The following is a 44,619-nucleotide window of genomic DNA, read 5'->3' as shown; positions in this document are numbered from 1 at the left end:
CATCAAAGCTGGGTGCAGGACGTCGCGTTCAGCCCCGACGGGCGCCTGCTGGCGACCGCGAGCGCCGACAAAACCGCCCGTCTCTGGGACATCAGCGAGCCCACCCAGCCGGTCCCCCTCGCCTCTCTCAACGTCCACACCGACTTCGTGTGGACGGTCGCCTTCAGCCCGGACGGGAACACGCTGGCGACCGGGAGCTACGACGGCACCGTTCGTCTGTGGGATGTGCGCGATGCGCGGGCCCCGACGAACCGATCGACGATCAAGGCGGATCCCCGCTGGGTCCTTGACACCGCGTTCAGCCGGGACGGTCGCATGCTGGTCACGTCCGGTTGGGACACCACCGCGCATCTGTGGGACGTCTCCGACCCCGACCACCCGCTGCCGGCAGGGGTGATCAGCGGCCACACCGACTGGGTCCAGGGGTTCGCCCTGCACCCCGACGGCCACACATTGATCACATTCAGTGACGACCGGACCGCACGCATCGCGACCATCGACCCGGACGCGCTTGCCACGCGCGCCTGCGCCGACGACGGCAACCGCCTGAGTTCCGCCGAGTGGGCGGCCCACATCCCTGCGCTGCCGTACTCCGGGATGTGTTAGCAGACCGGTCGTCCAGTCACGGGTGACCGGTCACCGGTGACTGGTCACCGGTCACCGCGCAACAGCGATATGGCGGCCCGCAGCCGCGGATCACCGATCCGGGTCCGCAGCGCGGTGCCCGCCGCACGGGCCGCGTGCACCAGAGCCGACTCGTGCGCCGGTGCACCCTGCGGCCTCGACGCGCGTGTGACCGGCCACGATCGCGAACTCATCGACCCCAGGTCGGCACGCAGCTGTCGGGACGTGTCGCGCTCGGCTTCCAGCGCCCGCTCGCCCGCAGCCACCGCATCGAGCAACCTGAGCTCGTGCGCCGCGTGGTCGGCGACGGTTGCGTCGATGCGTGCCCACTCCCGCTGCCGGCGCCGGGCCGCCTCGGTCATCTCGTCCTGGAGGCGGATCACGTACAGGTAGAGATCCAGGCGGTTACGTTCCATCCGGGTCAGCAGACCGTTGCCAACCCAGGGGGTCAGCAGAGCCCCCACCCTGGCTGCCCAGGGCGCCCGCCGGTCCACCACAACACCTAGACCGAAGATCGGCGAGACCAGGTGGAAACGCAGCTCAGGTCGGTCCGCGACGAAGTCCTCCACAGCCGTGCGGACGCCGTTGTGCGGGCCACCTTCAGTCAGCGCCCAGGCGAAGGCACCTTCGCCCCGAAAGCCACCCCGCACCGCCGCCGCGCTGTCCAGCCGTACCCCGTGCTCCCACGAGTAGGGCTGCCGCTCCCGCTGCGGGATCCGGTCCGGCCCGTAGTACTGATCACGGCGGCCGGCAGGCCAACCCACGTCATGCAGGATGACCAACGGAAAGTGGCTGCGTCCGTGGGCACGGGCCGCCTCCTCGACGGCGCGCAGCTCCGCGGACACGGTGGGGAAGTTGTGGTCACCGTCGATCAGGTAGGCATCGGCCGGCGGAAGGCCGTCCAGTGCCTGCGGGCTGAAGCCGCGCACCATCACGACCTCGACGTCCTGCCCCGACCCGGGGACGCCGCGAGGGTCGGGATCAACGATCAGTAGCCTGCCACCACCATGACGTCGCAGCATGTCCACGAGCAGGGAGCTGGTGACGCCGCTCTCCGAACCGATCTCGGTGACGCTGCGGGCCCGCACGGTCTCCAACAGGGGCAGCCACACCTCCCGGAGCTCGGCGAGGGAGTGCAGCAGCAACGGTTGGAGGGTGCGCTCGGTAACAGATTCAACGGTGCCACCCGACCCGCCGTCGTCCACAGGGCCCTCGTCCACAGGGCCCTCGTCCACAGGGCCCTCGTCCACACCAACTTCGTCCACACCAACTTCGTCCACAGCAACCTCATCCGCTTAGAGCGCTCCAGCCGATTCTCCCCCGTGGAGCGCTGGACCAGGCTCGCCGGGTCAGAATCGGGTTTCGAACTCCCGCAGCAACCGGCGCGCGGCGCGACGCGGCAACGGCGTGGTCCCGCCCGGCCGGGTTGCGATCGTCAACGGGTCGGAACTGATTGCCAGCCAGCCGAAGGCCATCTCGACGTCGATGGCGTAGGTCGCCGCGAGATATGCCTGCGCCACCGGATCGATGACGTAGACGAACTGCGGGTCGTCGCTGTGGATCTCGATCAGATTCGGCTGCAGTGCCCGCGCCCCGACCAGGTGAAATCCTGGGTGGTCGACCACCGACGTAATCGCGACCGTGTGCGGCTCGGCCAGGTTGTTGAGATGGAAGGACAGCCGCAGCCAGTCCAGCCGCATCAACCCACGCCGGCCGGCCGGGTCGATGCGCACCCGGCGGACCCCGACCCCGTCGATCCGCAGGCGTACCCACGACAGCCCGTCGCGCGCGGACCGGGTGACCACGGACTCCTTCGGCCCGTTGATGAAGTCGCCACCGGTGTCGACATAGACCTCGACCGGTCCGGCAGCGGCCTCCGGCGAGACCTCCGCCGCGGAGATCCCGGCGTTCGTCGCCAGCCCACTGACAACCGCAAGGGGCCGGTTCGCCACCGCCGCGACCCCGGCCGGCCAGTAGAGTTCCTGCATCGGGATCTTTTCAAGATCAGCCGCCGTGAGGTAGGGCATCCGGCGCAGCAGATCGGCGGGCAGCAGCCCCTCGGACGCATCCGACCCGAAGTTGTCATCGTGTGCCCATACCCCGAACGCGAGCGCCTCGGACGAGGTGGGCCGGGTCACGAACCGCGCGAGGGAGCGCAGAGCCGCCAGCCGCGCCCCGTCATCGAGCAGGGACGGCATCGGCGTCTCCGACCGGCGGTAGCGCAGCCATTCCCGCTGGTAGGCAAGCACCCCGTCCTGGACGGCTACGCGCTGTGCGACCTGGGTTCGGGTTGTGTGATCGGGGCCGAGGACGGGGTTGCGGTCCTCGTCGAAACCGATCAATGAGCCTATGTCGGGCATGCAGAGCTGTTCGAGCACCTCGGGACTACGCATCACCTGGCCGAACAGCGCATCGGGTTCGCCGCCCGAGGCGATGTATCCCTCCAGGCGCAGCCCGCCAAGACGGTGTGCCTGCGAGCCGGCGCTCGTCGCCAGGTACAGGCCGACCACCTCGGCCTCACGACCGCAGGCGGTCAGCAGGCGTTGCAGCAGCGCCTGGATGGTGCCACCCCAGCCGAGGTCGACGACGACGATCGTGTCCGCCCCGCCGAGGTGTGCGTCCAGGTAGCGCAGGAAGCGCTCGCGCAGCCGGCTGGCGGTCAGCACGATCTCGCTGCGAACGCGCTCGTCAGCGCACAGGGCCTCCAGGGTCTCGGAGAGCAGACCCGGGACGTCAAGACGTCGGCTGGCCAGCGCGGACAACCCCGCCACCTCGTCCATGCCGACTCCGAGCTGGCGCAGCAGCTGGCCGACACTCGGCGGGCGCCGACGCGCCAGGAAGCCGCGCAGCTCCTGCGGGGTGCCTTCGTAAATGTTGGCCAGTGCGCACACGTGGCGCGAGGCCCACAGCGTGGACGCCTCGATCCCGAGCTCGCCGGCCGGCTCCCGCAGGACCCGGGCGAGGAAGGCCCCTTCGCGCATCAGGCAGTGGACGCGGTCGACCCCGAGCTCCGCCGCCCGCGCGGCCGCCCACTCGCCGAAGCCGGTGAACACCGGACCGAAAACGGTCGCGCCGGTCTCCCAGTGCCGGCGCAGGCCCGAGGGAACCGCGGTGGCATCGGTGCGGTGCAGGGTCCGGGCCCGAAGCGCGGTCATACCGTAGTCGCCGTGTTCGGAGTCGATCGCGGTATCGGAGGTCGGACCGCCACGCAGCCCTTCCAGCGTGAGTGTCTCCGCCAGCGCACCGGAGTACTTGGGGTAGTGAACCGCGATGATGCCGTGCTCGCGGGCGCCCTCGACGTCGGCCACCGGGTTGTCACCAAGGTGGATGACCCGGGAGGGCGCCACGCCCACGGCGGTCAGCACATGGGTGAATAGACCCTCGCTCTTGCTCACACCCGCGTCGCTGGAGGTGAGGATCTGGGTGAACCTGATCCCGGCGAGCTCCGGCCGGCGCAGCAGCCCGCGGAGCTGGTCCGGGGAGAAATAGGTGTCGGAGACCAGGTACACCGGCCGGCCGAGCTTGGTGATCGTGAGTTCGGCGAGCTCGGCGACGGCGAGGTCGGCGCGGCAGACATCGCGCTCGAGGGTGACCTCCATGGCGATCAGATCGTCGATGTCACCGCTGCCGGGGATGGCGGGCATGAGTGCCGACCAGATCTCGTCGAGGCGGGCCTCCAACGTGCCCCGCAGTGACTTCGCGTGTTGCCGGGCCCGGTTCTCCGCATGCACCCGGAGCTGGGCGAACTGCCCCGCGGTCACGGTCGGCGGCAGCAGGCCAGCCGTGGCCAGGCGGCGTCCGAGCAGCAGGAAGGCATGGGCGGGTTCGGGAACCAGCCGAAACAACAACGTGTCGAATACGTCCAGGGTGAGGACCTCAGCGCCCCCGGACTCCAGCTGGGACCAGACCTCACGGATCCGGACGTCGGTGAACACGGGCGTCCTCCACCGGCGGCCATCACGGCCACCTCCGACGGGCCGGCTGATGCCCGGGTGATCCTCGGACAGCGGCCGGCCGGAGCTGAATGAACGGGCCGATACTATGGATCGGCTCTGGAGCTACGGTCACCGGAGTGCCCTACCTGCGGACGCGTCGCTTCGGTATACCTGGTGCGATACCTTGCGCGGCCCGTACGGTAGGTCGTTTTCGGCGCACCGGTACCGATTTTGCCATATCTTGACGCGGCTCACGGAAGGTTGTTGGTGTCGAACCTGATTGACGAGCGGTCCGCACCCGCGATCCAGTCCGACGGCGAGCACCGTGGCCCGCAGGGGCGCGACGGGCAGGAGTCGCGGATCCTCGCGCGCCGCAGCCGTGCCCAGACCCGGGTACGTTGGGAACTGCTGCGGAACCTGATCCGCAAGGACCTCAAGGTCAAATACAAGGGCTCGACCCTCGGTTTCGCCTGGTCGCTGGCGAATCCGCTGCTGCTGCTAGCCGTGTACACCCTTGTCTTCCAGGTCATCATGAGCGCCGGGGTCCCCCGGTTCGGGGTGTACCTGATGTCCGGCCTGCTGATCTGGAACGCCTTCTCGGCGAGCGTGTCGTCGGCATCGGGCAGCGTCGTCTTCAACGCGAACCTCGTGAAGAAAGTCCGGTTTCCGCTGCCGGTACTGCCGCTTTCCGCGGTCGGCTTCGCCCTCGTCCACTTCGTCCTGCAGCTGATCGTGCTCTTCGTGGTGGTCGTGGCGCTGGGTTACAGCTTCTTCGGGCTCCAGCTGCTCCTGCTCGTGCCCGCATTCGCGGTAGCGATGATCTTCACTGTCGGCCTGTCCATGCTCGTGTCGGGCCTCAACGTCCGCTACCGCGATACCGAGCACCTGCTGGAGGTGGCCCTGCTCGCGTGGTTCTGGCTCAACCCGATCGTGTATCCCGTCGGGCTCATCCGCAAACTGCTGCACGAGTGGACCTGGATCTACTTCGTCAATCCGATGGCGACGGTGGTGGCAACCTTCCAGCGAGCGATCTACAAGGAGCCGTCGGTGAACCCCGCCACCGGAGCGGGCATCCTTGCCGACCCCGGCTACCTCTTCTACCTTGAGCACCTTGCCATCGCGGGTGTGATGTCGCTGGGCCTGCTCTGGCTGGGAGTACATGTGTTCCGCAGGATGCAGGCCGACTTCGCGGAAGATCTTTAAGGACGGGCGACAGACGTGTCAGCGCAGCAGTCACCGGCGCAACCGGCCGCCCTCAATGCGTCGGGGAACACCACGGCGATACCCGCAGCGGCGGACACCACGGCGATACCCGCAGGGACGGCCGCCGCCGCATCGACGGCGGGCCGGCCTGGGACGGCTGCCCCGATCGTGATCCATGCGACCGGGGTGGGTAAGAAATTCGTCTCCTACCACCGGCGGGCGACCAGCCTGAAAGAGGTGTTCGTGCGTCGTGGGCACACCCACGGGGACGACTTCTGGGCGCTGCGCGACATCGACGTGGAGATCGGGCGCGGCCAGACCGTGGGCCTGGCAGGGGCGAACGGCTCCGGCAAGTCCACGTTGTTGAAGGTACTGGCCGGAATCCTGCGCCCAACCCACGGTGACGTGTCGGTCAGCGGGCGGATCGCGTCCCTCCTGGAGCTCGGGGCCGGCTTCAACGGCGAGCTCACCGGCCGGGACAACGTCTACCTCAACGCCTCCCTGCTGGGGCTGTCCCGCCGCGAGATCGACCGGATGTTCGACTCGATCGTCGACTTCGCCGAACTCCCGCACAAGATCGACGATGAGGTCAAGCACTACTCGTCCGGCCAGTACGTCCGGCTCGGGTTCGCGGTGGCCGTCCATGTCGATCCGGACGTGCTGCTCGTCGACGAGGTCCTCGCGGTCGGGGACGAGGCATTCCAGAAGAAGTGTCTGGCAAAGATCGACGCCTTTCGGGCCGAGGGCCGCACGATCCTGTTCGTCACCCACTCGCTGGATCTGATCGAGGGCATGTGCGACCGGATTCTGGTTCTTGAATCCGGATCGATGATTTTCGACGGCGCGCCGGCCGTCGGCACCCGGCTACTGCGGCAGCGGTTGGGTAGCCTGCCTTCGGACGGTCCGGTGCCCCACGATCTCGCCGTTGCCCGGCCCACCTCGGTGACCTTCAGCCGGGACCCGGCCGGGCCGCCCCAGGTCCAGTTCAGCCCCGGCGAGAGACTTACCGTCAGCGTCACCCTGGATGTGACCGAACACGCGCCGGAACGGCTCTACCTGCACGTCTATGCCCTGGGGCCGAGCGAACTGCCGGTCTGGTTGATGGAGACGCCTGCGGGCGGCGTGCCGGGGGGCGTGCCGGGGGTCAGCGGCACCCGCACGGTGGACTTCACCGTGCCCAGCCTCCCCGAGCTGCTCGGCGCGTTCGCGATCAGCGTGCACGTCTCCGACGCCGCGACCGGAACAGAGATCACCAAACGGAGGTTCGAGGACCTGTTCGGAATCAGCGGATCGCAGGCCGGCGGTCTACTCAAGATCGATTACGAAACGGGAACCCGCCCATGAGCACCCAGGAAGGCGGCCCCACGCCGCCGGCGACCGTTGTGATCGTCAACTGGAACGGTGCGCACCTGCTGCCCGCCTGTCTGGACGCGGTGGCCAAGCAGGTCAGCGACTTCACCTTCGAAACATGGGTGGTCGACAACGCGTCGATGGACTCCTCCAGGACGCTGCTGGCCGAACGGTACCCGTGGGTCCGGATGGTCCCGTCCGAGGTGAACCTCGGCTTCGCCGGCGGCAACAACCTGGCGCTGCGGATGGTCACCACCCCCTACGCCGTCCTGCTCAACAATGACGCCGTCCCCGAACCGGACTGGTTGGCGAACCTGCTGGCCCCGTTCACCGACGCCACCGGGGGCGCGGATCTCGGCGCGGTCACCGGCAAGGTGGTGTTCCTCCCCCGTTTCCTGCGGCTGCGGCTGTCGACCTCGACCTTCACACCGGGTGCGCACGACTCCCGCGCGCTTGGCGTCCGGATCTCATCGGTGACCGTCAACGACCGGGAGGTCCTCCATGACGTGTTGTGGGAAAAGCTGACCTTCGGTGCTGAAGGCGGTTCATCCGCGCCGTTCTTCTGGACCCGCGGTGACGGCGAGCTCGCCGTCCCGGTGCCCGAGGGCGGCCCGGTCACCATCGGCTTCACCTGGTCCGGCGAGGCGCGCAAGTCGGTCACACTGAGCTGGGACGGCGGCCGCACCACCCTCGCCGCCGGCGCCGAACCGTCCACCGTGGAACTGGTCGTCCCCGACGGTATGGCCCGCGTCGACGTGATCAACAATGTCGGTGGGATCGTGCTGCGGGACGGCTACGGCGCCGACCGCGGCTACCAGGAGATCGACACCGGCCAGTTCGCCGGGTCCGAGGATGTGTTCACCGCCTGCGGGAACGGCATGGCCATCCGCACGGCGCTCGGGCGGGAACTCGGCTGGTTCGACGACGACTTCTTCCTCTACTACGAGGACACCGACCTGTCCTGGCGCATCCGCTCCCGCGGATACACAATTCGCTACATTCCGACCGCGGTTCTGCGGCACGTGCACTCCGCGTCCAGCGTCGAATGGTCACCGCTGTTCGTCTTCCATACCGACCGTAACCGACTGTTGATGCTCACCAAGAACGCGAGCACCGGGGTCGCCCTGGCCGCGGTCGGCCGTTACCCGCTCACAACCGCCTCGATGGCCATCCGCGCGCTACGGCAGGCCTGGGCCGTCCGTGGCCGGCCCGCGCTGCGACCGACCGTGCTTCGACTGAAGGTCATGGCGTCCTTCCTGCGGCTGCTCCCGGTGATGCTGCGCCGACGGCGCACGCTGGCGCGCACCGCGTCGGTAGGCCACCGTGAGCTGGAGACCTGGCTGGCGCGGCGATGACCACGCAGCCGGCTGCGACACAGGCCCAGCACAAGCGGCCCGAGCCGGGCGAAGGCCGGCATCCGGTCACCGGGCACAGGGGTGGGCAGGGGTCGGCCAGCGGAGTACGGGCCGCCGTTTACAACCGGTTCTGGCACTCCATGGGCGGTGGCGAACGCCACAACGGGATGATCGCCCAAGTGCTTGCCGCCGAAGGCGCCCAGGTGGACATCCTCGGCCATGCCGAGGTCGACCTGGCGGCCATTGGTGATCATCTAGGGCTCGACCTCACCGGCTGCCGCTACCGCCTGCTGCCTGACCGGGGTGACGACGCGGTCGCCGAGCTCAGCGCCGAGTACGACCTGTTCGTCAACGGCTCGTACATGAGCCGGCTGGTGCCTCGCTCAACCCATGCGGCACACCTGTGTTTCTTCCCGACACCAGCTGATCATGACGCACCGGGGTGGCGCAGGGCCGCCATCCGCGCGTGCGGCCCGCTGCTGCGTGGTGTTCGCCCGACCGTCGGCTACGGCACGGGTTGGTACCCGCCGGAAGGGGGGCGTCGCAGACAGTGGATCTGGACGAACGGCACGGGGATCCTCGCGGTTTCGGCGGGCGGCGAACGGGAGCTACGCGCTGACATCGGCCGTCCCGGGGCTTGCGGCACGGTGCGGTTGCGCGTCCAGGACGCCGACGGGCGGACCCTTGCCGCCGTTGAGGTCGACGGGTCGTTCAGGACGGTCGCGGTGCCGTTGCCCGCATCGTCCGGCGGCTGCGAGCTGACGCTGGTCAGCGACACGTTCACACCCGCGTCCACCAACGCGTCCACCAACGCGTCCACCAACGCGTCCACCAACGCGTGCACACCCGCACCGGACGACACCGCTTCGCCGGACGGCACACCTTCCCGGGATCTGCGCCAACTCGGCGTGGCGGTCAGCCGACCGCGGGTGACCGACCAGCAGGACGGGGCCCGAGCCCGGCTCGCGTTGCGTTTCCCCTGGCTGCTGGCCAACCCGCGCGATCTGGACTATCTCGCCTCATACGACGTGGTGATGGCGAATTCGGCCTACACCCGGGGCTGGATCGGACGCCTGTGGCGCGTGGACGCGGACGTCCTCTACCCGCCCATCCAGGTGGAGCGCCTTACCCCGGCCAGTACTCGGGAACGCGCGGTGCTCACGGTCGGGCGCCTGTTCGCGCCCGGTCTCGGGCACGCCAAGCGCCAGCTGGAAATGGTCGAGTGGTTCGGTGAGCTCTACCGCTCCGGCGCGCTACCGGATTGGCGGATGCACGTCGTCGGCGGCTGCGAGGAGTCCCAGCTGCCATACCTGGAGAAGATCCGGGAGGCCGCCCGTGGCCTGCCGGTCGACATCCATCCGAACGCGCCACGCCACGAGGTCGAGCGGCTGCTGTCGACCTGCTCGGTCTTCTGGTCCGCAACCGGATACGGCCAGGACGGCGATCGCCGGCCATGGACGGCCGAGCACTTCGGGATGACCACGGTCGAGGCGATGGCCGGGGGCTGCGTGCCGGTGGTGATCGACCGCGCCGGCCAGCGGGAGATCGTCCGCCACGGACTCGACGGCCTGCGCTGGACGTCGCCGGCGCAGCTCGCCTCGTTCACCAGACGCCTGGCAACCGAGGACGGCATGCGGGCACGGTTGGCTGCGAGCGCCGTCACCCGGGCACAGGAGTTCTCCGACGCGGCATTCGCCGACCGCTGGCGGGAGATCGCCACCCGTCACCGGCTGTATGCCCCCTGAACCGGCGCCCTGCCGAGCCGGGCACTGCCGAGCCGGGCTCCCCTGGACCGGGCCCCTGACCTGGCAAGGCCGAGACTGAAAGGATCACGGTTGATGCGGGTCATCCTGGACGGCACGCCGTTACTCGGCACGCCCACGGGAGTTGGCCGCTACACCGGCCAACTGCTCGCCGAGCTGCCCACCCTGCCCGGTCTGGACGTGGCCGCAACGGCGTTCACCTGGCGCGGGCTGGAGAACTTCGCTCCCGCGTTGCCGCCAGGTGTACGCCCGGCCGCGCGCCGGGTTCCGGCCCGGATCGTGCACGAGGCCTGGGCCCGCACCGAACTGCCGAAGCTCGAGTGGCTGACCGGGCCAGTCGACGTGGTGCACGCCACAAACTTCGTGCTGCCGCCACCGCGGCGGGCCCGCGGCGTCCTCACCATCCACGATCTGGCTTATCTGAAGCTGACCGGTACCGTGTCCGCGGCCTCGGCCCGCTACCGGGACCTGGTCCCCCGTGGCCTACGCCGCGCCGCTGCCGTGATCACACCCAGCCAGGCGATCGCCACCGAGGTCATCGACACCTACCGGCTGGACCCGGCAATGGTGACCGTGACGCCGCTGGGCGTGGACGCCGCATGGTTCAGCGCCTCCCCGCCATCGCGACGCTGGCTCACCGCCCACGGCCTGCCCGCCAGATACCTGCTTTTCGTCGGTACGGTCGAACCGCGCAAGAATCTCCCAACCCTGCTGGAGGCGGTCCGCGGCCTGCACTCCGAGGTCAGCGACGCCCCACCGCTGGTCCTGGTCGGACCCGCCGGGTGGGGACCCACTCTCGATCTTGCCGGGCTGCCGGGGGGAACCGTCATCAGCGCCGGCTATGTTCGGACGGACGAACTTCGGCGCCTGGTCGCCGGGGCCAGCGCTCTGTGCTTCCCATCGTTCTACGAGGGGTTCGGCCTACCGCCGCTGGAGGCGCTGGCAGCCGGAACCCCGGTGGTGGCGGCTGACATCCCAGCGGTCCGAGAGGTCGTCGGCCCGATGTCGGGCAACGCCGTGCGGCTGGTTCCACCGACGGAGGCCGATGCGTTCACCGACGCCCTGATCGGCGCGCTCAAGGACGAGGTGGACCCCGGGCCGGGACGCGCCTACGCCCGGACCTTCACCTGGCGACGCACGGCCGAACGCACCGCCGCCGTCTATCACTCGATCGCCTGACCCCACGTCGTCGGTCCGCGGTATCCGACTCTGATGTTGCGGGACCTTCACCCGGGTACGACAGCCAGACGCTGTTCCGGTCGAAGGGTGACGTCACGGCGGTCGGGTGCAGACCTGGTGGCATGCGCCACGCTCGTCGGGCTCGACGTCGCGGTCATCGTCGCCTTATGGCCGACCCTGGTCCGGCCGCTCTGGTACGACGAGGCATGGCGCGCCTATCACATCAGCGTCGGTGCAGGCTGGTTCGAAACCCTCAGAACGGCGAACGCGCCGCTGTCATTCGGCTGGTTCACGGTCGAGAAGCTGGCGGTCACGGTTGGCGGCAACACCGAAGGAGTCCTGCGGCTGCCGCAGATCGTCGCGTTGATTGCGCTTTCTCTGTTCACCTATGCGCTGGGCCGGTGGTGGCTCTCCCGGCCCGCGGCCACGATCGTCGCCGGACTGCTGAGCGTCAACGGCGGGCTGCTCGTCTATGGAATGCAGCTGAAGTCCTACCTGCCGGAGGCCACCTGCGCGGTGGCCACGCTGTACCTGTGGCTGCGGGCGCGCCGCGCTGTGAGCACCGGCGGCTCCCCGTGGCGGGCGCAGCTGGGCATGGCGGTATGCGCGGTCATGAGCGTCACGTCGCTGTTCGTCCTCGCTCCCCTGCTGCTGTTGGATGTGCTGGACGTACTGGACGCCCGCCGGGTGGTGCGCGCCGGCCGGGTGGTGCACTCACGGCGTCCGGCCGTCCTGCGCCTGGTCGGATCGGTGCTGGTCGGCGCCACCGGGGCCGTGCATCTCGCGCTGTTCGTCCTGCCGCAGAGCTACCTGGCCGCGAATCCCTACTGGCGGAACTTCTTCATCACCCGGAACAACGCGGTCGGCCAGCTGCGGACGGCCGGCTGGGAGCTGCCGCGCAACGCGTTCACGGCGGCGATGACCCGTCCCGACGGGCAGTTCGGCTCGCCCTTCACCGGTTCGCCGCTGCTGGCCGACCCCGACCAGCGACTCCACGTCTGCGTGGTCGCGGGGGCACTGCTGTGTTGGGCGGTCGGCAGCTATGTCGCGGCGCGGGACCGGGCCGGCCGGGCGTTGCTGGTCGCGCTCGGCGGAACGCTGCTGCTGATCGTGCTGGCCTCGGCGCGAGGACAGTGGCCGGTCGGATTCGTGCGGGCCAATCTGTTCGTGTTACCGTTACTGTACGTAGTCGCAGGTATCGGCGCATCGGCTCTGGTCGGGCTCGCCCGAGCGCGAATCCGACGGTCAGTCATGGTGATCCCCGTACTGGCCGTTCCGCTGGCAGTGGTTGTGGCCGCAGCCGTGGCCGTGACAGCGGTGAGCACCCAGCGGATCCTCCAGATCCGGGCCAGCGCGAACGGCCCCCTGTTACTCGGGGACATGCGGGAGCTGGTCGCCACCGCCGAACGGACCGCCCGACCCGGCGACATCCAGATCGTGATCCCCGGGCGCTGGGACGAAAGGCAGTGGTACAAGGCACAGCAGTACTACGTGTCGTACTACAACGATTACCCGGCATCCGCTTCACTGGCGGCGCCGATCGCCGAGGTGAACACCCTGGTGCTACCGCCGCTGGGTTGGAACACCTCGATACCGCCGTTCCTCGCCGCGCGTCCGGACGCGGGCGCCCTGTATCTGATCACATACAACCTGGTGTTCCCTGACAGCCTTCACAGCCTTGACAGCATGCTCGCCGCGCTCGGCTGGTGCCCGGACGACTCCGGCCGGCGGTCCTGGCCGTTGACCGGCCAGCTCACCCGCTTCATCCGCTGCCCGCCGTCCACGACCGCAACGACTCAGAACAGTGGTGGTGGTTCCGGGCAGGGCTCCGGTTCGGTCCGGTAGACCCGCATCTCCGGGCTGGAGCTGGAGTGGGCGGGTTTCAAACAGACGTGAAAATCTTCCGTGTGACAGTACCGTCATCGGCTCCTGTCGCATGTTCGTTTCGTGGTTGTCAGTGGGCTTTACTCGCCGGCTATTGTTCGGCGAGGTGGATAAGCACACCGTTCTCATCACGCCAGGGCAGGTCGTGTGTGGCGAGGCGTTCGAGGGTGGGTAGGTCGATACGTCGTGCTCCGACTGATTCGGTGAGAACGGTGGAGGCCTGGATGTTCGCGGCCACGCCCAGGTAGAGCAGGATCGCCGAGACGAATATTCCGGCCGTCCACCACGGGTTTGCCGTTACAGCAAGAGTTCCGATCAGGAAGGTGAAGGGGAGCACCAGGCCCATCCGGAGTTCGTATTCCGCCCGATAGCGGTCGTAGGCGGCGTAGATGTCGGCTTCACGGCCCACGATCCGGACGGGGGTACGCAGGAGATCGAGCCGGCATTCTTCCTGGGGGTCAGCGGTGTCGAGCAGCGCGTCGAGGAGACGGGCACGCACCGCCGGGATGGTGCGGGCCTGTTCGATGACGATATCCGGATCCGCCTCGAAGCCCGCAGCGAGGGTGGTGCCGTGTGCGCCGGCGGCAACCTGAACGGCGTGGAGCCGTCTCGCTGTTTCCGCGCGGATGACGCCGTCGGCGAGGAAACGTTCGTCTATGCGCAGATAGACCAGCGATATGATCGTGGCGCGGACGCGTTGCCATTGGGCACGGGGCATGAATCGGCGCAGACGGGTGGCGGCGAGGAGATTCCCGAGCCGGTTGATCAGCGGGTTGGCGGCGATGGACACCACGCCGACCAGGTACGCGGCAAAGGTGACTGCTGCCGTGACGGCGGCCCGCCCGGCGGCACTGCCGAGTGTGACGACGTCGTGAACGACGCCGGTCGGATGCGCCGAGGGCTCAAGGTGCGGTGCGAAGACGAGCCACAGACCGAACAGCCACAGGTAGCCCGCGGCGACCGGTGCGCGTAGGTCTCGCAGACCGGGCAGCAGCGCAGCGAGCACGGTGTGACCGTAACTGGCCGATGCTGTGCGGGTATGTACCGGGTCGGGTGTGTAATACCGGTGGGACAGTCACGGCTCACGCCAGGTGACGGGGGGTGCCGGTGGTGGCTGCGGTCGTGTTCGTGCACGGGATCGGGCAGCAGCAGCGGGGGCCGGCGACGCTGGCCGGCCCGTGGCAGGCCGCGCTCGCCGACGGCGTGTGGAAGGCCGGCCATGGCAGCCTCGCGGCCCGGCTGCGCCAACCGCCCGGAACCGCCGGGGCGATCGCCGTCGAGATGGCCTTCTACGCCGACCTGTTCGACCCGCCGGACCGGCAGGGCCGGTCGACCGACCTGGGTGACCTCGACCCGTCCGAGGTGGCGGCGATCGAGGAGCTTGCCGGGGTCCTGCTCCGCCGGGCCGCCTGCGTGGCGGGCACCGAGGCGGACAGGCGTACCGCCCAGGACGAGGTGGCCCGGCTGGAGGGCCGGCTCGGTGAGCTGCAGGGCGTCGGGAACGTGGCCCGCGGTGCGCTGGCGGCGGTGGCACGGCTGCGCTGGTTCGGCCCGTTCGGGATGGCCGTCGCGCAGCGGTTCGTCATCCGCGCGCTCGTGCAGGTCGTGCGCTACCTCCACGAACCCGCGCTGCGCCAGCAGGTGCAGGCCCGGGTCGCCGGTGTCGTCGGTGCCGACACCCGGGTACTGATCGGGCATTCCCTCGGGTCCGTGGTCGCCTTCGAAGCTGCCTGTCGGATGGGTGGCAGACTTCCCCTGCTGGTCACGTTGGGTAGCCCGTTGGGGATCCGCCGGCTCGTCTACGACCGGCTCGAGCCACAGCCGCCACGGTTCCCCGAGCGGGTGGACCGGTGGGTCAACGTCGCCGCGGACGATGACATCGTGGCCGCGGTACCGGGCCTGACCGGCCTGTTCCCCGCGGGCGCACCGCCAGCCGGGACACCCGCCAACCGGGCCGTCGACAACCGCACGGTTGATAACCGCACCGTTGACAACGGGTCCGCCCCACACGACGTGATCCACTACCTCACCAAAAAGGCGGTCGGCGCTCCGGTTGCCGACGCGCTCGCCGCCGACGACTCCCGCCGATCCGGGAGCGAACGGTGACCGGCCGGGTGGTTTTGGTGATCGGGTCGCAGTGCGAGGCGCTGGGGGACCTGTCATTCCTACCCACGCTGGCGCAGGAACTGTACGCCGCGTTCACCGACCCCCTGGTGGGTCGCTGCGGATCCGCGCTCGGCGACCAGCCAGGGCTCGTCCTCAACCCGACGCTGTCGGACATGGCCGCTCGGGTCATGACGGCATTCCGGTTCGCCCATGACAACGGGTCGGCGTTGTTCCTCGCGTTCGTGGGCCATGGGCAGGTCGGGTTCGACGGGTCCACCGCGACGGGCCTGTCCGACTTCTACCTCCTGCCCTACGACTGCGCCGACCCGGACCGCCCGTCGACCGACAACGCGTGGCTGGTCGGGCAACGCCTACGGGAACTCCTCCGCGACCATGACCAGATCGACGGGCTGGTCGTTCTGCTCGACGCCTGCCACAGCGGGCAGGCCGCGGTGGAGGTCGCCCGCGGGGTGGCCTCGGTCGCCATGGCCGCGGGGAGCAGGTTCGACCTCCTGACCGCGACTGATGATCGGCCCGCCGCGGACGGCTGCTTCACCCGAGCGCTGACCGAACTGCTGCACGCCGGGCACGCCAGGCGCGGTGCATGGATCGGCTGCCAGGACGCCCATGACCTGATCACGTGCCGCGGCCAGTCACCGCAACGCAGCATGTTCGACGGCCATCGAGTCACCGACGAAGGCGACCCCGGGTTGTGGCTTGCGCCCAACCGGCAGCGTGCCCCCGGCCGTATCCCACCCCCGGGCGATCCGGCGGGCGCGATGGCCGACGACCTCACCACCGGCCTGGAAACCCCGCGGATGGTGGAGGGGCTGCTCGCCCGCGCCAGCCGCGCCCGCTGGCTTGCCGTGGTCGGCCCGGCCGGCTCGGGCAAGTCCACGCTGCTCAGCGCGCTCGCCCGACCTGAACTGACCGGGGCCGCGGTCCCGGACCGGTTCCTCCATGCGCTGGTCTATCTCGACCGCACCACCACCCTGTACTCCCTCACCGACGCTCTGCACAAAAATCTCGATCACAGCGTCCCCGGGTTCCGCATGGCCGTGGCGGCCTACCGCGACAGCCAACCCGCGGACACACTGGACCAGCAACCGCCCCTCGTCCACGACGTGACCGGGCCGCTGCGGCACCTGCCCGGCGATGAGATCATCCGGCTGGGTATCGACGGTCTTGACCAGCTCGACGACACCACCGGCGACGGCGTCGTAGCCGCTCTCGTCGCCATGGCCGAGGATCCCGACCTTCCCCGACTGCGGCTGATCGTGACCAGCCGCGAGCCCGGCCCCGCGGTGAGCGGCGGGCAGCAGTTCACGGTCGACACCGCGGCCCCGGCCAGTCTGGCTCGCTACCTGCAGCGCCGCCGCGTCCCGCCCGCCGCCGCCGACACCCTCGCGGACCTGTGCGCCCGCGGGGCCAGCGCCTGGCTGCTGGCACGCCTGATCGCCGACACCTACGCCGCGCTCACCCAGACCGAACGCGACACCCTGCTCGAACGTCTACACCTCGGCGACAGCCGGACCGCGCTCCTGACCGGCCTGTTCGACCGGATCCTCGACCAGGCCGGCGCCGACGACGCCACCGAATGGACCGCCAACCTCCTGCCCGTGCTGACCCCGCTCACCGCCGCCGGCGCCGGGCCGGTGATCCCGATCGATCTGCTCACCGCGGCCAGCGGCTGGCTCGACGGACCCGACCGGCCGAAGGACGTCCGCGACGTCCTGGTCCGACTGGGCCGGCTCGTCGTACGCGCCCAACCGGGCACCGGCGGTGAACTGGTCGGCCTGTTCCATCCCGCCCTCGTCGACCATCTCAGCCGCCACACCCGCCGGCCCCTCGACCCGGCCGCGGGCCGGCGCATCCTGCTCAACGAAGTCGAGAAACTCGCGCCCATTACCGGTATCTATACTGACAATCCCCTCTACCGGTGGGCCGCTGGATCCGAAGCCGAATATCTGTGGCAGAACGGGCAGATCAGCGCCGCTCTCCGCGCCCTGCAACGCCGGCCGCTGCCGACCCCCCGCGCCAACCTCACCCGCTGGACCGAGTGGCACCCCCGCATCCGCACCGCACGCGGCCCCGACCACCCCGACACCCTGACCACCCGGCACAACATCGCCCACTGGACCGGGCAGACCGGTGATCCGGCCGAGGCGCTGCGGCTGTTCCGGGAGCTGCTACCCGACCTCGAGCGGGTTCTCGGCCCCGGCCACCCCGGCACCCTGACCGCCCGGCACAACATCGCCTACTGGACCGGACAGGCCGGTGATCCGGGCGAGGCGCTGCGGCTGTTCCGGGAGCTGCTACCCGACCGGGAGCGGGTTCTCGGCCCCGGCCACCCCGGCACCCTGACCACCCGGCACAACATCGCCTACTGGACCGGACAGGCCGGTGATCCGGCCGAGGCGCTACGGCTGTTCCGGGAGCTGCTACCCGACCGGGAGCGGGTTCTCGGCCCCGACCACCCCGACACCCTGGCCACCCGACACGAAATCGCCTACTGGACCGGGCGGACCGGTGATCCGGCCGAGGCGCTGCGACTATTCCGGGAGCTGCTACCCGACCGGGAGCGGGTTCTCGGCCCCGACCACCCCGACACCCTGACCATCCGGAACAACATCGCCGGCTGGATCGGGCAGACCGGTGATCCGGCCGAGGCGCTGCGGCTGCTCCGGGAGCTGCTACCCGACCGGGAGCGGGTTCTCGGCCCCGACCACCCCGACACCCTGACCGCCCGGAACAACATCGCCCACTGGACCGGGCAGACCGGTGATCCGGGCGAGGCGCTGCGGCTGCTCCGAGAGCTGCTACCCGACCTCGAGCGGATCCTCGGCACCGACCACCCCAACACCCTGGCCACCCGGCACAACATCGCCTCCTGGACCGGGCAGGCCGGTGATCCGGGCGGAGGTGAACGGTAGAAAGGGTGCGAGGGCGGTCGTGATCCCGGTGTCGTTCTGTTCGGGCAGCACCGTAGCCAGGGCGTAACGCAACACGTCTGCCTAGAGCCGGTCGAGATACTCCCGGCCTACGGCGCAGGGGTGATCTGGGGGAAGGCCGCGGCCAGCGCATCGCGCCACGGACGCAGCGGGGTCAGGCCCGCGTCGCTCCACGAACGGGACGACAACACCGAATAGGCCGGGCGCGGAGCCGGCCGGGGGAACGCGTCGGTCGTCGTCGGCGTGACCTTCGCCGGGTCCATCCCCAGCTCGGCGACGATCGCCCGAGCGAATCCGTACCAGGTCGTGTCGCCACCGCCGGTGCAGTGGTAGATCCCCGGCCTGGCCCCCGATGCCGCGAGCTCGATCAGCCCGGCGGCGAGGTCCACCGCCCAGGTGGGTGACCCTTGCTGGTCGTCGACCACCGACAGGGTGTCGCGCTCCGCCGCGAGCTTGGCGATCGTCCGGACGAAGTTGCGCCCGGACGCGCCGTACACCCAGGCGGTGCGCACGACGTAGGCAGAAGGACACAGCGCGAGCACGGCCTGCTCGCCAGCGAGCTTGGTCCGCCCGTATGCCGAACGCGGCGCGGTGGGGGCATCGGCCTCGTACGGCTTGTCCGCCGTGCCGTCGAAGACGTAGTCGGTGGAGACGTGAACCAGGGTTGCGCCGACCTCGGCACAGGCCGCGGCCAGCTGCGCCGGAGCGGTGGCGTTGGCGGCATACGCGCCCGTCTCGTCGGTCTCGGCGCCGTCGACGTCTGTCCAGGCGGCGGTGTTGACCACCACGAGACCGCCCTGGATCTTCGCGGGCCGGGCCTGGTCGGTGATGACCGCCCGCACCCGGGCCGCGTCGGTGACGTCGAACTCGGCGCGGGTGAAACCCGCCCAGGCAAGGACCCGCTCATCGGACTCCAGTAGCCGGCAGAGATCCGCTCCGAGCTGACCGCCGGCTCCCGTCACCATCACGCGCACCAGGTAAGTGTGGCAGACCTCGCCAGATGATCATCCACGGCCCATCCCATCACCCACCATGGATGAAATGACCATACCGCCATCGATTGATTACACAAAGTATCAGCCGTGCACTCAGGATCAGGGTTACCCGGCGCAGCGCCGGGCACGGCTGGCCAACCAGGTCTGGCCGTCACCGTCGTCCGGAGAAGGCAGCGATCAGACCCCCGGCGCCCCGGCGAGCACCCGACGACGTGCTGACCCGCGCCCGGTCCCGTCCACCGCGGGGGGTTGTCCTGCTGACAGCGTTGCACCTCACGCTGTTGGCGACCTACTCGTTCACATATCCGACCTGGACCGGTTACGACGAGGCCCAACACGTCGACATGGTCTACGGGCTGCTCCACGGCGGTGGATGGCCGGCGCCGGGCGACCGGATCATGGCGAAGGGGGTCGCCGCCACCTCGGACGACTTCGATCGCGGCCGGTACGCCGGGATGTTCCAGTCGGGTCGCAGATCCCCCAGTGATCCACCATTCGCCGCGATCAGGCCGACGCCCCGCGGCCGGCGCCTCTCCTTTGATGCGCTGGGCGGCCCCGAGCCGGTCACGGACGGCCGGCTGCCCAACCAGATCGTGCAGCACCCGCCGATGATCTATGTGGTCGGGGCGGGCATGCTGGCGGCCCTGCCGGGATCGTCGCGATGGGCATATGACCGGCAGGTCTGGGCGCTGCGCCTGCTCAACATCAGCCTTGTCGCTCCCCTGCCCCTGCTCGCCTGGGCGGCCGCGCGGCGGTTCGGGCTCTGCCAGCCGTTGGCACAGGCTGCCGCGGCAGTGCCGCTCGCCGTTCCCGGCCTGACCCGGGTCGGGGCCACGTTCAACAACGACGGACTGCTGATGTTCTCGGTCGGCGGACTGACAGTACTGATCGCCGGCGTACTGGCCGGTGACATGCGCCGGCGGACAGCGGTGGGCATCGCCCTGTCACTCACCGTGGCACTACTCACCAAGGCGCTGGCTCTGCCGCTGGTGCTGATGGTCGCGATCGCCTATCCGCTCGGCTGGGCGGCGCCCCGCGGACCACGCGGGCGCCGCTGCGCCCTGACCACCGGGTCCGGGCGGGCCGCGGTTGTACGCACGCCGCCGTGGCGGCCGGCGCTGCTCGCGATCGGGCTTGCCTGCGCAGCCGGCGGATGGTGGTGGGTCCGCAATTACATCCTCTACCACTCAATAGAGCCCAATGGATGGGCAACTGACCCACCACGGCGAGAACCGATCCTGCTACCGAAGTCATTCGGCACCTGGTACGGCTACTTCTGGCGAACGATCATCAGTCGGTTCTGGGGCGGTCTGGGAATGTTCGAACCGCCTGCGCTGTCCCGGGTCGCGACGCTCGCCGCGACGCTCGCCGTGACCGGGTGTGTCATCGCGGCTGTGACCCACCGCCGGGACGCCGGCGTGATCCGGCCTGGCCGGCGGCCTACCCGCCTAGGGGTTCACGTGCGTGCGCCGGTCCTGCTCATGCCGGTTTTCCTGGCCTATCTGCTGGTCGGCCAGCGAAGCTATGCCGACTACCTGGAGTCCACCCGTGCGATCGCCGTCCAGGGCCGATATCTGTACCTCGGCATCGTCGGCATCGCCGTGGTCACCGCCGGTGGGCTTGGCCGACTACTCAAGGGACGCGAGCGGCTGGCCGGCCTCGCCGTCCTGGCCGGCGCGCTGGCCATGCAGAGCGCGGCCCTCTGGGCCGTCTGCTCCTATTACTGGCTGCCGCCCGGTGCGTCCATTCCCATCCGGCACATTGTCGGTATCGTCGCAGCCATCGGGCGTTGGGCACCTGTTCCCGAAGGTGTCACCATCGCCACGTTCACCCTCTGTGTGCTTTTCGGGTGTCTCACGCTGGCGGAGGCCGTCCGCGAGGTCCGCGGGGATCGCGCCGGCGGACGTCGCGGACAGGCGCCCCGTGATCAAAAAGTCGCGCTCAGGACGTTGTGGCCACCGAGACACGCGAGTGGTCGCCGAGCATGAGGCGGTGTGCCCGCGGGCGGGCGTCCGACGGAACGACCTCGACGTCCCGGCCGATCAGCGAGTCCTCGATGCGTCCGATGTCGCGAATCGTCGCCCGCTCCAGCACGATCGAGTACTCGATCTCGGTGTTCTCGATCGTGCACGAATAGTAGATCGAGGTGAAGGGGCCGACGTAGGAGTCGACAAGCGTCGTGCCGCGACCGATGATCGCGGGCCCGCGCACCGAGGACCGCACCAGTGACGCGCCTTCCTCGATCACGACCCGGCCCACGATCGTGCTGTGCTCGTCGACCGCGCCGCGCACGTCGGGCTCAAGGGACTCCAGCAGGTGGCGGTTGGTCTCCAACATGTCGTCGAGCCGCCCGGTGTCCTTCCAGTACCCCTCGACCAGGTGCGGCGCGACCTCGTGGCCACGGTCCACCAGCCACTGAATCGCCTCGGTGATCTCCAGCTCACCCCGGCCAGACGGCTTGATCGCCCGCACCGCCTCATGGACGGCCACCCCGAAGAGGTAGACACCGACAAGCGCAAGATCGCTCGGCGGCTCCTCGGGCTTCTCGACCAGGCGGACGACGTGGCCCTGCGGGCCGAGCTCCGCCACACCGAACGCGGACGGATTGGAGACCTTGGTCAGCAGAATCAGCGCGTCCGGCCGACTACGCTTGAATTCCTCCACGAACCCGGAGATACCACCGATGATCAGGTTGTCGCCGAGATACATCACGAACGGCTCGTCCGCGAGGAAATCACGTGCGACGAGGACGGCGTGCGCAAGACCCAGCGGCGCCTCCTGACGAATGTAGGTGACCTTGATACCCAGCGCGGAACCGTCGCCGACCGCGGCCTCGATCTCCGCCGCGGTATCGCCTACGATGATCCCGACTTCGGTGATACCCGCTTCGGCGATCGCTTCCAGCCCGTAGAAGAGCACCGGCTTGTTCGCCACGGGAACGAGCTGCTTGGCTGACGTATGGGTGATTGGGCGCAACCGCGTTCCGGAGCCACCCGCGAGAACAAGAGCTTTCATGATCCGAACCCTATCGTGGGCCCCACCCCTGCCTGAAAGGCAGCCGAACACGCGAACGGGGACATGATCAGATTGTTTTCGACTGTCTCCGGCCACCCAGGCATACGGCTCGCCATATGGCGGAGCGCAGCTCCGCGCATGCGCTGCGCCTCGGGCGGGTACCTTCAGCAACCAGGACCACAGATGGCCACCGCATTACCGACGTCGGTAATGATATCGGCGGTGCCGGGTGGGCCGCGACCGCTCGACAGCACCGACCAGCAGGTGGACGACGTTCATGACCGCGAACCGGCGCCAGGTCGCGGCGGGGGTGGGAGGTGCGGACGCGGTGACCGTTTCGCCGGACACTCACGTGGACCCGCCGGCCGATCCGCCTCAGGAACCGTCCGACGATCTCCATGCGGACGACCCCCATGCGGACGACCCCCGGGCGGACGACGCCCCAGCCCAGCGCTCCCTGTTCCAGAAACTGACCCTCGCACTCGCAGCCGTCGTGTCAATGGCAGTTCTCGCGGTGAGCGGCGGTGGTTACGTCGTCTACCGCTACTTCGACGCCCAGATCACCAGAGTGCCGCTCGGTCTCGACGAGGCCGAACGGCCGGCGGAGGCCCCGCCGGGGACCGAGAACTTCCTGCTGGTCGGATCCGACAGCCGGGAAGGCACCGGTAACCAGTACCAGAGCGACGAAGTCGTCTCCGGACAGCGCTCCGATACGACCATGATTGCTCACCTCGACGCCAACGGAACAACCACATTGGTGTCGTTTCCCCGGGACACCCTCGTCACGATTCCCGGACACGGCCGCAACAAACTGAACGCGGCGATCACGATCGGCGGCCCGTCGCTGTTGATCAGAACGCTCGAGAACCTCACCAATATCAAAATCGACCACTTCGTGTCGATCGACCTCGCCGGCTTCAAGGCCATGACCGACGCCATCGGCGGAGTCACCATCTGTGTGCGACCGCTGCCGGGCGGCAGCACCTCGAACCTGCACGACGAGTGGTCCCAGTGGCACGGCGTCGTGGGTGAGAACCATCTCAACGGCGAGCAGGCACTGGCCTTCGTCCGACAACGCTACGGCCTACCCGACGGGGATTTCGACCGGATCCGGCGCCAGCAGCAGTTCATCAGCACGGTCTTCCAGAAGGCGACAAGCAACGGAGTGCTCGCCAATCCGGCGAAACTCGAGGGTCTGCTCGCGTCCGCGACGGGAGCGCTGACCGTGGACGACGGCACGACCGTGGACGACCTACGCAACCTCGCGAACCGGCTACGCGGGATGTCCACCGACGCGATCAGTTTCGAGACGATCCCCGTCCGAGAACCGACCAGGGCCGACGGCGCGAATTCCGCTGGGGAACTCCGGCGCTTCGGCTCGGTCCAGCTCTACGATCCGGGCCAGCTCGACACGTTCCTGGCGCCGTTGCGCGGGCACGGCACCGCAGCACCGAACCCGACGGGCGGTCCGGGCACGCCGGGCGCACAGCCCGAAGCGACGACGGTCCCACCGTCGGCGGTCACCGTCGACGTCCTCAACGGAACCACGACCAGCGGGCTCGCGAGCAGCGCCGCCAGGGATCTCGCGGCGGCCGGATTCCGGATCGCCCGGGTCGCAAGCGCCGAGCCCAGGCGCACGGAGACCACGCTCGTGCGCTACGGCCCGGACGGGCTCGCGGCTGCGCGGACGCTGGCCGCCGCGATTCCCGGGGTGGAGCTGCGCGAAGACCGGTCAGCGGGCACGCACGTCACCCTGGTGGTCGGTAGCGACTTCAACGGGGTCGCGACCCAGGCAATGGCATCCGCCCCGGCTGCGGGGGGTGATCCGCCAAAGAGTGCAACGGGATCGGCGAACAGCTCGCCGACGCCGAGTCCGGCCCCCACGACGCCGGCGGTGACCGCTACGGAACTGACCGCCAGCTGCACCTTCTAGTTTCGCCTCTGAGCCAGCCACGTCTCAGAGCCAGCCACGTCTCAGAGCCACCAAGGTCTCTGAGCCGGCAACGTCTCAGAGCGCCCGTGATCGCGTCACTTCCCGATGACCACTGGCGACCATATCGAGTAGCTTCAACGTTACCGCCCGCTGTTTCAGGCACCCGGTAGTGGGGTGTCCTGCGTCTCATGGCAACGTCAGAGGAGCTTTAAGCGTCCTTATCAGGCACAGGGGCATGTTCGCTCGTGGACGAGGCGCCGCGCGATTGCTCCGGTCAAGGAGGTTCGAAAAAGCCGGTGAGTGGCAGATCCATACGCCGGCCGGCGTTGCCGCCAGAGCTGAGCCCACGGCGTCCGTCGAACCTCCGGCGCCGCCCGGTCCGCTCACCGCTTCGGACGTTGTCCGTCGGCGCGGCGGCCGCACTGTCGCTGGTGGTTCTCGCCGTCAGCTCCGTCGGATGGGCGGCATACCGCTACTTCGACGACTCGGTCACCGGGGTCGCATGGTCGCCCGGTGGTGACCGGCCGCCCGAGCGACCGGGCGAGATGAACATCCTGCTGCTCGGCGACGACAGCCGAGCGGGCACCCACGGTGAGTACGGCCAGGTCGACGGGGTCCGCTCGGATACTACGATCATCGCTCACTTCGGCACGGACGGTTCGGTCACCCTGGTGTCATTTCCCCGGGACACCCTCGTGACCGTTGCCTCCGGCATCGCGCAAACCCCCCATGACGGGAAGGACAAGCTCACCAACGTCCTGTCCTACGCTGGCATCGAGGGGCTCACCCGCACGCTGGAGAACCTGACCAGCCTCAAGATCGATCATTTCATCTCGATCGATCTGGCTGGCTTCAAGACCATGACCGACGCGGTCGGCGGGGTGGACGTGTGCGTCGCGCAGCTTCCCGGCGGCGGCACGACCAATCTGCACGACAACTTCTCCCAGTGGCGCGGAAAGTTCGGCATCAACCACCTCAACGGTGACCAGGCGCTGGCCTTCGTCCGTACCCGCCACGCCCTGCCCGATGAGACCTACCGCGTCGCCCGCCAGCAGCAGTTCCTGTCCAAGCTGCTCGAAAAGGCAACCAGCGCAGGCGTGCTGACCAACCCCGTCAAGATCACCCAATTGATCGGCGCCGTCGGCGGGTCGCTCAAGGTTGACAACGGTCTCACCGAGAACGGCGCAATGATCAAAATGGCGCAGCGGTTGAGTGGCCTCGGCAGCGGAAAAGTGAAGTTCATCACGATCCCCACCCATGTACCACTGAAATCCGAAGGCGCCACCGACGAGCAGGGCACCATCACCCCTCACGGCAATGTGCTGTTCTACGAGCCGGTCGGGCTCTGGCAGGTCCTCGCGCCGCTTCGACCCGCGACCGGCGGCGACGCCCCCGCGGGCGCAACCGGTAGTCCGACGCTGCCACCGGGCCAGGTGACCATCGCCGAAGTTCGCAACAGGACCGGCCGTTCGGGTCTGGCCGTACAGACGACCACGGCACTCGGCGCGCTGGGGTTCGCCGGTTCCTTGCGGCCCACCACCGGTGCGGCCGGGCAGGTCGTCACGGAGATCCGCTACCCGGCCGGGCAGGAGGGCGCGGCGCGCGCACTGTCGGGTCTGATCGCCGGATCGCAGACGATCGAGGACCCGAAGATCAGCAACGGCCTCGTCGTCGTGCTCGGGGCCTCCTTCACGGGCGTGACCGGCGGGCAGGCGCCGCCGGCCGGGTCCCTACCCGGCTCCCGGGGTACACCCTCCACCGGCTCCAGCTCCACCGGCACCAGCTCCACCGGTACCGCTCCCGCTGTCCCCGGCTCAGCAGCTGCCCCGCCGCCGCCGCCCACGGTCGCCCCCGCGAACACATCCTGCACGGCGTGACCGCGATTCCCATCGGCTTCCCTGAGGTGTCAACTACCGTGAACGTCCTATGACACCATCAACGTCGCCCGCATCGACGTCTCCGGCGGGACGTCTGCTTGACGGCGTGGTGGACCGCGTTCTGGATGCCGCGCTCGCCGCGATACCGCCAGACGCCGTCGACCCCGCCGCCATGACCGATCGCCCGGGAATGACCGACACCGCCGGCGCGGACGGGGTCGCCGCGCTGCTCGCCCACCGGGTACGTGCCGACTCGGCACGTCCACTGCTGACGTTCTATGACGATGCCACCGGCGAGCGGACCGAACTGTCCGCGGCCACCGTGGACAACTGGGTTGCCAAGACCGCGAACCTGCTCGTGGACACGCTCGGGCTCGCTCCGGGAGACACGATCCGCATCGCGCTGCCGCCGCACTGGCAAACCGCGGTGGTGCTCCTCGCAGCGTGGTCGTCCGGCGCGCACGTCACCGTCACCCGGTCCGACGCCGACGCCGACGCCGACGCCGACGATCAGAGCGATCCCCCGGCGGCGGTGTTCCTGACCGAACAGACGGCCGACGCCGTGCTCGCGGCGGGCGAGCAGGGCGATGTCGTCGCCCTGTCGTTGCGCCCGATGGGCGGACGGCTCGCCCGGCCCATGCCGGGAGTACTCGACTTCGCCGGGGAGGTTCTCGCCCACGGCGACCGCTTCACGCCACCGCGTCCACCGGCAAACCAGCGGATCCTGGTGCGACTGGCTGGCTACTACGCCAGGGCCTGGGACCTCTCCGAACACGACCGCATCCTGACGACGGCCGGTTATGACACGCCGCAGGGGCTTCTCGCCGGGCTGCTCAGTCCCCTGGCCGCCGGGGCGTCGCTCGTCATCTGTCGAAACCTCGACCACACCCTCCTTGACCGCCGGGTCGCCGCGGAGCGTGTCACGGCTGTCTGCGGGCCGATGCCCGGGATGCGGGAAGCAACGTCTGACATACCGGCAGCAGCACCCGGTGTGCCAGCACACACCCCCGCGGGCACCCGTCGTCTCGGGGCGCCACTGCGGTGACCCAGCCGCAGTCAACGCTCGACAATAGCCTGTTGTGAATCTTCTGCCCGGATGATCGACGGTCGGGAGGCGACGCAATGGAGAGCGGGTTCCCGTTCGCGACGCCCGAACACCGGGTATAAGAACGACCGGCACGAGGGGCGTGGATGAAGAAACGGGGCTGGGGTGCGTAGATGGCAGTCTCGAGCGATCTTCGTCTGAGCGTCATCGGTACCGGCTACCTGGGCGCGACCCATGCGGTCTGCATGGCGGAACTGGGATTCGACGTGGTCGGCGTTGATGTGGACCCGGTCAGGATCAGACGTCTCGCCGCCGGCGAGACGCCGTTCTTCGAACCAGGGCTGGAGGAGCTCCTGCGCAAGAACCTGGAGGCTCACCGCCTGCGTTTCACCACGTCCGTGACGGACGCCGCCGCCACCGCGGACGTCCACTTCATCTGTGTAGGGACTCCACAACTTCCCGGGGCGAATGCGGCCGACATGCGCCATGTTGACGCCGCCCTCACCGGGCTGCTCAGAGCTGGGATCCGGCCGGGGGCGCTCATCGTCGGAAAATCCACCGTGCCCGTCGGCACGGCCATGCGACTGGCGGGACGGCTCGACGCCGAGGCCCCCGCCGTGGAGCTGGCGTGGAACCCGGAGTTCCTGCGCGAAGGCTTCACTATTGACGACACCTTGCGGCCCGACCGCCTGGTCTTCGGTCTGCCACCCGACCCGGCCAGGGCACGGGTTGCCGAGGCGGTCCTGCGCCGCGTCTACGCCGCCCTCATCAACGCAGGTGTGCCGGTTGTCGTTGCCGACTATCCCACTGCTGAACTGGTAAAGCTCGCCTCGAACGCGTTCCTCGCAACCAAGATCTCTTTTATCAACGCAATGGCGGAGATCTGCGAGGTCACCGGTGGGGACGTCACCAACCTGTCCACCGCGCTGTCCTACGACAGTCGCATCGGCGGGCAGTTCCTGCACGCCGGCCTCGGCTTCGGTGGGGGCTGCCTACCCAAGGACATCCGTGCGTTCCAGGCCCGCGCGGACGAGCTCGGTGTCGGCCGGGCGCTCGGCTTCCTCGCGGAGGTCGACGCCATCAACTCGCGTCGGCGCACCAGAACCGTGAGCCTGACCACCCGGCTACTGGGCGGGACGGTCGCCAACAAGAAGATCGCCGTTCTCGGGGCGGCGTTCAAACCCAGCTCCGACGACATCCGCGACTCGCCGGCCCTCGACGTCGCGGGCGCCCTACACCGCGCCGGCGCCACGGTAACCGTCTATGACCCGGCGGCGATCCCCAACTGCCGCGCCGCTCACCCCCAGCTGACCTACGCGAACAACGCCGTCCACGCCGCGGTCGGTGCCGACATCCTGCTGCACCTCACCGAGTGGAGCGAGTTCCGTGAACTCGACCCCGCCACGCTCACCCAGGTGGTCGCCGGCGCGATCATCATCGATGGCCGTAACGCCCTGGACCCGGCCGCGTGGCGCGCGGCCGGCTGGGCCTACCACGCCTTGGGCCGGCCCGCCTGACCGGGCCGGCGGCCCCAGAATGATCACTCGACGACTTCGTGCAGGGTGCCGCTCGCCACGTCATAGATGAAACCGCGAACCGACCCCGAGGTGACGAGGAAGGGATCGGAGCGAAGTCGCGAGATGGACGCCCGGACGCTCGCCTCAAGATTGGCGAACGTGTGGACGGGCCAGGCCGGGCGGAACCCCGCGTGTTCGAACAGCTTGTCCCGAAATCCATCGTCGGTGATGGTCATCATCCCGCACTGGGTGTGATGCAACAGGATGATCTCCGTTGTGCCGAGCTCGTGCTGGCTGACCGCCAGCGAACGGATCACGTCGTCGGTGACCACGCCGCCGGCGTTTCGCAGGACATGCGCGTCGCCCTCAGCCAGACCCAGCAGCGCATGAACGTCCAGGCGAGCGTCCATGCAGGCCAGGACTGCGACACCGGTCGCGGGCCTGGCCGGACGCGCCCGCATCGGCGCGCCATCGGCCTGGCGTGCGGCCGCGAAGGCCCCGGCACGCTCCACCATCGAATCCGTGGCGGTGCGCGAGTGACCGACGGGACCCAGGTGAGCGGTGGTGGTAGTGGTGCGTGCGCCGGCGGCCCGCACTGAGCCTCGGCTGTCGACCATGGTCATCGTGGTGCAACCTCCATCGGCGCGGTGGACACAACAGAACCACGTTCGTCCGTTCGTGCACGGCAGCGTCGCCGGGAATCCACCGGTGCGGCACGCCGCCCCGCCGCGACCCGGTTGGGAACGCTCCGGGACACCGCGTGGCGGGCCGTCACCACAGCCGGCCGAAACAAGGATGACGCGACCACGCCGTTTTCGCCACCAGTACGGACCACCGCGGATCAGAACCCACGTCGCGCCAACCGGACCCGCGATCGAGTCACCAAACGAAGCAGGGGGCATACTTGCCGCAAGGGATCGGCCCTGCGGACGATCCGACGATCGCGGGTCGGGCGTTCTCGCCCGGCTACGACTGTCGGTACACCCGTCCGCAGCCGGCCCGTGCCGGTGAGATCGCCGCCCGGACTACCGTTTCGTGCACGGCGCGGGGTCCGCTCGTACGCCGGGCTTCCGTTGTCCCGCGAAGCATCGGAAAGGGGATCGGGGCTCTCGAGGGCCACTGAGCGGGAACCAATCCAGCCAAGGGTGACCTCATTGTGATCTTTCCGGTCACCGGCGGCGCCAAGGACTTGACAGGCCGACGGTCACGCGATCATGGATGTGCTCGCACGGCCGGCGGCCCCACGTAACCAGGGGGGTGGCGGATGAGTCGGTGGAAACCGTCTGTAGGCTCAGCCGGTGATACAAATCGGTCAACAGCATCCGAAGTGAGCGTGGCACCGGTGGCGGCCAACGCGAAGCAGTCACGTTGGCCGGTACTCGACCACGAGATGGCGAAGTTCGGCGTGATCGGCCTCGCCTGCTACGCCATTGACGTCCTCGTCTTCAACCTGTGCCATGGGCTTGTCGGCATGGACCCGATCAGCGCGAAAACCGTGTCCACCATCGTGGCCGCGACCTGCGCCTACGTCGGCAACCGGCACTGGTCGTTCACGCACCGGGCCAGGACGGGCCTACGACGTGAATACACCCTTTTCGTCATCTTCAACGCCATCGGCCTGGCAATCGCCCTGGGATGCGTCGGGTTTGCCAGCCATGTGCTGAACCTGCACGGCGTGCTTGAGCTCAACCTGGCCGCAAACGTGGTCGGCACCGGGCTCGGCACCATCTTCCGATTCTGGGCATACAAGCGGTGGGTGTTCCTGCACCCCGACGACCCGAAAGCGCTGCTGCACGCCGCAGCCGATGCGCAGCGTCGGCACAGCGTCCCCGAGCCGGCCGGCCGCGCCTAGGAGCAAGGTCCTAGGACCTAGGACCAAGAACCGAGGGCCAAGCCGAGGTAACCAATCAGGATCGAAACAGGAACCGCCGTTCCGATTCTGATTGGTTCCCGTCAGCCTGGGATGCGCTACGCTCTCGGACGAGCCCGCACGTTTCCTTCTCGTCGGCGTCGCGGCTTGGGACGGCAAACGGAACGCGTCGACGGTCACCGGATGACACGCGTTCGGTTGAGACCGGTTGGCGGAAGGCAGCGTGATCATGATTTGTGCTGCCCGGGGCCTCAGGAAGCCTAGGTCACAGGGGGACGCCGTGGTGCGGCCTACGCTTGACGCCCGTCCCGGGGGTCGTCCGCGGGATGAGTCACGGGACGGCGCAATCCGTCGTGCCACCCTCCAGCTACTCGCCGAGGTGGGCTACGACGGGGTCACCATGGACAGGGTGGCCACCCGGGCGAAAGCCGGCAAAGCCACGATCTACCGCCGTTGGCCTTCCAAGGTCGCCCTGGTCATGGACGCGATCACGACAATGGCCGAGCAGTCCGTACCCGTTCCCGACACCGGCTCGTTCCGCACGGACATGCTGGCGTTCCTCTCCTCGTACCGGGATGCCATCGGCGATGATCGCGGCAGAATCATGGCCGAGCTGGTGTCGGAAATGCCCCGTAATTCCGAGCTGCGGGACGCTCTGCGTAATGGGCTACTCGCCCAACGCAAAGCCGCGGCCGATGTCATCGTGCACCGTGGTATCGCCCGCGGGGAGATCGGCGCCGGTGCCGACCACGCGATGCTCATCGAGCTCGGACCGGCACTCGTCCTGCAACGGATTCTGCTGTCCGGTGAAGTCGTGGACGCCGCGTTCATGGAACGGATCGTCGACGATCTGATCATTCCCTATGCCGTCCACGGCCAAGCGGGCCAACGGGCGTTCGACGATCATCAGATCACCCGCCCGCAGGCCGCAGTTCCCCTAGCACTAGCGGAACAGCCGACGACCTGATCCCGGAACACCGCGGGCACCGCGAGCACCGCGGGCACCGCGAGCACCGGATCGGGACGGTTTTTCCAGCCGCGCGATAATGGCCGCAGGCTCGAGAACGTCCGAGGATGCGGGGGAGATGTGGCAACCGGCCTGACACTCGCGGTCGACCTCGGCACAGGCTGCACGTCCGCCTGCGTCGACGTGGACGGCCGCGGGGTATCCCTGCGACTCGGGCCGGACGGGCCAATGCCAGCAGTGGTCACCTTGAGTAATGACGGACGGCTGTTAACCGGTACCGCGGCCGTGGAGGTCGCGGCCGCGCATCCCGACCGCGCCCAGCGCCATCCATTACGGGCGCTGGAGACGACCGATCAGGTCCAGCTCGCCGAAATGACCATCCCCACGATCGAACTGATCGCCGCCGTCCTGCGCCAGGTTCTGCACGAGGCGACCCGCCATGCTCCGGGCCCACCGCCGGGCCAGGTTGTCCTCACCGCGCCGGTCCGCTGGACGTCAACGGAGATCGACAAACTCCGGGCGGCCGCTGCCAGGGCGGGGCTCACCGACATCGTGCTGCTCCCGGAACCGATCGCGGCGGCACGCTGGCATGCCGATCCGGCCGGCATCCGCGCGGGCACGGCCGTTGCCGTGTACGACCTGGGCGCCACGACCCTCGCGACGACGATTCTCACCGCGACACCCAACGGATTCGAAATCCGCGGGGAACCCGGCGGCAATCCCGCCTTTGGCGGCGAGAACATCGACGACATCCTCCTCCGTCGAGTGGCAGAACGGGCACGCACAGTTGACTCACGTGGATGGGACGCGCTGTGGGCCGACCTGAGTCCATCCACGCGCCAGCGCCACCACCAACTGCGCCAGCAGGTTGTGGCGGCCAAGGAAGCACTGTCGACAACCACCGTCTGCACTGTCGCGGTAGGCGGATCCATCGGTGACATCGAGGTCACCCGGGCGGACCTGGAAGCGTCGATCGAAGGTGACCTACGCGCGACCGTGACGGAGTTGCTCCGCACAGCGCAGAACGCGGGGGTCCGACCCGGCGAGCTCACCGCGATCTTTCTTGTCGGCGGTTCGACCCGCATCCCACGGGTTTCGGCGCTGTTGGCGGAGATGACTGGCGTCCGGCCCCGGCCCGCCGGCGACCCCCAGGCCGCGATAGCGCTGGGCGCCCTGCTGACCGCGACCACCGCGACCGCGGGACCCGGTGTGAGACCGGAACCGGCCCTCCACGCCACCCGCGTCCTGCCGGCGTCCGCCGCCGGCATGGCCGCTGGCCCCAACCCGTCCGCACCCCGGGATCAGTATCCGCCGACCGCGGGCTACCCGTTCGGCGAGCAGCAGCCCTCGGGTCCGTACCCGCCGACCGCGGGCTACCCGTTCGGCGAGCAGCCGCCCTCGGGTCCGTACCCGCCGCCAGGCGCGTACCCGCCGCCAGACGGTTACCCGCCGCCAGGCGCGTACCCGCCGCCAGGCGCGTACCCGCCGCCAGGCGCGTACCCGCCGCCAGACGGTTACCCAGGCGGACCGCCGCAGCGGCGGCCGTCGCGCCGGCGACCCACCGCCACGGTCGGAGTGATCGTCGCGCTCCTGGCCCTCGCCGTCAGCATCCCGGTGATCGCATTTACCATGACACGTTCGGACAAACCCAACCCCAGCCCGACCGCAAGCCGAACCCTGCCGGCGATCCCGACCGGACCGGCCGACACGTCGCGGCCCACCTCGTCGGCATCACCATCACCATCCGCATCCGCATCTGCATCGGCCAGCGGTTCCGCCGCCGGGCTGACCGTGGCCCAACGCAGGCTGTCGGCAGTGCTCGATCCCGCCGAAATGACCGACTGCGAGGCGAATCCGGATGGCGAGGACTCCGACGTCGACGCGTCGCTGAAGTGCGCGGCGAGCAACGGCACAACCGTCATCGCGTTCCATTACTACACCGCGAGATCCCTGCGCAACGACGTCGACTACCGGTCCGGTCAGATCAACGACGAGGGCGCCTGCGAGAACGGCCGTTCCAGCGTCGGAACCTGGCAGGTGGGCAGCAATTCCAGCGTCGATGCCGGCGCGCTCCTGTGCTACTACCACAGTGGGCAGTTTGTGATGTTCTGGAGCTACGACTCGGACCTGGTCAGCTTCGCCGCCGCGGACACCGACGCCGCATCCCTCTACCAGTGGTGGAAGCGGTTCGACCCGCTGGCCTGACCCGGCCAGCTACCGGCCCTGCTGTCTACCGGCCCTGCTGTCTACCGGCCATAGCCGTCGGCGTCAGCATCGGCGCCGGCCGGCCCTCGGCGCCGGACCTCGATGTCCTCGACCAGCCGGTAGAGGGTTGTATGCACCTCTTCGACCCGGGGCAGGTTCGCCAGTACCACCTGACCCCGTTCGCCGGCGCTTTCGATGGTCAGTGTGCCGGATCCCAGGAGGCGCTCGACGAACGAATGGTGGAACGAGACATCGTTGAGCCGCTGGAGCGGGATGTCCCGGCCGGTGCGGGAAAGAATTCCCGTCCGGATGACAACGCGCTCCGTCGTCACCACATAGCGTGTCGTGATCCACCGCAACCACGGCCGCAGGCTGGTGAAAAGGAGCAGGGCCGCCGCAGCCGTGATGAGGACCCACTGCGCCGGGTGCTGGAACGAGCCCGCCGGGATCGCCAGTACACCGAACAGGGTCAGGCCGAGAACGACGACAAACGCGCTGACCGGCGCGACCAGCCTGATCCAGTGTGGATGGAGGTGTAGGACAACCTCTTCGTCACTGGTGAGAATGCTCTCTGGAAATCCCACACGGCCGATCGTCTCACCATCGCCGCACCGGGAGGGCCCGAGGGTCGACCGGCTCGGCGTCAGCGCAGGTGAACAACGTCCGCCGCGGCGAAAGCCCGGCCGTCCACGACAAGGCGGCCGTGGACGTCCACGTCTGTGGCGGTGCCCACAACGACGGCGCCGTCGGGCAGCTCGACCCGCACCGCCCGGCCGAGCGTCGCACACACCGAGCGGTAGGCGTCGACGGCGCGGCCCGGCTCGGCCAGCCAGGCCCGGTATGTGGCGGCGACGTCCCGCAGCAGCTCGATCAGCAGTTCCCCCCGGCCCACGGCCGGGCGTGACCCCCGCCGCTGGCAGAGCGCCACGCTGGTTGCTCCCGGGGGCAGCTCATCGACATCCGTCTCGACGTTCAGGCCGACCCCGACGATCACTGCCGCCGTTGCGGGCTGGCAGGGAACAGCCTCGGCAAGGATTCCCGCCAGCTTGGCGCCGTCCACCAGGACGTCGTTGGGCCACTTGAGAACGGCCGGGATGCCCGCCAACCGGCGCAGCGTGGCAACCAGCGAGGCGCCGGTTACCAGCGGCAGCCAGCCGAGCGCTCCGGCCGGCACGGTTGGCCGCAGCAGCACCGAAAACGTGAGCCCCGCGCCCGCCGGTGAAACCCAGGACCGCTCCAGGCGCCCCCGCCCCGCCCACTGCAGCTCGGCGACGAGCACCCGTCCTTCACCGGCGCCGGCTTTCGCGGCCGCCACCAGATCGGCGTTGGTCGAGCCGGTCTCCCCGACTACCTGTACGTCCAGGCCGTCGTCGGCGAGAGCCGCCGCCAGCAGGCCGGCGTCCAGTGGCAGCCGCCGTGGCTGTGTTTTCGATGTCCGCATGTCAGCCAGGGTGCCACCGACGAACGTGTTACCGGAGCGTTATGGTGGCGAGCCTCGGGTTGACTGGCCTCGGGTTGACTGGCCTCGGGTTCGCTGACCTCAGGTTGGCGGGCTGGGACGCCGACGCGTCGCGCGCGGGCGCGGGCGCGGGTTTGTGCCCTCCGCGCGCGAATCGAGCACGTGGGGCCGTACCCGCCGTACGCTGCCCGGCATGGTACTTCCTGTTCCCGCTGAGAACCCCGCGCAGGGTTCGGTACCCGATCTTCTGACAGCCACCGGCAAGATCGCCGAGTTGAAGCGGGTCAACGACGACGCGGTACACGCCGGTTCCCAGCGGGCCGTCGACGCCCAGCACGCCAAGGGCAAGATGACAGCCCGTGAGCGAATCGAGGCATTCCTCGACCCCGGGTCGTTCGTCGAGACCGACGCGTTCGCCCGACACCGCGCGCATGACTTCGGACTCGAGCAGAACCGTCCCTACGGTGACGGGGTGGTAACGGGCTACGGCACTGTGGACGGCCGCCAGGTGTGTGTGTTCAGCCAGGACTTCACCGTTTTCGGCGGCAGCCTGGGCGAGGTCTTCGGCGAGAAAATCGTGAAAGTCATGGACCTGGCGCTCAAGACCGGTTGCCCGATGGTGGGCATCAACGACTCGGGTGGCGCGCGCATCCAGGAGGGCGTGGTCTCGCTCGGGCTCTACGGCGAGATCTTCTATCGCAACGTGATGGCATCGGGCGTCGTCCCGCAGCTCTCACTGATCATGGGTCCGTGTGCCGGCGGTGCCGTCTACTCCCCCGCCATCACCGACTTCACGCTGATGGTCGACAAAACCAGCCACATGTTCATCACCGGCCCGGACGTCATCAAGACCGTGACCGGCGAGGACGTCGGCATGGAGGAGCTGGGCGGCGCGCACACCCACAACTCCCGCAGCGGTGTCGCCCACTTCCAGGCCGCGGACGAGCTCGACTGCCTGGAAACCGCCAAGGCACTGCTGGCGTTCCTGCCGTCGAACAACATGACCGACCCGCCCGGCTTCGCCGAGGTGACCGATGTCCAGGCGGAGGTCACCGCCGAGCTGGACGTGTTCATCCCGGACTCGCCCAACACCCCGTACGACATGCACACGGTGATCGAATACGTGCTCGACGAGGGCGACTTCCTCGAGGTCCACGCCCAGTTCGCGCAGAACATGATCTGCGGCTTCGGACGGGTCGACGGGCGTTCGGTGGGCGTCGTCGCCAACCAGCCGATGCATTTCGCCGGCACCCTCGACATCGATGCCAGTGAGAAGGCGGCACGCTTCGTCCGGACGTGCGACGCGTTCAACATTCCGATAATCACCCTGGTCGATGTTCCCGGCTTCCTGCCCGGTACTTCGCAGGAGTGGAACGGAATCATCCGTCGGGGCGCGAAGCTCATCTATGCCTACGCCGAGGCCACGGTCCCGAAGGTGACTATCATCACCCGCAAGGCCTATGGGGGTGCATACGACGTCATGGGGTCGAAGCACCTGCGGGCCGACATCAACCTGGCCTGGCCGACCGCGGAAATCGCGGTGATGGGCGCCCAGGGCGCTGTGAACATCATTTACCGTCGGGAGCTCGCGTCCGCCGCCGACCCGGAAAGCCGCCGCGCGGAACTGATCGCGGACTACACCGAGCACTTCGCCACGCCCTACATCGCCGCCGAACGCGGGTATGTGGATGCGGTGATCACCCCGTCGGTCACCCGCCGCGAAGTGATCCGGGCCCTGCGACTGCTGCGGACCAAGCGGGAGTCACTCCCGCCCAAGAAGCACGGAAACATTCCGCTTTAGTGCCGCCCCGGGGACTGCGGCCTGCGGGCGCGCGATCTGACGATCATCGTGCGCCCGTTGGCCCGTTGGCCCGCTGGCGACCCGGGGACTTCGGCCTCCGGCGATGCGAGAAGAACCACGATCGCATCGCCTTTGGGCCGCCAGGTGCAGCTCGCACGTTCATGAAGGGAGCGTCAGGTGGACAACAGCGGCGACGGCCCGACCCGTCCATATCTGCGGCTTGTGCCGGCGAACGCATCCGCCGAGGAGATTGCCGCGTTGGTCGCGGTGGTCCGCCTGCGGGCAGCGGTGCCACCGCCCGAGTCGGCGGCGCCGTCGGGTTGGACCGACCGGGCCGCGACGTTCCGCCAGAACGTGCATTCCGGCCCGAACACGTGGCGGCAAACCGGTTTCACGCAGGGTGTCCGCACCCGAGCCGACTGGTAACCCACGGTCCGCGGCTGAGAACCCTCGCTGAACGCCCGCCGCCGGCAACAGCTGCCCAGGTCCCCGCGACGCCGCGTCCCTATTGCCGGGCGCCCTAAACTCAGCCACCCTGAACGAGGACGGGAGAAACGTGCGTAAGATCCTCATCGCCAACCGGGGAGAGATCGCTGTCCGGGTTATCCGCGCGTGCCGGGACGCCGGATACGCAAGTGTCGCGGTGTACGCCGAACCCGATATCGATGCGCTCCACGTCCGAATTGCCGACGAAGCGTACGCCCTCTCGGGCAGCACACCGGGCGACTCCTATCTACGGATAGACAAGATTCTCGACATCGCTCGGGTGAGTGGCGCCGACGCCGTCCACCCCGGGTACGGATTCCTCTCGGAAAACGCAGACTTCGCCGAGGCGGTCGTCGCCGCGGGCCTGACCTGGATCGGCCCACCGCCCGAGGCCATCCGGCGCCTGGGCGACAAGACCGCCGCCCGCCACATCGCCCTGGCCGTGGGTGCGCCGCTCGCGCCCGGCACGGCCGACCCGGTCGCCGGCGTCGCGGAGGTCGTGGCGTTCGCGGATCAGTACGGCCTGCCGGTCGCCATCAAGGCTGCTTTCGGTGGCGGCGGGCGCGGGCTCAAGGTCGCGTGGAATGCCGACGACCTACCCGAGCTCTTCGAAAGCGCGGTGCGGGAGGCCACCGCCGCCTTCGGCCGGGGCGAGTGCTTCGTCGAGCGCTACCTGGACCAGCCACGCCATGTCGAGACCCAGATCCTCGCTGACAACCACGGCACCGTCGTCGTGGTCGGCACCCGGGACTGTTCGTTGCAGCGCCGCTACCAGAAACTCGTCGAAGAGGCCCCGGCTCCGTTCCTCACCGAGGAACAGCACACCTCACTCTATGAGGCATCCCGGGCCATCTGCCGGGAGGCCGGCTACGTCGGCGCGGGCACGGTCGAGTTCCTCGTCGCCCGGGACGGCATGATCAGCTTCCTTGAGGTCAACACCCGGCTACAGGTCGAGCATCCGGTCACCGAGGAGACCAGCGGCGTCGACCTCGTCCGTGCGCAGTTCCGCATCGCCGAAGGCGAAGCGCTCGACCCGGCGGACCCGACTCCGCGAGGGCACTCGATCGAGTTCCGTATCAACGGCGAGGATCCGGGGCGTAACTTCCTGCCGGCCCCGGGCACGGTCACCCGGTTTGTCGCGCCCACCGGCCCGGGCGTGCGGGTCGACGCCGGCATCGAGTCCGGCGCCGTCATCGGCGGCGCCTTTGACTCGCTGCTCGCCAAGCTGATCGTCACCGGCGCGACCCGAACCGAAGCGCTGGAGCGCGCCCGCCGCGCGCTGGACGAGATGGTCGTCGACGGCATGGCCACGGTGCTGCCGTTCCATCGCGCCGTCGTACGGGACCCGGCGTTCGCACCGGCCGACGCGACCGAGCCGTTCCGCATACACAACCGCTGGATCGAGACCGAGTTCGACAACACCATCCCGGTCTTCACCGGCGGGGTGGATGCCGACACCGGGCCGGCGGAACGGGAGTCGGTGGTGGTCGAGGTCGGCGGCCGACGCCTTGAGGTCGTCCTACCCGCGGGCTTCGGAGCCGCGGCCGGCCCGGCGCCCGGTCGCACCGCCCCGCCCCGGCGACGCTCCGGCTCGAAAGCCGCGCGCGCCGTCACCGGCAACGCGCTGACCAGCCCCATGCAGGGCACCATCGTCAAGATCGCAGTCAGTGACGGCGACACGGTCGAGCCCGGCGACCTCGTCGTCGTCCTGGAAGCGATGAAGATGGAGCAGCCGATCACCGCGCATCGGGCGGGTACCGTGACCGGGCTCGCCGCGACCGTCGGCGGCGTCGTCTCCAGCGGCGCCGTCCTGTGTGAGATCAAGGACTAGAAGGAATCTGTTCGTAGGCTGGCCCCATGGACGCTGGTAGCAAGAGGGCTCTGTCCTCAGACCACCTGAACCCGGCTGCGCCCGCCAGCCCGCAGCCCGCCAGCCCGCAGCCCGTCCGGGAGCCGCGTCCGCCCCTGACCGGTCGGGTGTACTACCTGGTGGGTGGGACGCTGCCACCGCAGTACTCGTCATGGGTGTCGCACGATCTGACGGGTCCGCGGTGGCAGGTCCGGCAGGCTTCCCGCCTGCCGCTGCTCATGGTGCCGTTCGCGATCGTGTTCGCACTGTTGCCCGGGCGGCTGGACGTCCGGCTCACCATTTCGATCTTCCTGCTGGCCGCGGCGGTGGGGCTCGGATTCGCCACCGCCGGTCACTTCCGCAACCGACGCCTCGTCCAGCACGGCTTTCCACCGGTTGTCCCGCCCGAGGAAGACGAGGCCATCGATCAAAACCCCGCGAACAGGTCCCGGGGGATGGCGATCCGTGCGGCTTCGGACAAGGAACCGGAAACCGAGGGATAGATCGCAAACGTGTGGGCGACCTGGTCGACGGTCAGACCATTGGCGACCGCCAGCGACACCGGAAAGATCAGTTCTGATGCCCGCGGCGCCACGATGACCCCGCCCAGGATGCTGCCGCTACCGGGCCGGCAGAACAGTTTGACAAAGCCGTCAGTGACGGCCTCCATCTTCGCGCGCGGGTTCCGGGCGAGCGGGAGGACCGTGGTGTGAGCAGCAACCGCGCCTGATTCGATCATCCGCTGGGAGATGCCGACGGTCGCGATCTCCGGTTCGGTGAAGATGTTCGACGACACGGTGCCCAACCGCAGTGGGGTGACCGCCTCACCGAGCGCGTGCCACATCGCGATCCTGCCCTGCATGGCGGCGACGGACGCCAGCGGCAGTACACCGGTGCAGTCACCGGCGGCGTACACGCCGGGCACCGACGTTCTCGACATCCGGTCGACCTCGATGTGACCGGTGGCGCTGCGTCGAATCCCGACATCGGTCAGGCCGATGTCGGAGGTTCGCGGTACCGATCCGACCGCCATCAGGACGTGGCTGCCGCTGATGATCCTGCCGTCGTCGAGATCCACTTCTACCCCGCCGGTGACCCGGCGGGCCGCCGTTGCCCGGGACCGGCCCAGCACCGTGACGCCCCTGCGCTGGAAGACATCCTCCAGCACCCGGGCCGCGTCGGGATCCTCACCGGGCAGTACTCGGTCGCGGGAGGAGACAAGCGTCACCTGTGCCCCGAGCGCCCGGTAGGCGCTGGCGAACTCGGCGCCGGTGACACCGGACCCGACCACGATCAGATGTTCGGGCAGCCTGTCGAGGTCGTAGAGATGGCGCCAGGTGAGAATTCTCTCACCATCGGGTGTCGCCGCCGGCAGGATCCTCGGCGACGCGCCGGTGGCGATCAGCACGATGTCACCGAAAAAGGCCTCGCCGGAATCGATCTCGACGGCATGCGGACCGACCAGCCGCCCGTGGGCGTGCACGACCCGGACGGCCTCCTTCTCCAGCCGGGTCTCGATGTCCCGGGACTGCGCCTGCGCCAGCCCACGCACCCGGGCATAGACCCGCTCAATATCAACGCTGACGCCGGCGGGAAGCCCGGGGCCGGGTGTCGCGCGGGCATCCCAGCCCGCTTCGGGCAGCACGAAACCCCCGTCACGTAGCCGAACACCGAGCGAGGGGGCCGCGGCCAGTGCGGTCATCGCCGCCGATGTGGCGATCAACGTTTTGGACGGAACACAGTCAGTGAGAACACAGGCACCCCCCGTCCCATCCGAATCGATGAGCGTGACAAATGCCCCGAGCTCGGCACCGACAAGCGCCGCCTCATACCCTCCGGGGCCTCCTCCGAGGATGACGATTCGCGGCACGTACGCGCTCCCTTCCGTGGACGGGCTGCTCTCCAGCTAGCCGGGGACTGCGGCCTCCGGCGGCGCACGAGGAACAGCATCGCGCCGCCTTTGGCCCTCCAGCTAGCCGGGGACTGCGGCCTCCGGCGGCGCACGAGGAACAGCATCGCGCCGCCTTCGGCCCTCCAGCTATCTTGCCTCCCGCCGCGCGCCGCACCGCTGGGATCCGGAGCGACTTTCGTACAATCGGGGAAGGCGGCCCGCTGGGCTGGCGCGTCAGCCCCGCCGGCCTGGACCGGCCCGGCCCGTCACCGCAGTCGGGCGGAAGGTGGGTACGGTAGGCGCCAGTGGAGATTCTTGAAATATGCCGTCGCACGAACGGTGACGGTCGCGACGAAAGAGCCTGCGAAAGACGCACGCCATGACCATGTACGCCGCCTACGGCAGCAACCTCGATCCGGCCCAGATGAAGGAACGCGCGCCGCGCGCTCCGGTCATCGGGACCGGCTGGATACACGGCTGGAGACTCACCTTCGGCGGCGAGGACGTCGGTTGGGAGGGCGCGCTCGCCTCGATCGTCGAGTCCCCCGGATCCCGGGTCTACGTGATGCTCTACGACATCGACCGGCGTGACCTGCGACAGCTCGACGTGTGGGAAGGCGCCGACGCGGGCCTCTACACCCGCATCCGCGTCCGGGTGTCCACGCTGGACGGCGAGGCGTTGGCCTGGACGTACGTGCTGGACGCCTACGAAGGCGGCCTGCCGTCCAAACGGTACGTGTCGATCATGGCTGACGCGGCGGAACGGGCCGGCGCCCCGGCCGACTACGTCGCCTACCTGCGCAGCCGCCCGACCGCCTAGGCAGGGCGCTTGCGCAGCCGCCTACGGATTGTCGATCGGCGCGGAGCGTATGACCGAGTCCAGGTGCCCAAGCGGCTTCTGGTGCCCAAACGGCTCCTGGTGCCCGACGGCCTGCCCACGGGCGGCCAGCTCGTCGCCCAACAACCCGAGGATGCGCACGAGGTCGGCCTGGTCCTGCGCGGACAGTGCGTCGAACAGCGTCGAAGCCCGTTCGATGTGTTCACGACCGAGCCTGTCCACGACCCGTTCACCCTTGCTCGTCAGGGTGATGAGCGTCGCCCGGCGGTCGTTCGGATGCCGGGCACGGCATACCAGACCTTCGTGCTCGAGGGTGTCCACGAGCCCGGTGACGGCCCGGGCCGTCGTTCCGAGATCCTCGACAAGATCGCGCATGATAGGCGGATGCGGATGGTGTCGCAGAGCCGACAGTAGCCGCACGCCAGCCGGGCTCACACCACCGAAGCCAACAGTAGTCTTTACGTAACGCACCCAGGCGGGACCGAACCGGGCAAACGCATAGAATACCTGCTCCCGCAGGGGGCATCCGATTCCATCACCATGCGCCGCCTTTCGATCACTCATCGGACAAACCATTACTGGCTTCACAATCACTGGTGGTACTGTTACCGACGTCAACATACGTAAGCACAGATCATCTTAACGAGTAGGGAGACGCCGATGCCGGCGCTCGCACGCTGGTGCCTCCGGCACCGTCGTCTTGTGATCCTTTTCTGGATCGTTGCCTTCGTGGTCGGCGGCGCCACAGCCGGCACCACCACCAAACGCCTGACCTTCGACTTCTCCCTACCCGGTCAGCCCGGCTTCGAGACCTCCCAGAAGATACTCGCGACCTACCACACCCAGGGTCAGGCAGCGCCGGACATCCTGGTGCTGGCCGCGACGCCCGGGGAGAAGGTCGACGACCAACAGGCGGCGAGCACATTCGCCGCGGTCGAACACGACGTGCCCGGCGTGCGGGTCGTCGGGAAGGCCGCGACCGGCGACAACGTCTTCACCACGGCCGACGGGCGGGCCCAGTTCGCGTACGTCTTCTACCCACCGCAGACCAGCTTCGCGTCCGCGACCCTGCCCAAGCTGAAGACGTCAATCGCCGCACACACGCCGGCATCGCTGACCGGGACCGTCACCGGCATAGAGGAACTCCAGACCAACGGCGGCGCCGACGGCGGGCCGGGGGTACTGGTCGAGACCCTGCTCGCCGGTGTCGGTGCCCTGGCGATCCTCGCGTTCGTCTTCGCCTCCATGCTCGCGCTGGTGCCGCTGCTCGTCGCGGCGGTGTCGATCACGTCGACCTTCCTGATCCTGCTCGGACTGACCGTCTTCGCGGATGTGTCGTTCCTGGTGCAGTTCCTCGTCTCCCTGATCGGCCTCGGTGTCGCCATCGACTACTCGTTGCTGATCGTCACCCGGTGGCGCGAGGAACGGGCCCACGGCCGGGAGAACCACGACGCGATCGTGGCCTCGATGGAGTCGGCGGGCCACGCCGTGCTGTTCAGCGGTCTCACCGTCGCGATCGGCCTGGTCGCGCTGGTCGTCATCCCGGTGCCCTTCCTGCGCTCCATCGGCTACGGCGGAATGCTCATTCCGCTGGTCAGCGTGGCGGTCACCACCACGCTGTTGCCCGCCCTGCTCGGTGGCATCGGCCCCCGGGTCGACTGGCCGCGGATCCGGCACGAGAACACCGCGAGCCGGTTCTGGACCAGGTGGGCATCGCTGGTCGTGCGACACCGCTGGATCGCCGCCGGCGTCGGACTCGCCATCCTCACCGCCCTGATCATTCCGTTCTTCGGGGTCCAGATCGGCACGGCGCAGTCCTCGTCGCTGACGAAGACCGGGCCCGCCTATGAGGCGCTGAAGACACTTGAGGACGGCGGTGCGCCGACGGGCATTCTCACCCCGGCTGAGATCCTGGTCACCTCACCGGCGGCCGGCGAGGTGGTGCGACGCGTGCGCGCGGTGGACGGCGTGGCCACCGCGATGGCCCCGACCGGTCCCGCGTCGAACCGAGCCGACACCTCGATCGTCCTCGCCGTGCCGAACAACGAGACCGCGGGCGGCAGCAGCACCGACCCGATCCGGCGGATGCGGTCCGCCCTGGACAACGTGCCCGGGTTCATCGGTCTGACCGGGATCGGCGCACTGCAGCTGGACTACATCCATGCTGTCTACGGGGCGTTCCCGCTGGCGCTCGGCCTGATTGTCCTGATCACCTACATACTGCTGGTACGTGCCTTCCGCTCACTCCTGCTGCCGCTCAAGGCGGTGTTGTTCAACCTCGTATCGCTGGGGGCGACGGGCGGTGCAGTCGTGTTGTTCTGGCAGCACGGGTACGGCTCCGAGGCGATCTACGGCATTCAGGCCACCGGTTCGATCACCTTCTGGCTACCTCTGATGATCTTCGCATTCCTGTTCGGCCTGTCGATGGACTACGAGGTGTTCATCCTCGCCCGCATCCGGGAGGAGTACGACGCCAGTGGTGACACCAACGCCGCCGTCATCGAAGGAGTCGGCCGTACCG

General features: G+C 68.9%; 33 protein-coding genes. 23 read left to right on the top strand and 10 right to left on the bottom strand.

Annotation, left to right across the window (positions count from 1 at the left end):
- Nucleotides 1-606 (top strand): WD40 repeat domain-containing protein (locus U9979_RS06170; RefSeq protein WP_416219555.1); only part of this gene is annotated, 606 nt, incomplete at its 5' end.
- Nucleotides 607-650: 44 nt separating this feature from the next.
- Here the strand turns inward: U9979_RS06170 and U9979_RS06165 are convergent.
- Nucleotides 651-1,904, bottom strand: a complete 1,254-nt coding sequence (locus tag U9979_RS06165) for a class I SAM-dependent methyltransferase (protein ID WP_322778605.1) — start codon at nt 1,902-1,904, stop codon at nt 651-653.
- A 69-nt stretch (nt 1,905-1,973) separates the two neighbouring features.
- Nucleotides 1,974-4,559, bottom strand: a complete 2,586-nt coding sequence (locus U9979_RS06160) for a haloacid dehalogenase (RefSeq protein WP_322778604.1) — start codon at nt 4,557-4,559, stop codon at nt 1,974-1,976.
- A 267-nt stretch (nt 4,560-4,826) separates the two neighbouring features.
- On the opposite strand from U9979_RS06160, the gene U9979_RS06155 reads away from it, so the two are divergent.
- From U9979_RS06155 to U9979_RS06130, 6 genes are all read left to right on the top strand, one after another.
- Entirely contained in the window at nt 4,827-5,762 is a 936-nt protein-coding gene (locus tag U9979_RS06155) for an ABC transporter permease (protein ID WP_416210453.1), read from the top strand.
- Nucleotides 5,763-5,777: 15 nt separating this feature from the next.
- Nucleotides 5,778-7,106, top strand: a complete 1,329-nt coding sequence (locus U9979_RS06150; protein ID WP_416219552.1) for an ABC transporter ATP-binding protein — start codon at nt 5,778-5,780, stop codon at nt 7,104-7,106.
- Nucleotides 7,103-8,467: a glycosyltransferase family 2 protein gene (locus tag U9979_RS06145; RefSeq protein WP_322778603.1), complete on the top strand. Its 1,365-nt coding sequence runs from the start codon at nt 7,103-7,105 to the stop codon at nt 8,465-8,467. The genes U9979_RS06150 and U9979_RS06145 overlap by 4 nt, the downstream gene beginning before the upstream one ends.
- Nucleotides 8,464-10,212, top strand: a complete 1,749-nt coding sequence (locus tag U9979_RS06140; RefSeq protein ID WP_322778602.1) for a glycosyltransferase family 4 protein — start codon at nt 8,464-8,466, stop codon at nt 10,210-10,212. Before U9979_RS06145 ends, U9979_RS06140 begins: the two co-directional genes overlap by 4 nt.
- Before the next feature lie 93 nt (nt 10,213-10,305).
- The gene (locus tag U9979_RS06135; RefSeq protein WP_322747588.1) at nt 10,306-11,409 is read left to right on the top strand and encodes a glycosyltransferase family 1 protein; all 1,104 of its coding nucleotides are present in this window, start codon (nt 10,306-10,308) and stop codon (nt 11,407-11,409) included.
- Nucleotides 11,410-11,496: 87 nt separating this feature from the next.
- Nucleotides 11,497-13,254, top strand: coding sequence for a glycosyltransferase family 39 protein (locus tag U9979_RS06130; protein ID WP_322778601.1), 1,758 nt, complete (start codon nt 11,497-11,499; stop codon nt 13,252-13,254).
- 130 nt (nt 13,255-13,384) lie between these two features.
- Here U9979_RS06130 and U9979_RS06125 read toward each other — a convergent pair whose 3' ends face one another.
- Nucleotides 13,385-14,299, bottom strand: coding sequence for a hypothetical protein (locus tag U9979_RS06125; protein ID WP_322778600.1), 915 nt, complete (start codon nt 14,297-14,299; stop codon nt 13,385-13,387).
- A gap of 95 nt (nt 14,300-14,394) precedes the next feature.
- On the opposite strand from U9979_RS06125, the gene U9979_RS06120 reads away from it, so the two are divergent.
- Both U9979_RS06120 and U9979_RS06115 read left to right on the top strand, forming a co-directional pair.
- Nucleotides 14,395-15,399 carry a lipase family protein gene (locus U9979_RS06120; RefSeq protein ID WP_322778599.1) on the top strand — a complete coding sequence of 335 codons (1,005 nt, stop codon included), beginning with the start codon at nt 14,395-14,397 and terminating at the stop codon, nt 15,397-15,399.
- Nucleotides 15,396-18,332 (top strand): tetratricopeptide repeat protein, encoded by a 2,937-nt coding sequence (locus tag U9979_RS06115; protein ID WP_322778598.1) that lies wholly within the window; start codon nt 15,396-15,398, stop codon nt 18,330-18,332. The genes U9979_RS06120 and U9979_RS06115 overlap by 4 nt, the downstream gene beginning before the upstream one ends.
- A 107-nt stretch (nt 18,333-18,439) precedes the next feature.
- Here the strand turns inward: U9979_RS06115 and rfbD are convergent, their stop codons facing one another.
- Nucleotides 18,440-19,315, bottom strand: a complete 876-nt coding sequence (rfbD, locus tag U9979_RS06110) for a dTDP-4-dehydrorhamnose reductase (RefSeq protein WP_322778597.1) — start codon at nt 19,313-19,315, stop codon at nt 18,440-18,442.
- 242 nt (nt 19,316-19,557) lie between these two features.
- On the opposite strand from rfbD, the gene U9979_RS06105 reads away from it, so the two are divergent.
- A complete protein-coding gene (locus tag U9979_RS06105; protein ID WP_322778596.1) occupies nt 19,558-21,333 on the top strand; it encodes a hypothetical protein in 1,776 nt (591 codons plus the stop codon).
- On the opposite strand, the gene U9979_RS06100 is transcribed toward U9979_RS06105, so the two are convergent.
- Nucleotides 21,287-22,360, bottom strand: a complete 1,074-nt coding sequence (locus U9979_RS06100; RefSeq protein WP_322747597.1) for a glucose-1-phosphate thymidylyltransferase — start codon at nt 22,358-22,360, stop codon at nt 21,287-21,289. The two genes, U9979_RS06105 and U9979_RS06100, sit on opposite strands and share 47 nt — an antisense overlap.
- A 277-nt stretch (nt 22,361-22,637) precedes the next feature.
- Here U9979_RS06100 and U9979_RS06095 point away from each other — a divergent pair, with 277 nt between their 5' ends.
- From U9979_RS06095 to U9979_RS06080, 4 genes are all read left to right on the top strand, one after another.
- Nucleotides 22,638-24,293, top strand: coding sequence for an LCP family protein (locus tag U9979_RS06095; RefSeq protein ID WP_322778595.1), 1,656 nt, complete (start codon nt 22,638-22,640; stop codon nt 24,291-24,293).
- 296 nt (nt 24,294-24,589) lie between these two features.
- Entirely contained in the window at nt 24,590-26,170 is a 1,581-nt protein-coding gene (locus U9979_RS06090; RefSeq protein ID WP_322778594.1) for an LCP family protein, read from the top strand.
- 49 nt (nt 26,171-26,219) lie between these two features.
- Nucleotides 26,220-27,215 carry a TIGR03089 family protein gene (locus tag U9979_RS06085; protein WP_322747600.1) on the top strand — a complete coding sequence of 332 codons (996 nt, stop codon included), beginning with the start codon at nt 26,220-26,222 and terminating at the stop codon, nt 27,213-27,215.
- Between the two features lie 173 nt (nt 27,216-27,388).
- The gene (locus U9979_RS06080) at nt 27,389-28,732 is read left to right on the top strand and encodes a UDP-glucose/GDP-mannose dehydrogenase family protein (RefSeq protein ID WP_322778593.1); all 1,344 of its coding nucleotides are present in this window, start codon (nt 27,389-27,391) and stop codon (nt 28,730-28,732) included.
- 23 nt (nt 28,733-28,755) lie between these two features.
- On the opposite strand, the gene U9979_RS06075 is transcribed toward U9979_RS06080, so the two are convergent.
- Entirely contained in the window at nt 28,756-29,355 is a 600-nt protein-coding gene (locus U9979_RS06075) for a beta-class carbonic anhydrase (RefSeq protein ID WP_416219545.1), read from the bottom strand.
- 767 nt (nt 29,356-30,122) lie between these two features.
- On the opposite strand from U9979_RS06075, the gene U9979_RS06070 reads away from it, so the two are divergent.
- The 3 genes from U9979_RS06070 to U9979_RS06060 all read left to right on the top strand — a co-directional run bounded on the left by U9979_RS06070 (nt 30,123) and on the right by U9979_RS06060 (nt 33,774).
- Nucleotides 30,123-30,584, top strand: coding sequence for a GtrA family protein (locus U9979_RS06070; protein WP_322747611.1), 462 nt, complete (start codon nt 30,123-30,125; stop codon nt 30,582-30,584).
- A 298-nt stretch (nt 30,585-30,882) separates the two neighbouring features.
- The gene (locus tag U9979_RS06065) at nt 30,883-31,569 is read left to right on the top strand and encodes a TetR/AcrR family transcriptional regulator (RefSeq protein WP_322778592.1); all 687 of its coding nucleotides are present in this window, start codon (nt 30,883-30,885) and stop codon (nt 31,567-31,569) included.
- Nucleotides 31,570-31,689: 120 nt separating this feature from the next.
- Nucleotides 31,690-33,774 (top strand): Hsp70 family protein, encoded by a 2,085-nt coding sequence (locus U9979_RS06060; RefSeq protein WP_322778591.1) that lies wholly within the window; start codon nt 31,690-31,692, stop codon nt 33,772-33,774.
- A 41-nt stretch (nt 33,775-33,815) separates the two neighbouring features.
- Here U9979_RS06060 and U9979_RS06055 read toward each other — a convergent pair whose 3' ends face one another.
- Both U9979_RS06055 and U9979_RS06050 read right to left on the bottom strand, forming a co-directional pair.
- Complete coding sequence (locus tag U9979_RS06055; protein WP_322747604.1) at nt 33,816-34,358, bottom strand: PH domain-containing protein; 543 nt, start codon at nt 34,356-34,358, stop codon at nt 33,816-33,818.
- Between the two features lie 59 nt (nt 34,359-34,417).
- Nucleotides 34,418-35,215 carry a biotin--[acetyl-CoA-carboxylase] ligase gene (locus U9979_RS06050; RefSeq protein WP_322767209.1) on the bottom strand — a complete coding sequence of 266 codons (798 nt, stop codon included), beginning with the start codon at nt 35,213-35,215 and terminating at the stop codon, nt 34,418-34,420.
- A 211-nt stretch (nt 35,216-35,426) separates the two neighbouring features.
- Here U9979_RS06050 and U9979_RS06045 point away from each other — a divergent pair, with 211 nt between their 5' ends.
- The 4 genes from U9979_RS06045 (at nt 35,427) to U9979_RS06030 (ending at nt 39,872) form a co-directional block, all read left to right on the top strand.
- A complete protein-coding gene (locus U9979_RS06045) occupies nt 35,427-37,034 on the top strand; it encodes an acyl-CoA carboxylase subunit beta (RefSeq protein WP_322754346.1) in 1,608 nt (535 codons plus the stop codon).
- Nucleotides 37,035-37,211: 177 nt separating this feature from the next.
- Entirely contained in the window at nt 37,212-37,460 is a 249-nt protein-coding gene (locus tag U9979_RS06040; protein WP_322778590.1) for an acyl-CoA carboxylase subunit epsilon, read from the top strand.
- A gap of 130 nt (nt 37,461-37,590) precedes the next feature.
- A complete protein-coding gene (locus U9979_RS06035) occupies nt 37,591-39,351 on the top strand; it encodes an acetyl/propionyl/methylcrotonyl-CoA carboxylase subunit alpha (protein ID WP_322751764.1) in 1,761 nt (586 codons plus the stop codon).
- A 26-nt stretch (nt 39,352-39,377) separates the two neighbouring features.
- Entirely contained in the window at nt 39,378-39,872 is a 495-nt protein-coding gene (locus U9979_RS06030; protein ID WP_322778589.1) for a DUF5313 family protein, read from the top strand.
- Here U9979_RS06030 and U9979_RS06025 read toward each other — a convergent pair.
- On the bottom strand, nt 39,797-41,239 hold the full coding sequence (locus tag U9979_RS06025) for an NAD(P)H-quinone dehydrogenase (RefSeq protein WP_322754342.1): 1,443 nt from the start codon (nt 41,237-41,239) through the stop codon (nt 39,797-39,799). The two genes, U9979_RS06030 and U9979_RS06025, sit on opposite strands and share 76 nt — an antisense overlap.
- 400 nt (nt 41,240-41,639) lie before the next feature.
- Between U9979_RS06025 and U9979_RS06020 the strand changes: the two genes are divergently transcribed.
- Complete coding sequence (locus tag U9979_RS06020) at nt 41,640-42,080, top strand: gamma-glutamylcyclotransferase (protein ID WP_322751767.1); 441 nt, start codon at nt 41,640-41,642, stop codon at nt 42,078-42,080.
- A gap of 21 nt (nt 42,081-42,101) precedes the next feature.
- Here U9979_RS06020 and U9979_RS06015 read toward each other — a convergent pair whose 3' ends face one another.
- On the bottom strand, nt 42,102-42,662 hold the full coding sequence (locus U9979_RS06015) for a MarR family winged helix-turn-helix transcriptional regulator (protein WP_322778588.1): 561 nt from the start codon (nt 42,660-42,662) through the stop codon (nt 42,102-42,104).
- 96 nt (nt 42,663-42,758) lie between these two features.
- Between U9979_RS06015 and U9979_RS06010 the strand changes: the two genes are divergently transcribed.
- Nucleotides 42,759-44,619 (top strand): MMPL family transporter (locus U9979_RS06010; protein ID WP_322778587.1); only part of this gene is annotated, 1,861 nt, incomplete at its 3' end.

Origin of the sequence: Protofrankia sp. Cas4 (assembly GCF_963555915.1) — a bacterium.
GTDB lineage: Bacteria > Actinomycetota > Actinomycetes > Frankiales > Frankiaceae > Protofrankia.
This window is presented reverse-complemented; position numbering and strand designations above follow the sequence as displayed.

Excerpts from the sequence above, each read along its gene's own strand:
- U9979_RS06145 (WP_322778603.1), top strand. The coding sequence starts at position 7,103 with ATGAGCACCCAGGAAGGCGGCCCCACGCCGCCGGCGACCGTTGTGATC.
- U9979_RS06140 (WP_322778602.1), top strand. The coding sequence starts at position 8,464 with ATGACCACGCAGCCGGCTGCGACACAGGCCCAGCACAAGCGGCCCGAG.
- U9979_RS06135 (WP_322747588.1), top strand. The coding sequence starts at position 10,306 with ATGCGGGTCATCCTGGACGGCACGCCGTTACTCGGCACGCCCACGGGA.
- rfbD (WP_322778597.1), bottom strand. The coding sequence starts at position 19,315 with ATGGTGACGGGAGCCGGCGGTCAGCTCGGAGCGGATCTCTGCCGGCTA.
- U9979_RS06100 (WP_322747597.1), bottom strand. The coding sequence starts at position 22,360 with ATGAAAGCTCTTGTTCTCGCGGGTGGCTCCGGAACGCGGTTGCGCCCA.
- U9979_RS06095 (WP_322778595.1), top strand. The coding sequence starts at position 22,638 with ATGACCGCGAACCGGCGCCAGGTCGCGGCGGGGGTGGGAGGTGCGGAC.
- U9979_RS06085 (WP_322747600.1), top strand. The coding sequence starts at position 26,220 with ATGACACCATCAACGTCGCCCGCATCGACGTCTCCGGCGGGACGTCTG.
- U9979_RS06080 (WP_322778593.1), top strand. The coding sequence starts at position 27,389 with ATGGCAGTCTCGAGCGATCTTCGTCTGAGCGTCATCGGTACCGGCTAC.
- U9979_RS06075 (WP_416219545.1), bottom strand. The coding sequence starts at position 29,355 with ATGACCATGGTCGACAGCCGAGGCTCAGTGCGGGCCGCCGGCGCACGC.
- U9979_RS06070 (WP_322747611.1), top strand. The coding sequence starts at position 30,123 with ATGGCGAAGTTCGGCGTGATCGGCCTCGCCTGCTACGCCATTGACGTC.
- U9979_RS06050 (WP_322767209.1), bottom strand. The coding sequence starts at position 35,215 with ATGCGGACATCGAAAACACAGCCACGGCGGCTGCCACTGGACGCCGGC.
- U9979_RS06045 (WP_322754346.1), top strand. The coding sequence starts at position 35,427 with ATGGTACTTCCTGTTCCCGCTGAGAACCCCGCGCAGGGTTCGGTACCC.
- U9979_RS06030 (WP_322778589.1), top strand. The coding sequence starts at position 39,378 with ATGGACGCTGGTAGCAAGAGGGCTCTGTCCTCAGACCACCTGAACCCG.
- U9979_RS06020 (WP_322751767.1), top strand. The coding sequence starts at position 41,640 with ATGACCATGTACGCCGCCTACGGCAGCAACCTCGATCCGGCCCAGATG.
- U9979_RS06015 (WP_322778588.1), bottom strand. The coding sequence starts at position 42,662 with ATGAGTGATCGAAAGGCGGCGCATGGTGATGGAATCGGATGCCCCCTG.